The 57,671-nt window shown below is 52.4% G+C and carries 46 protein-coding genes and 1 pseudogene (2 of these 47 running past the window's edge); 26 read left to right on the forward strand and 21 right to left on the reverse strand.

Annotation, left to right across the window (positions count from 1 at the left end):
• On the reverse strand, window positions 1-1,365 hold the 5' portion of the coding sequence (locus tag EPD59_RS05630) for a helix-turn-helix domain-containing protein (RefSeq protein ID WP_133271936.1). It extends 123 nt beyond the left edge of the window; 1,365 of the gene's 1,488 nt are visible here — the first part of the coding sequence; it begins with the start codon at window positions 1,363-1,365; its stop codon lies beyond the left edge, outside the window.
• A gap of 180 nt (window positions 1,366-1,545) precedes the next feature.
• On the opposite strand from EPD59_RS05630, the gene aceB reads away from it, so the two are divergent.
• Window positions 1,546-3,174: a malate synthase A gene (aceB, locus tag EPD59_RS05635; RefSeq protein WP_133271937.1), complete on the forward strand. Its 1,629-nt coding sequence runs from the start codon at window positions 1,546-1,548 to the stop codon at window positions 3,172-3,174.
• A gap of 104 nt (window positions 3,175-3,278) precedes the next feature.
• Window positions 3,279-4,565, forward strand: a complete 1,287-nt coding sequence (gene aceA / locus EPD59_RS05640) for an isocitrate lyase (RefSeq protein ID WP_133271938.1) — start codon at window positions 3,279-3,281, stop codon at window positions 4,563-4,565.
• A gap of 91 nt (window positions 4,566-4,656) precedes the next feature.
• Here the strand turns inward: aceA and EPD59_RS05645 are convergent, their stop codons facing one another.
• The 5 genes from EPD59_RS05645 to EPD59_RS23510 all read right to left on the reverse strand — a co-directional run bounded on the left by EPD59_RS05645 (window position 4,657) and on the right by EPD59_RS23510 (window position 9,112).
• Entirely contained in the window at window positions 4,657-5,844 is a 1,188-nt protein-coding gene (locus tag EPD59_RS05645) for a ribonuclease D (protein ID WP_133271939.1), read from the reverse strand.
• A gap of 108 nt (window positions 5,845-5,952) precedes the next feature.
• Window positions 5,953-7,272, reverse strand: a complete 1,320-nt coding sequence (gene argH / locus EPD59_RS05650; RefSeq protein WP_133271940.1) for an argininosuccinate lyase — start codon at window positions 7,270-7,272, stop codon at window positions 5,953-5,955.
• A gap of 3 nt (window positions 7,273-7,275) precedes the next feature.
• Window positions 7,276-8,343, reverse strand: coding sequence for a M20 family metallo-hydrolase (locus tag EPD59_RS05655; RefSeq protein ID WP_133271941.1), 1,068 nt, complete (start codon window positions 8,341-8,343; stop codon window positions 7,276-7,278).
• The gene (locus EPD59_RS23505) at window positions 8,331-8,687 is read right to left on the reverse strand and encodes an amino acid kinase family protein (protein ID WP_317128458.1); all 357 of its coding nucleotides are present in this window, start codon (window positions 8,685-8,687) and stop codon (window positions 8,331-8,333) included. Before EPD59_RS23505 ends, EPD59_RS05655 begins: the two co-directional genes overlap by 13 nt.
• Window positions 8,684-9,112 (reverse strand): amino acid kinase family protein, encoded by a 429-nt coding sequence (locus EPD59_RS23510; protein WP_317128459.1) that lies wholly within the window; start codon window positions 9,110-9,112, stop codon window positions 8,684-8,686. Before EPD59_RS23510 ends, EPD59_RS23505 begins: the two co-directional genes overlap by 4 nt.
• 583 nt (window positions 9,113-9,695) lie before the next feature.
• Between EPD59_RS23510 and EPD59_RS21755 the strand changes: the two genes are divergently transcribed.
• From EPD59_RS21755 to EPD59_RS05715, 11 genes are all read left to right on the forward strand, one after another.
• Window positions 9,696-10,277: a GNAT family N-acetyltransferase gene (locus EPD59_RS21755; RefSeq protein WP_133271942.1), complete on the forward strand. Its 582-nt coding sequence runs from the start codon at window positions 9,696-9,698 to the stop codon at window positions 10,275-10,277.
• Window positions 10,274-11,464, forward strand: coding sequence for an argininosuccinate synthase (gene argG / locus EPD59_RS05670; protein ID WP_205703535.1), 1,191 nt, complete (start codon window positions 10,274-10,276; stop codon window positions 11,462-11,464). Before EPD59_RS21755 ends, argG begins: the two co-directional genes overlap by 4 nt.
• Window positions 11,451-12,434, forward strand: a complete 984-nt coding sequence (argC, locus tag EPD59_RS05675) for an N-acetyl-gamma-glutamyl-phosphate reductase (protein ID WP_133271944.1) — start codon at window positions 11,451-11,453, stop codon at window positions 12,432-12,434. The genes argG and argC overlap by 14 nt, the downstream gene beginning before the upstream one ends.
• The gene (locus EPD59_RS05680; protein ID WP_133271945.1) at window positions 12,434-13,597 is read left to right on the forward strand and encodes an aspartate aminotransferase family protein; all 1,164 of its coding nucleotides are present in this window, start codon (window positions 12,434-12,436) and stop codon (window positions 13,595-13,597) included. Before argC ends, EPD59_RS05680 begins: the two co-directional genes overlap by 1 nt.
• Before the next feature lie 124 nt (window positions 13,598-13,721).
• Window positions 13,722-14,798 carry a glutamine-hydrolyzing carbamoyl-phosphate synthase small subunit gene (gene carA, locus EPD59_RS05685; protein ID WP_133271946.1) on the forward strand — a complete coding sequence of 359 codons (1,077 nt, stop codon included), beginning with the start codon at window positions 13,722-13,724 and terminating at the stop codon, window positions 14,796-14,798.
• Between the two features lie 45 nt (window positions 14,799-14,843).
• On the forward strand, window positions 14,844-15,623 hold the full coding sequence (locus EPD59_RS05690; protein ID WP_133271947.1) for a hypothetical protein: 780 nt from the start codon (window positions 14,844-14,846) through the stop codon (window positions 15,621-15,623).
• Between the two features lie 57 nt (window positions 15,624-15,680).
• Complete coding sequence (locus EPD59_RS05695) at window positions 15,681-16,046, forward strand: hypothetical protein (RefSeq protein WP_133271948.1); 366 nt, start codon at window positions 15,681-15,683, stop codon at window positions 16,044-16,046.
• 98 nt (window positions 16,047-16,144) lie between these two features.
• A complete protein-coding gene (carB, locus tag EPD59_RS05700) occupies window positions 16,145-19,375 on the forward strand; it encodes a carbamoyl-phosphate synthase (glutamine-hydrolyzing) large subunit (RefSeq protein WP_133271949.1) in 3,231 nt (1,076 codons plus the stop codon).
• Between the two features lie 67 nt (window positions 19,376-19,442).
• The gene (locus tag EPD59_RS05705) at window positions 19,443-20,387 is read left to right on the forward strand and encodes a Rossmann-fold NAD(P)-binding domain-containing protein (protein WP_133271950.1); all 945 of its coding nucleotides are present in this window, start codon (window positions 19,443-19,445) and stop codon (window positions 20,385-20,387) included.
• 590 nt (window positions 20,388-20,977) lie between these two features.
• Window positions 20,978-23,956: a SusC/RagA family TonB-linked outer membrane protein gene (locus tag EPD59_RS05710; protein WP_133271951.1), complete on the forward strand. Its 2,979-nt coding sequence runs from the start codon at window positions 20,978-20,980 to the stop codon at window positions 23,954-23,956.
• Window positions 23,957-23,975: 19 nt separating this feature from the next.
• On the forward strand, window positions 23,976-25,391 hold the full coding sequence (locus tag EPD59_RS05715; protein ID WP_133271952.1) for a RagB/SusD family nutrient uptake outer membrane protein: 1,416 nt from the start codon (window positions 23,976-23,978) through the stop codon (window positions 25,389-25,391).
• Window positions 25,392-25,459: 68 nt separating this feature from the next.
• Here the strand turns inward: EPD59_RS05715 and EPD59_RS05720 are convergent, their stop codons facing one another.
• Together EPD59_RS05720 and EPD59_RS05725 are read right to left on the reverse strand one after the other, a co-directional pair.
• Window positions 25,460-26,368, reverse strand: a complete 909-nt coding sequence (locus EPD59_RS05720) for a prohibitin family protein (RefSeq protein WP_133271953.1) — start codon at window positions 26,366-26,368, stop codon at window positions 25,460-25,462.
• 132 nt (window positions 26,369-26,500) lie between these two features.
• Complete coding sequence (locus EPD59_RS05725) at window positions 26,501-26,983, reverse strand: hypothetical protein (RefSeq protein WP_133271954.1); 483 nt, start codon at window positions 26,981-26,983, stop codon at window positions 26,501-26,503.
• A 223-nt stretch (window positions 26,984-27,206) separates the two neighbouring features.
• On the opposite strand from EPD59_RS05725, the gene EPD59_RS05730 reads away from it, so the two are divergent.
• From EPD59_RS05730 to EPD59_RS05745, 4 genes are all read left to right on the forward strand, one after another.
• The gene (locus tag EPD59_RS05730) at window positions 27,207-27,470 is read left to right on the forward strand and encodes a hypothetical protein (RefSeq protein ID WP_133271955.1); all 264 of its coding nucleotides are present in this window, start codon (window positions 27,207-27,209) and stop codon (window positions 27,468-27,470) included.
• A 446-nt stretch (window positions 27,471-27,916) separates the two neighbouring features.
• Window positions 27,917-28,465 carry a (2Fe-2S)-binding protein gene (locus tag EPD59_RS05735; protein ID WP_394347216.1) on the forward strand — a complete coding sequence of 183 codons (549 nt, stop codon included), beginning with the start codon at window positions 27,917-27,919 and terminating at the stop codon, window positions 28,463-28,465.
• On the forward strand, window positions 28,462-29,451 hold the full coding sequence (locus tag EPD59_RS05740) for an FAD binding domain-containing protein (RefSeq protein ID WP_133271956.1): 990 nt from the start codon (window positions 28,462-28,464) through the stop codon (window positions 29,449-29,451). Before EPD59_RS05735 ends, EPD59_RS05740 begins: the two co-directional genes overlap by 4 nt.
• A 94-nt stretch (window positions 29,452-29,545) precedes the next feature.
• A complete protein-coding gene (locus tag EPD59_RS05745; RefSeq protein WP_240731632.1) occupies window positions 29,546-31,792 on the forward strand; it encodes a xanthine dehydrogenase family protein molybdopterin-binding subunit in 2,247 nt (748 codons plus the stop codon).
• 79 nt (window positions 31,793-31,871) lie between these two features.
• Here EPD59_RS05745 and EPD59_RS05750 read toward each other — a convergent pair whose 3' ends face one another.
• From EPD59_RS05750 to EPD59_RS22290, 3 genes are read right to left on the reverse strand one after another with little or no spacing between them, the layout of a single operon-like run.
• On the reverse strand, window positions 31,872-32,324 hold the full coding sequence (locus EPD59_RS05750; protein ID WP_133271958.1) for a DUF2721 domain-containing protein: 453 nt from the start codon (window positions 32,322-32,324) through the stop codon (window positions 31,872-31,874).
• A gap of 43 nt (window positions 32,325-32,367) precedes the next feature.
• Complete coding sequence (locus EPD59_RS22285) at window positions 32,368-33,330, reverse strand: CocE/NonD family hydrolase (protein WP_240731633.1); 963 nt, start codon at window positions 33,328-33,330, stop codon at window positions 32,368-32,370.
• Entirely contained in the window at window positions 33,279-34,322 is a 1,044-nt protein-coding gene (locus EPD59_RS22290; RefSeq protein ID WP_240731634.1) for a CocE/NonD family hydrolase, read from the reverse strand. The genes EPD59_RS22285 and EPD59_RS22290 overlap by 52 nt, the downstream gene beginning before the upstream one ends.
• Window positions 34,323-34,533: 211 nt before the next feature.
• Between EPD59_RS22290 and EPD59_RS05760 the strand changes: the two genes are divergently transcribed.
• The gene (locus tag EPD59_RS05760; RefSeq protein ID WP_240731635.1) at window positions 34,534-37,146 is read left to right on the forward strand and encodes a M14 family metallopeptidase; all 2,613 of its coding nucleotides are present in this window, start codon (window positions 34,534-34,536) and stop codon (window positions 37,144-37,146) included.
• Window positions 37,147-37,224: 78 nt separating this feature from the next.
• Here EPD59_RS05760 and EPD59_RS05765 read toward each other — a convergent pair whose 3' ends face one another.
• The 3 genes from EPD59_RS05765 to EPD59_RS05775 all read right to left on the reverse strand — a co-directional run bounded on the left by EPD59_RS05765 (window position 37,225) and on the right by EPD59_RS05775 (window position 39,799).
• A complete protein-coding gene (locus EPD59_RS05765) occupies window positions 37,225-37,554 on the reverse strand; it encodes a hypothetical protein (protein WP_133271959.1) in 330 nt (109 codons plus the stop codon).
• 103 nt (window positions 37,555-37,657) lie between these two features.
• Window positions 37,658-38,908, reverse strand: coding sequence for an S-adenosylmethionine:tRNA ribosyltransferase-isomerase (locus EPD59_RS05770; protein WP_133271960.1), 1,251 nt, complete (start codon window positions 38,906-38,908; stop codon window positions 37,658-37,660).
• Window positions 38,909-39,016: 108 nt separating this feature from the next.
• Window positions 39,017-39,799 carry a class I SAM-dependent methyltransferase gene (locus tag EPD59_RS05775; protein WP_133271961.1) on the reverse strand — a complete coding sequence of 261 codons (783 nt, stop codon included), beginning with the start codon at window positions 39,797-39,799 and terminating at the stop codon, window positions 39,017-39,019.
• Window positions 39,800-40,025: 226 nt separating this feature from the next.
• On the opposite strand from EPD59_RS05775, the gene EPD59_RS05780 reads away from it, so the two are divergent.
• Complete coding sequence (locus tag EPD59_RS05780) at window positions 40,026-40,628, forward strand: hypothetical protein (protein WP_133271962.1); 603 nt, start codon at window positions 40,026-40,028, stop codon at window positions 40,626-40,628.
• 83 nt (window positions 40,629-40,711) lie between these two features.
• Here the strand turns inward: EPD59_RS05780 and priA are convergent.
• From priA to EPD59_RS23520, 3 genes and pseudogenes are all read right to left on the reverse strand, one after another.
• A pseudogene (gene priA / locus EPD59_RS05785) lies at window positions 40,712-43,248 on the reverse strand (replication restart helicase PriA).
• 159 nt (window positions 43,249-43,407) lie between these two features.
• On the reverse strand, window positions 43,408-44,832 hold the full coding sequence (locus EPD59_RS05790; RefSeq protein ID WP_317128462.1) for a thioredoxin domain-containing protein: 1,425 nt from the start codon (window positions 44,830-44,832) through the stop codon (window positions 43,408-43,410).
• Window positions 44,829-45,446, reverse strand: a complete 618-nt coding sequence (locus EPD59_RS23520) for a thioredoxin domain-containing protein (RefSeq protein ID WP_317128463.1) — start codon at window positions 45,444-45,446, stop codon at window positions 44,829-44,831. The genes EPD59_RS05790 and EPD59_RS23520 overlap by 4 nt, the downstream gene beginning before the upstream one ends.
• 30 nt (window positions 45,447-45,476) lie before the next feature.
• On the opposite strand from EPD59_RS23520, the gene EPD59_RS05795 reads away from it, so the two are divergent.
• Entirely contained in the window at window positions 45,477-45,821 is a 345-nt protein-coding gene (locus tag EPD59_RS05795; protein ID WP_133271963.1) for a hypothetical protein, read from the forward strand.
• Between the two features lie 25 nt (window positions 45,822-45,846).
• Here EPD59_RS05795 and EPD59_RS05800 read toward each other — a convergent pair whose 3' ends face one another.
• The 4 genes from EPD59_RS05800 to rpsF form a co-directional block, all read right to left on the reverse strand.
• Window positions 45,847-47,337, reverse strand: coding sequence for a GSCFA domain-containing protein (locus EPD59_RS05800; RefSeq protein WP_133271964.1), 1,491 nt, complete (start codon window positions 47,335-47,337; stop codon window positions 45,847-45,849).
• A gap of 220 nt (window positions 47,338-47,557) precedes the next feature.
• Complete coding sequence (gene rplI / locus EPD59_RS05805) at window positions 47,558-48,001, reverse strand: 50S ribosomal protein L9 (protein ID WP_133271965.1); 444 nt, start codon at window positions 47,999-48,001, stop codon at window positions 47,558-47,560.
• A gap of 109 nt (window positions 48,002-48,110) precedes the next feature.
• Window positions 48,111-48,362, reverse strand: coding sequence for a 30S ribosomal protein S18 (rpsR, locus tag EPD59_RS05810; protein ID WP_086593116.1), 252 nt, complete (start codon window positions 48,360-48,362; stop codon window positions 48,111-48,113).
• 7 nt (window positions 48,363-48,369) lie between these two features.
• Entirely contained in the window at window positions 48,370-48,747 is a 378-nt protein-coding gene (gene rpsF / locus EPD59_RS05815; RefSeq protein ID WP_133271966.1) for a 30S ribosomal protein S6, read from the reverse strand.
• A 451-nt stretch (window positions 48,748-49,198) separates the two neighbouring features.
• Between rpsF and EPD59_RS05820 the strand changes: the two genes are divergently transcribed.
• From EPD59_RS05820 to EPD59_RS05845, 6 genes are all read left to right on the forward strand, one after another.
• Window positions 49,199-50,548, forward strand: a complete 1,350-nt coding sequence (locus EPD59_RS05820) for a c-type cytochrome (RefSeq protein WP_133271967.1) — start codon at window positions 49,199-49,201, stop codon at window positions 50,546-50,548.
• Between the two features lie 145 nt (window positions 50,549-50,693).
• Window positions 50,694-53,735 (forward strand): TAT-variant-translocated molybdopterin oxidoreductase, encoded by a 3,042-nt coding sequence (locus tag EPD59_RS05825; RefSeq protein WP_133271968.1) that lies wholly within the window; start codon window positions 50,694-50,696, stop codon window positions 53,733-53,735.
• 71 nt (window positions 53,736-53,806) lie between these two features.
• Complete coding sequence (nrfD, locus tag EPD59_RS05830) at window positions 53,807-55,273, forward strand: NrfD/PsrC family molybdoenzyme membrane anchor subunit (protein ID WP_165963488.1); 1,467 nt, start codon at window positions 53,807-53,809, stop codon at window positions 55,271-55,273.
• Complete coding sequence (locus EPD59_RS05835; RefSeq protein ID WP_133271969.1) at window positions 55,266-55,793, forward strand: DUF3341 domain-containing protein; 528 nt, start codon at window positions 55,266-55,268, stop codon at window positions 55,791-55,793. The genes nrfD and EPD59_RS05835 overlap by 8 nt, the downstream gene beginning before the upstream one ends.
• Complete coding sequence (locus tag EPD59_RS05840) at window positions 55,793-56,518, forward strand: c-type cytochrome (protein WP_133271970.1); 726 nt, start codon at window positions 55,793-55,795, stop codon at window positions 56,516-56,518. Before EPD59_RS05835 ends, EPD59_RS05840 begins: the two co-directional genes overlap by 1 nt.
• A 5-nt stretch (window positions 56,519-56,523) precedes the next feature.
• A protein-coding gene (locus EPD59_RS05845; protein ID WP_133271971.1) for a quinol:cytochrome C oxidoreductase crosses the window boundary here: on the forward strand, window positions 56,524-57,671 show its 5' portion. The gene runs 169 nt beyond the window's last position; 1,148 of the gene's 1,317 nt are visible here — the first part of the coding sequence; the start codon lies at window positions 56,524-56,526; its stop codon lies off the right edge, out of view.

Raw genomic sequence — 57,671 nt, forward strand, 5'->3', positions numbered from 1 at the left:
TTCGTTCACGATGCGCAGCGGAATGGCCGGGTCGTCGATAAACCGAACTTTACGCTTCAGATTTTCATCGCAGAGTAGCCCAACTGTTACGCTTACGGCCGGTTCGGTAGCAGTCGACGCCCGAGCCAGCGTCAGGCAGATATACTCGTTCTCGGTACCATAGTAGCGGGAACGCTGAGCGCCAATGGCTATAGTGGGTGCACCTGGCTTCGCCTGCAGACGCAGCTCGGCCAGCAGGCGCAACGAAATCCAGCGCCGGCAGTAGTGCTCATGCAACTCGTTGCCGTGAGGATTGTGCAGGCGGGAGAGGTGCAGTTCCTTAGTCAGCTCGTAAGGCGCAGCAGCATCTGTCTGATCAAAACGGAGGAAAAACAGGCTTTGAAGGCCAAAATGCCGCGGGAGCAGATTGGTGAGGCGCTGCATGAACATCTCCGGCGATACATTGTACTTGGTCAGCAGGCCCAGCCATTGGTTTTCATCCCATTTGGTGGCTTCAAACAGCTTTTGCAGGTCTCGTACCAATGCTTCTTCCTCCATCAAGAGCGCCCCGGCAAAGTAAGAGGCTTTGAAATTATTGAGTACTTCATCAAATGAGCGCACCGGGAAGCTCGCATTCACATACGGCCGCTCCCGCAGGTTGAGGTAGTGAAACGCCACCTCCCGACCCAGCACGAAAGCCTCCTGCGCACTGCTCAGGCCAGGCCGGAGCAATAATCGACGGGTTTTGGGCTGAAACACCGACCGCAGCCGCCCCAGCGAAGCGTATTCACCCAGCAGCGTTCGGTCCAGTGAATAGCCATATTTATCAGTTAACACGCGCTCCAATTGGCTTGTGTCGAAAGGAGCAGCGGCGTTGAGCTTTTGCTCCACGGTAAATGTGCGGACGTCCTGCTCCAACTCCTCGAAATAGTTGTCGTGCATCTCCTGGTAGGAGCGCAGCGCCGCCAGAAAAAAATGCTCTTGCCGCATTTCGTAGTTGCGCCCTATCTCAAATAATGTGCTGATGAAGGCGTTCATTTTGGCCGGTGCATCCGCAATTAGTTCCACAATACGCATGGGGTCCAGCCCAAACATCTCCAGCGGAAACTCCTTGAGCAAGTCTGACTGGAGCAGCTCCGAAATGGGCTCCAGCTTCCGGCTCAGCGTGAGCGATGTAAGCTGATCATAGCTCACACCCAGTGCCTTGCTAAGGCTCAGGATTTTATCAGCTTTCGGATACTTCTTGCCTTTCTCAATCTCATTGAGATACGATACCGACACATCGCAGGCGCGGGCCATCTCGGCAGGAGTCAGGCCGCGCTCTTGGCGCAATTCGCGCAGCTTTAGCCCAAAAATCAATCGTACTATCTGGCCGTGACTCAGCATATTAAAACATATAAGGCAACAGAAATCATTGTTGTCACCTTGAATTTGCGTGTTGGAAGGTTGACAAATCTACGCTTTATGAGCGATTACTAAATATTAGCGAATATTCGCTTGTTTTATAAAATTCGCTTGTGTAAGTTTGGTGAGTACTCTATCAAGTTCACCAAATTACCTTCAGCCATGACCTTTTCTGAGCCACACACAGTCGTATCCGCCCCAAAGTATTTGGCCCCTGAGCGTGTGAAAGTGCTGGGCGATTATAACTCCGAGTTTGCTGAGATTCTGACGCCTTCAGCATTAGCTTTTGTGGCAGAGCTGCACCGCCGCTTCGACCGTACCCGGCGGGAGTTGCTCACTCGTCGGGTGGCGCGCCAACGAGAGTTTGCAGCGGGTGTTTTACCCGATTTTCTGCCAGAAACTCGTCTGATTAGGGAAAAGCCGTGGACGGTAGCGCCCCTGCCCACCGATCTGCTCGACCGTCGGGTAGAAATTACTGGGCCCGTGGAGCGGAAGATGATTATCAACGCTCTGAACTCGGGCGCCAAAGTGTTCATGGCTGATCTGGAAGACTCAAACGCGCCTACCTGGTCCAACGTCATCGGGGGGCAAATTAACCTGCGCGATGCCGTGCGCCGGACTATATCGCTTAGCACGCCCACGAAAGAATACCGCTTGAATGAGGAGGTCGCCACGCTCATTGTGCGGCCACGGGGCTGGCATCTACTCGAAAAACATGTATTGGTGGATGGAGAGCCGATCAGCGCAGCGCTATTTGACTTTGGCCTGTACTTCTTTCATAATGCCCATGAGCTGCTAGCGCGGGGTAGCGGGCCTTATTTCTACCTGCCCAAAATCGAAAGTCACTTGGAGGCTCGGCTATGGAATGATGTGTTTGGCATTGCCCAATGGTCGCTCAAGATTCCGAAAGGCAGCATCAAAGCAACCGTATTGATCGAGACGCTGCCCGCTAGCTTCGAGCTACACGAGATTCTGTATGAACTGCGCGAGCACTCGGCTGGCCTGAATTGCGGCCGCTGGGATTATATCTTCTCCTACATCAAGCGCCTAGGTCTGAATCCGAACTATCGTTTGCCCGACCGTGCTCAAGTAACCATGACGGTGCCTTTTATGGCAGCTTACTCCCAGCTTGTTATTCAAACCTGCCACCGTCGGGGCGTGCATGCCATTGGCGGTATGGCCGCCCAAATTCCCATCAAGAACGACCCGGAGGCCAATGAAGCCGCGCTGGAAAAAGTACGCCAGGATAAAGTACGTGAAGCTAAAAATGGCCACGATGGTACCTGGGTGGCGCATCCTGGCCTAGTGCCCATAGCACTGGCGGTGTTTGATGAGCTGATGCCCGGTGCCAACCAAATAGAGCGCAAGCGGGAAGACGTACGCGTAACGGCTGCCGACTTAGTGCAGGCGCCCGAAGGCACCATTACCGAGGCTGGCTTGCAACTTAACATTGATGTGGCTATTCGCTACCTCGAAGCGTGGCTGGGGGGCAATGGGTGCGTGCCGATTTATAATTTGATGGAAGATGCCGCTACAGCCGAAATCTCGCGGGCGCAGGTGTGGCAGTGGCTACACACGCCCGGCACCACATTGCAGGATGGCCGCCCCGTTACGCTGGAACTGTACCGCTCCCTTATTACCGATCAGATAGCCCAGATGCGTAAGGCAGTAGGGGAGGAGCAATTCACAAAAGGGCACTATGAGCAAGCTGCCCGCCTCTTCGACCGCCTCGTGACCAGCCAGGAATTCACCGAGTTTCTGACTTTGCCCGCCTACGAACAGTTGGCGTAAGCTCGCCCAAACTTCCGCTTTGTATTGCTAAAAAAGCTGCTCTACTGAGTAGCCTGGGCATGCTATGCCCCATCTCATCGCCACTTTCTAACCTATAAACTGCCATGAACAAGCTCGAACGCATCGCCGCCATCAACCACGACTGGACAACCAATCCACGCTGGAAAGGCATTACCCGGCCTTACACTGCCGAGGAGGTAGTGAAGCTGCAAAACTCTATTAAAATTGAGTACTCGTTGGCCCGACAAGGTGCGGAGCGTTTGTGGCGGCTCTTGCACTCTGAGGAATATGTAGCCGGACTAGGGGCGCTCACCGGCAACCAAGCCGTGCAGGAAGTACAGGCTGGGCTAAATGCTATCTATCTCAGCGGCTGGCAGGTAGCCGCCGATGCTAACGGCGCTGGCCAGATGTATCCCGACCAAAGCCTTTACCCCGCCGACAGCGTGCCCAATGTGGTAAAACGCATCAATAATGCGCTGCTCCGCGCTGATCAGATTCAAAACCTAACGGGTGAGGGTAGTGTGCATTGGCTGGTTCCTATCGTGGCAGATGCCGAAGCTGGTTTTGGGGGCAACCTCAATGCGTTTGAGTTGATGAAGATGATGATTGAGGCGGGTGCCGCTGGAGTGCACTTCGAGGATCAGCTGTCATCGGCGAAGAAATGCGGACATCTGGGGGGCAAAGTTCTGGTGCCAACCCAAGAAGCTATTAATAAACTGGTTGCTGCCCGCCTAGCGGCCGATGTGCTGGGTGTGCCAACGCTGGTAGTAGCCCGCACCGACGCCGATGCCGCCGACCTCATCACCAGCGACGTAGATGAGCGCGACCAACCCTTTGTAATTACGGAGGATGGCCGCACCAACGAAGGGTTTTACCGCGTGCGCCCTGGCGTAGAATCGTGCATTGCCCGCGGCTTGGCCTACGCACCCTATGCCGATCTGCTGTGGATGGAAACGTCGCATCCTGATCTGGGACAAGCGCGGCAGTTTGCGGAAGCTATTCATGCGCAGTATCCGGGAAAACTGCTGGCTTACAACTGTTCACCTTCCTTCAATTGGGCCAGCAAGCTGAGCGTGGAGCAAATGGAGAGTTTCCGGGAAGAACTTGCGGCGTTGGGCTACAAGTTTCAATTTATTACGCTGGCTGGCTTCCATGCGCTGAACACCAGCATGTTTGAGCTTGCCCAAGCCTACCGGGAGCGCGGCATGGCTGGCTACTCCGAACTCCAGGAGCGGGAATTTGCCTTACAGAAATCTGGCTTCAAGGCCGTTAAACATCAGGCGTTCGTGGGAACGGGCTACTTCGATGCCGTGCAAAATGTGGTGTCGGGGGGCAAAACCAGCACGGCCGCATTGGTTGGCTCAACGGAGGAAGCGCAGTTTCACGGGTAAGATTAAGCGGCAATTCACTGTTGCGTATTCAAAAGGGCGTCCGGTGTATACCGGACGCCCTTTTTTGAATTAGCGAAAAAATTGTTCAACACTAATTGGAATGATCGAAAGGCTGGGCAATCTGGCTGTAATCCAGCGAGTGACGCTGGGCCGTTTCGCGCAGAATAGTTTGTTGCCAAGGACGTAAAACGTGTTCAGTGCCCAGCTCAATGATATCCGCTACAAGTCGGTTGGATAGCACGAGGTTCGCCACGTAGCTATTCATGTCAGCCGTGATATGATTCTTCAGTTGCATCAGCAATTGTTCGCGTGCATCGGCGCGGGCGGCTTTTTCTCCGCTGAGTCGGCGCCGAAACGGGAAGCGCCGTTGCTCACCAGTAGCGGCGGGCTCTGGCACGGGCACAAACGTATCAGACGAAAGCGCTGCCAATTGATCCAGATAAGGTGCACGCTTCAATTCGGGATGCAAACCGCGGGCTGCTTTCCAGTCGCTGAGGTCGCGGGGCGTATCGCGCACTAGCTCCGACAGGCGGTCGTTGGCAAATACCATGTAAGGCGGCCGATCCAGTTGCTTCGCCACTTGGTCGCGCAACATATACAGGTCACGGAACAAAGGCAGCTCACCCGGCAGAATACGGTATTTGCCAGCAATACGCAGGTACGGACGCTCGTCGCGGGTGTAGCGAACTAGCTCAAGGGCAGCATTTTCTTCGTCAGCCCAATGAGCACGGCCCAATGCTTCCAGCTTGACCTTGAGCCGGTCAGCCAGTTCAAACAGATAAATAACGTCGTTGGCCGCGTACACCTTTTGAGCATCCGTCAGCGGGCGCTTCAGCCAGTTCGACTTCTGCTCGCCTTTATCTACTTCTAAGCCGAGCTCTGCCTGAATGAGGCGGCCCAGAGAGATGTTGTTGTCGGCTTCCGCTAGCAGTGTGTACTGCACGCTGGTATCGGTGATGTGGCGCACGTGCACCCCGTACAGCTCATCCAGCAGCAGAATATCCGATTTGCAACTATGGAATACCTTCTCAATAGCCGGGTCGCGCAACAATTCCCAAATGGGCTCCAGCTCTTCGGCCGGATTGGTAAGCGGTAGCGGGTCGATCAGATAGGCGGTTGAGCCGTCAAATATCTGAATCAGAGCAAGATTGCGGCCGTAGCGGTGGCGCATGTCATCAAACTCCAGATCCACGGCCAAGCGCGATGCTTTCCGCATGGCATCGGCCGCGGCCTGTACGGCGCCATGGGTAGTTAGGTATTGTATATCAGGTTGTAACATGGAAAAGCAAAACGAAAAACGAGCCGCGAAAGTCAGGCAGTAGGCCGGGGGGCATTTACCCAAAGGTAGGCAGGACTGGGGGGCAAAAGCAACGTTGGTGCCCGGCCGCTAAGCGCCACGCTGGGGGCGCTGCAACACGGCATTACGCTGTTGCACTTGCTCTGCTTTTGCCCGAATTTCGGCCAGTCCCAGATTATGCACACTGCCCAAGTGCGTGGTCGTAAAGTCCCGGTGTGGCACGTAGCTACCATCGTTCACCGCCCGGCCCACCTGCTGGTACGCCTCGCGGAAAGGCACTCCGGCCTGGATAAGCTGATTGATATTTTCTACGGAGAAAACACCGTCGTATTTGGCCTGGTTCAGCAAGTCGGGCTTGATTTTCAATTGTGGCAAAGCAAACAGCAGCATATCCAGAATATCCACGAACTGCATCATCGGCTCAAAAAGCAGCTCTTTCAGAAGCTGGAAGTCGCGATGGTAGCCGCTGGGCAGGTTGTTCACGCACAGCGTGATGGTGTTGGGCAACGCCTGTAAAGCATTGCAACGGGCCCGCACCAGCTCAAATACATCTGGGTTTTTCTTGTGGGGCATGATGCTGGAGCCCGTGGTGAAGGCGGGGGGCAATTCTACAAACGCCAGATCCTGACTGTTGTAGAGCACTAAGTCATACGCCATTTTGGAAAGCGTAGCCCCCACACCGGCCAGCGCAAAAGCTACCGTTTTCTCGGTTTTGCCGCGTAGCATCTGCGCGCCCACGGCGCTAACCGCTAAGTGGCCAAAGCCCATTTGCTGAGTTGTCAGCTGCCGATCTATCGGGAAACTGCTGCCAAAACCGGCCCCAGAACCGAGTGGATTCTGATCGGCGACAGTGTGCGCGGCTTCAAACAGCGCAATATCCAGCAACAAATGCTCGGCGTAGGCGGAGAACCACAAGCCGAAGCTGCTGGGCATAGCGGCCTGAAAATGCGTGTATCCGGGCATTAAATCGGCCTGGTGGGCCTCAGCCTTTTGCAGCAGAATATCCACCAGCGCCATGATTTTAGCGGCAGTTTGCTCCGTGTAGTCTTTCAGGAAAAGCTGAATAGCAGTCAGCACCTGGTCGTTGCGGGAGCGGGCGGTATGAATCTTCTTGCCAGCATCACCGAACTTCTCCGTTAGGTAGAATTCGATTTTCGAATGAACGTCTTCAAAGCTATCCTCGATGACGAAGCTTCCGGCCGCAATTTCCGCTTCCAATTCATTGAGGCCCTGAACTAACTGGTCTTTTTCCTCGACGGAAATCAGTCCAACCTGCGCCAGCATTACGGCCTGCGCCTTGGAAGCCAGTACGTCGAAATGAGCCAGGTACATATCCAGCTCCCGATCTTTACCGACGGTGAACCGCTCTATTTTTTCGTCAACAGCTATACCCTTTTCCCAGATTTTCATGTCTTAAAAACTAAAGCCTTCCAGCAATTCGATGTAGCCCTTAATGCCGGCTCTCACCTCGCTAAGGTAAATGTATTCGTCGGGGGTATGGGAGCGGGCCGAATCGCCGGGACCCACTTTGATCGTGTCAAACGGCATAACTGCTTGATCAGAAAGCGTGGCGGACCCAAATAGCTTACGGCCCAAATTTGCCCCCCGCTGCACCAGCGGGTGCGTCGGAGCTATGCGCGAAGAGTTCAGATGCACCGACCGTGGCGTCACGTCGGCTTGTACGTGCTCGCGCACAACAGCCACTATTTCTTCGTTGGAGTACAGCTCGTTGGTGCGCACATCGACCACAAACCGACAGGTATCCGGCACCACGTTATGCTGCGAGCCAGCCTGTATCTGCGTCACCGTCATTTTCACGGGCCCCAGAAATTCCGACTCGTTTGGGAAACGGTAGCTTCGCAACCACTGTATATCGTCCAGCGCTTTGTAGAGAGCGTTTTCGCCTTCGTCGCGGGCAGAGTGGCCGGTACGACCGTGGGCTACGCAATCCAAGACTACCAACCCTTTTTCCGCAATAGCCAGATTCATTTGGGTGGGCTCACCGACGATGCCTAAGTCAATCCTGCCCAGCTGAGGCAAAATGCTGCGAATGCCATTCGCGCCCGAAACTTCCTCCTCCGCGGTAATGGCGCAGATGAGGTTGAAGGCAGGTGGATTCTCCTCGAAATAAAGAAACGTGGCCAGCAAACTCACGGCTGAGGCGCCCGCGTCATTGCTACCCAGCCCAATGAGCTTGTCGCCTTCCAACACAGCACCAAAAGGATCGGCGGTCCAGCTTGCGCCGGGCTTCACAGTGTCGTGGTGTGAGTTGAGCAGGATGGTAGGCTTGTGGGGGGCAAAATGCTTTGATACCGCCCACACATTGTTGCCCAATCGGTTAGGCTGAGCGTCATGTGCGGCCAGAAAATCGAAAATTAGCTCAGCCGTTTTGTCTTCCTCCCGCGAAAAAGACTGGGTTTGAATCAGCTGAATCAGTAAAGCAATGGCATCTTCGGAAAGCTGCTCGATTAGTCCCGGCATAGAATGGTTTTTACCGGTTCGTTAATTTTCAGTGCGTTCCCAATAATAACTTTCGATACGCCCTCATCCAGCGCTGCAAAGGCATTGTCAAGCTTGGGCAGCATACCGGCCGCAATGGCCCCGCTGGCTTTCAAGTCGGCGTAGAGCGAGGGCGTGATTTGCGGAATCACGGAGCTTTCGTCGTTTACATCAGCCAGCACACCGTCTTTCTCGAAGCAGAAATGCAGCTCTACTTGGTAAGAATGGGCTAGCGCGCGGGCCAAGGTGCTGGCAATGGTATCGGCGTTGGTGTTGAGGAGCTGGCCCTGTCCGTCGTGGGTGATAGCGCAGAATACGGGCGTCAAATTGCCCCCAGCAGCAGTTCTATCAACTTTGTATTGATACTTTGCTTCTGCAAGTCGCCCACATAGCCGTAGTCAATTTCTCCCACGGCGCGCATCGTAGCCTGAATAACATTACCATCAGCACCGGACAGGCCCAGCGCATTTACGCCGGCTTGCTGGAGCAGGGCCACAATTTGCTTGTTTGTTTTGCCGGCATAAAACATGGTCACTACGTCCAGCGTGGCGGCGTCGGTGATGCGGCGGCCGTTCACCATGTTGGGCAGCATACCCAGCGTCGTCAACAGCTCATTGGCGCCTTTGCCGCCGCCGTGCACCACAATTTTTTTGCCCCCCACTTGTGCCAGCTCCTTTAAGAACTGAGTAAGCTGAGCCGTATCGTCAATAATTCCACCACCGATCTTAAATATTTTCAGGACTTCGCTCATTCGGTTAAAAAGTAAAAAAGGGGCACTGTGACCCATGGAATCCGAGAATTTGTATATACCTCAACTCTCCGCTCACTCCAAGCTGGCGATACGCAGCAGGTTTTTTAGAGCCGGGCGGGTAAAGTTTCCAAAAAAAAACATCTAGTTTTGCAACGATTTAGCGGTCTATTCAATTTAAACCGCATAAACCCACACCGTGTCCCGGTAGCTGTCATGATTCTTCTCTCTTCTATTGCACTTCTGCTGCGGCCCACATTGGCCCTGCGAACAATGCCAGCTTGATAGCTGGCTTGCAATATTTCGCCTGCGTTTTTCAGAACGATAAAAACCGGCACCGGGGACTTGAAATACCCCAGTAAAGAGAACTTCTACTGAATCATTGATTGACACGAGTGTAAGCCAAAGTGTGCCCTTTCCCGGCTAATTCCCGTAATAACCTCCTATAGTCGGGTTCCCAAGCTGGATCCTTTTCTTCTGGGTCTCTCTTACCGCCGGTTTCGGTTGCTGCGTAGGCTTGTTTGTAAGCTGCGCTTTTCTACTACATCCTTTCCTGCCTGTCTATTAGGCATCTAGTAGTTATCCCATGATAATACGAGTAGCCAATGCCGCCGATGCGCGGTATGTGGAAACACTTTGTCAATGGTACGAGGAATCGGCCAAACAGCGGGGCGTAGGCATTGCCAAGCGCGACCCCGAATACGTGCGCAAGAAAATGCTGAAAGGCGACTCCATCATTGCCTTTATCGACAATGAGCTGGCAGGTTTCTGCTATATCGAAACCTTCGAGGACAACAAGTTTGTGGTCAACTCGGGCCTGATTGTGAATACCGCCTTGCGCAAGGAAGGCCTAGGGCGCGCCATCAAGCACGAGGTGTTCAAGCTCTCGCGCACTAAGTACCCAGCGGCCAAGATTTTCGGTATTACCACCAGCTTGGCAGTTATGAAGATCAATACGGAGCTAGGCTATAAGCCCGTGACCTTCACGGAACTAACGCGAAGCGACGACTTCTGGAAGGGCTGTTCCAGCTGCAAGAACTACCCGATTCTCATGGAGAATGAGCGCAAAATGTGCCTGTGCACCGGCATGGTCTACGATACCCTAAACGACCAATATAGCCAGCAGGCCCAGGAAACCATTGATTTCATCGAACCTCGTAAGCAATAATGAAAAAGGTAGTTTTAGCGTACAGTGGCGGTCTGGATACGTCGTACTGCGTGGTGTATCTGACCAAAGAGCTAGGCTTGGAAGTACACACGGTCATTGTCAACTCGGGGGGCTTTTCTGCCGAGGAATTGCAAAGCATTGAGACGCGGGCCTACGAGTTGGGTTCGTCCAAGCACGAAGTAATCGATGTCACGGAGCGCTTCTATAAAGACTGTCTGCGGTTTTTGCTGTTCGGCAACGTCCTGAAAAACGACACCTATCCGCTCTCTGTTAGCGCCGAGCGCATGTTTCAGTCGCTGGCACTAGCCGAGTATGCTCGAGAGCATAAGGCCGACTACATCGCCCACGGTAGCACCGGCGCCGGCAACGACCAGGTGCGCTTCGATGTGGCTTTCTCCGTGATTGCGCCCAACACCGAAATCATTACGCCCATCCGCGACCAGAAGCTCTCCCGTCAAGCCGAAATCGAGTATCTGCGCAGCCACGGCGTAGAAATGAGTTGGGAAAAGGCCAAATATTCCATTAACAAAGGTATCTGGGGCACGAGCGTGGGCGGCGTCGAAACGCTGACTTCGAATCAAGCGCTGCCCGAAACGGCTTATCCCACCCAGTTGCAGCAAGCAGAACCTACTTCTATCGAAGTTACCTTCGAAAAAGGTGAGCCTGTAGCCTTGAACGGCCAGAAAATGCCCCCCGTGCAGCTTATTCAAGAGTTGAACGAGCTAGCCGGTCAATACGCTATCGGCCGCGACATCCACGTGGGCGACACGATTCTGGGTATCAAGGGCCGCGTAGGCTTCGAAGCTCCGGCTCCGCTGATTCTGATCAAAGCGCACCATTTGTTGGAGAAGCACACCTCATCGCGTTGGCAGCTACTGCATAAGGACTACATCGCCAACTGGTACGGCACGCTGCTGCACGAAGCCCAATACCTTGATCCAGTTATGCGCGACATGGAAGCTTTCTTGGAGTCGTCGCAGGCGCGCGTGTCGGGCACGGTGTTTATCAAGCTGAAGCCATATCAGTTTGAGCTGCAAGGCATTGATTCCAAGTATGATATGATGCGCTCCAAAGTGGCGACCTACGGCGAGGAAAATGACGCCTGGGATGCCCGCGACGCGCAAGGCTTCATCAAAATATTCAGCAACCAGCTTAAAATTCACAGCAGCTTCAATGGCGAAGGTTAAGGTAGGCATCGTGGGCGGGGCCGGCTACACGGCCGGCGAGCTGATCCGCATTCTGCTGCAACATTCGCAGGTGACGATTGGCGCGGTGGTCAGCTCTTCCAACGCGGGTAACCCCGTCTACCAAGTGCACGATGATCTGGTGGGCGAAACCGACCTGCGTTTTCAAAGCGACCTGAACGGCGATGAAGAGGTAGTTTTTCTATGCCTAGGTCACGGCAATTCGCGCAGCTTTCTGGAGAAAAACGCCGTGCCAGCAGGAGCTAAAATCATTGACTTAAGCAATGACTTTCGGCTGAATGCGGATAAAGAAGTAGCCGGACGCAGCTTTGTGTACGGACTGCCTGAACTGAACAAAGCCGCTATTCAGTCGGCGCAGAACATTGCCAATCCTGGGTGCTTTGCTACGGCTATTCAACTGGCATTGCTGCCGCTGGCGCAAGCCGGGCAGCTTACCGATGATGTGCACGTATCGGCTATTACGGGCTCTACGGGCGCTGGGCAGAGCTTATCGGAGACAGTACACTTCTCTTGGCGCACCAGCAATATATCCATCTATAAGCCCTTCACTCACCAGCACCTCGGCGAAATAGGGGAGAGCTTAGCGCAACTCCAGCCGCAGTTGGAAGGTGATATGCATTTCATTCCGTACCGCGGCAATTTCTCGCGCGGCATCTTCGCCAGCGTGTACACGCCGTCCGATTTAAGTCAGGACGAGGCGCGGCAGCTGTTCAAGGATTTCTACGCTGATGCTCCTTTCACAACTGTATCGGACAAGGAAATTCACCTCAAGCAGGTAGTGAACACCAACAAGTGTTTGCTGCACGTGCAGAAATTCGGCAAGCAACTGCTCATCACGTCGGTTATCGACAACTTAGTAAAGGGTGCCTCCGGGCAGGCTGTGCAGAACATGAACCTGCTCCTTGGGTACCCCGAAAACGAAGGACTCCAGCTTAAATCAGTCGCTTTCTAATGGATTTATTCAACGTTTACCCGCTTGTTAACATCACGCCGGTAAAGGCGCTGGGCGCAACGCTTTGGGACGAAAACGGCCAAGAGTACCTGGATTTTTACGGCGGCCACGCCGTTATTTCTATTGGTCACAGCCACCCGCACTACGTCCGCCGCATCAGTGAGCAGCTGAACCAGATCGGGTTTTACTCTAACTCCGTTCAAATCCCAATTCAGGCGGAACTGGCGCAAAAGCTGGGTGAGGTGTCGGGCTATCCTGACTATAGCTTGTTCCTGTGTAACTCTGGTGCCGAAGCCAACGAGAATGCACTGAAGCTGGCTTCGTTTCATACGGGCAAAAAGCACGTCGTTGCCTTCAAAGGCGCCTTCCACGGCCGCACCTCCGGCGCTGTAGCTGCCACTGATAATGCCAAGATTGTCGCGCCCTTCAACGCGGGCCACGGCATCTCCTTCGTCGGCTATGATCTGGCCGAAGTGGAGCGCGTGATACAGACTGAAGAGGTTTGCGCCGTCATCGTGGAGCCAATTCAGGGCGTGGGGGGCATTATTATGCCGTCTGACGAATTTCTCCAAGGCCTCGCGGCGCTCTGCAAAACTCACGGCGTGGTGCTCATTGCTGATGAAGTGCAAAGTGGCTACGGTCGTAGCGGCCGTTTCTTTGCCCATCAGCATGCTGGTATTCAGCCCGATATTATTTCGGTAGCCAAGGGCATGGGCAACGGCTTCCCTATCGGTGGCATCCTGATTTCGCCGGAGTTGAAGGCGTCGTATGGCTTGCTGGGCACTACGTTTGGCGGCAACCATTTGGCCTGCGCCGCAGCGCTGGCAGTATTAGAGGTCATTGAGCAGGAAAATCTGATAGCCCACGCCAACGAACTGGGGGGCTTTTTACGGGCCGAATTGGAAGCCCACGCTGGCGCTCAGGAAATCCGTGGCCGTGGCCTGATGGTCGGCATCAAGTATGACTTCCCCATCAAAGACCTGCGCGACAAACTGCTGATGGAAAAGCACATCTTTGTGGGCAATGCCTCCGACCCAATGGTGCTCCGCCTGCTGCCGCCGCTCAACATCACGAAGGTAGAGGTAGACCAGTTCCTACAGGCATTGTACGACTTGACAGAGAAGTCAGTCGATGTCATTCACCAGGCTTCGGCACTGGATTAGAACAGTGTAGAAACGCGACACTTTGCGTCTCGTATTGGACGGCTCGCACTAAATTGCAGGCTCGACAACGTCAGCAACGCTTGAGACGCGAAGTGTCGCGTCTCTGTATCCTAAGACACGATAAATGAAGCAAGTAAAGCTGGTGCTCGAAGACGGCACCGAAATCGAGGGTACATCCTTCGGCGCATTTACGTCCGCTGCGGGCGAGGTGGTGTTCAGCACAGCCATGACGGGCTACCCGGAAAACCTAACAGATCCATCTTTCGCCGGTCAGATTCTGGTGCTGACTTACCCCATGGTGGGCAACTACGGCGTACCAGGCGAGGAACTATACGAGTCCATTTCCCGGATTTTCGAGTCTGATAAGATTCACATTGCCGGCCTGGTTGTAAATTACTACTCCGAGGAACACAGCCACTGGAACGCCGCCAAGAGCCTCGGCGACTGGCTGAAAGAGTACAACATTCCCGGCATTTTCGGCGTCGATACCCGGATGCTCACCAAGAAGCTGCGCGAGAAAGGGGCCATGCTGGGCAAGATTGTCGCCGAAGTCGATGTGCCACTCCACGACCCTAACCAAGAGAACCTGGTGGCCCAGGTAAGCCCTGCTGGCGTGCAGCATTACGGCAACGGCCAGCACAAAATTGTGCTCGTTGACTGCGGCACCAAGACCAATATCATCCGCTGCTTCTTGGAGCGCGACGTAGAGTTGATCCGTGTGCCGTGGGACTACGACTTCACCACGCTCGACTACGACGGCCTATTCCTCAGCAATGGCCCCGGCGACCCAAAAATGTGCACCGCCACCATCGGACACCTCCAAACTGCTTTGCAGCAGGATAAGCCCATCTTCGGCATTTGCCTGGGCTCCCAGCTCATGGGCCTAGCCGCGGGTGGCGACACATTCAAGCTGAAGTATGGCCACCGCAGCCACAACCAGCCGGTGCTACTCACAGGCACCAAGCGTAGCTACATCACCTCGCAAAACCACGGCTTCGCGGTAGACACTCATACGCTTCCCGCCGAGTGGACCATGCTGTTCGAGAACCTAAACGACGGCACCTGCGAAGGCATCAAGCACAAAACCAAACCCTTCTTCTCCACCCAGTTCCACCCCGAAGCCGCCGGCGGCCCCCAGGATACGGAGTTTTTGTTTGATGATTTTTTGAAGGCTGTGGCGGAGCATAAAGCAGCTAAGTAGATTGGCCTAGAACGGCATGCCCAGCACCATGTAAATCTGATAGCTATGTCTGTAAACTCACATTCACTTAAAGATGAACAAGGTGACCACTACCATATTACTACTTTACCCGATTATGAATTAGTGACACCGCATGATTATTTGCTAGAAGTGATTGTGAATGCAAAGTACCGTTTGATGCAAATAATAGCGCAAGGCCAAAATATTGCAGGACCAAGAGAATTATTGCTGCAAATCATGCTCAAGCGTGCTATTGCGGAATGGAAGTTAGAATACGCGGAAATGCTTGTCAAAGTACTTCCTGTGAATCTCATGTCACTTCTTGATACCAAACGTAAGAATGAACAAATCCATCTTACAAAAGGAATGGAGCTTACGAATGATGAATTAACTGCTTTTATTGCGCAGGTAGGTCATTTTCATGGTTTTCTCTACAGCCAATACAAGTCTGAGCGTATCCCCAATGGTACTGATTTAAACAGTTTACCAGTATTCACGCATCTAAATGATGATGGCTCCATTACAAAGATTGGCAATAGCACCTTGTCAGATGGGCAATTGAAGAATGTCATTAACCAGCGAAAGGTGCTACTTGGCAAGTTCGTTGAAAAAGGTGCCGATTGGCATTGTTTCGTATACACATACGATAGTATCAATGGTAAAGAGAAGGGTGACTGGGGCTCTCACATTCACTACATATCAAGCATGTGGGGTGTTCCCAAAGCCGATGTAGTGGCAGGTATTAAAAACGGGCGTTACGTATCGTCTGGATTGCCGCATATTAAAATTCACTCTGACAATAAAGACATCCCAACGAAGCAGTAGAGATGCTTCGACAAGCTCAGCATGACGTTCAGCTATAACTCCTAACGCACTACTCTTATGCAAGCAAAAGGTAGAAGTTTCCCAAACTGGGGATACATATTGTTAGGAGCGGTGGCGTTTGCGGCGTTTTATTTCATCAAGAACCTCAAGGAGGAAGATTTCTTCAAACTAGCAGGCAAGCATCCCGATATGGTTCTTTCGGCTATGAGTGGAAAGAATATCTCTCCCAGAATACTTAGTCGTACGGGCAAGATTGTTTCTAAAAACTTTCAGGTCGATAAACCTGGCTCTAAGCGAGATTCGCTCACATTTCGAGTCATCCTGAAGGGCGAAAAATCTACCGCAACTATTAAAACCAGGGTGATTATGCAGCCATCTGGTGAGTGGAAGATGGTTAAGAGCGACACTGTTTTCACCGATTAAATCACTAACACCAACCTGCCTACATACTCTTTTGGCAGGCTCCGCACCACTGCCTTTGAACATGACCGCACCAGTGGTCTGTTACCTCAACTCTAAGAATGGAAAAACCCAACAAAGTCCTCATCCTCGGTTCTGGCGCACTTAAAATTGGCGAAGCCGGAGAGTTCGATTATTCTGGCTCGCAAGCCCTGAAGGCGCTGAAAGAGGAAGGCATTCGTACCATCCTTATCAACCCCAACATTGCCACTGTGCAGACGTCGGACAACATTGCCGACGACGTATACTTCCTGCCCGTGACGCCCTACTTCGTGGAGGAAGTTATCAAGAAGGAAAAGCCCGATGGCATTCTGGTAGCCTTTGGGGGGCAAACTGCGCTGAATTGCGCTGTTGCGTTGTTCCGCGATGGCGTATTTGACAAGTACAATGTGAAGGTGCTAGGCACGCCCGTGCAGTCAATTATCGACACTGAGGACCGGGATATTTTCAAGGAGAAGCTCGAGCAGATTGGGGTGCTTTCGGCCCGTAGCGTGGCCGTGACGACCATGGAGGACGCGCTAGCCGCCGCCGAGAAAATCGGTTTCCCGATTATTGTGCGGGCGGCGTTTGCGCTGGGTGGCCTCGGCAGCGGTTTCGCCAATAACATGGACGAGTTGCGGACCCTGGCCCAAAAATCCTTCACAACCTCCGACCAAATTCTGGTGGAAGAGTCGTTGAAGGGCTGGAAGGAAGTGGAGTACGAAGTGGTGCGCGACCAGTATGATAACTGCATCACGGTCTGCAACATGGAGAACTTCGACCCCATCGGTATCCATACCGGGGAGAGCATCGTGGTGGCGCCTTCGCAGACATTGAGCAACCGCGAGTATCACAAGCTGCGCAGCATCGGTATTAAGACTATTCGTCACCTCGGTATTGTGGGCGAGTGCAACATTCAGTATGCCCTCGACCCCGTATCGGAGGACTACCGCGTGATTGAGGTTAATGCCCGCTTGTCGCGCTCCTCGGCGCTGGCTTCTAAGGCCACGGGCTACCCGCTGGCGTTTGTGGCGGCCAAGCTGAGCTTGGGCTACTCGTTGTCGGAGCTGAAAAACAGCGTGACCCAGACCACTTCGGCCTTCTTCGAGCCGGCTCTTGACTACGTGGTGGTGAAGCTGCCGCGCTGGGATTTGGGCAAGTTCGAGGGCGTAAACCGGCAGATTGGCTCCGCTATGAAAAGCGTAGGCGAGGTAATGGCCATCGGCAAATCCTTCGAGGAAGCCATCCAGAAAGGCCTGCGGATGCTGGATACCGGCAAGCGCGGCTTTGTGGCCAACAAGCCCGAGCAGGTGGACAACGCTACCATCGACAAGCTGCTGAGTGAGCCAAACGAGGAGCGCATCTTCGCTATTAATCTGGCGTTTGAGGCCGGCTATTCCATTGGGCAAGTGCACGATCTGACCAAGATTGACCACTGGTTCTTGCAGCGCCTGCTGACCATTTTCGAGCTGGGCAAGAAGCTGGCCGCTAAGCGCGGCAACGGCCTAGATGCCCTGGAAACGGGTCTGCTGCGCGACGTGAAGAAAGCCGGTTTCTCGGACCAGCAGATTGCCGTGAAGTTGCTGGGCGAAGGCGACGTGAAAGCCGACGAACTGTTGGTGCGGGCCCGCCGCAAAGCCCTGGGTGTGCTGCCAGTCATCAAACAGATTGACACGCTAGCAGCTGAATTCCCAGCCAAAACCAACTACCTCTACAGCACCTACCACGGCACCGAAAACGACCTCGCGCCGGAAACCAATAAGTCGGTGGTGGTGCTGGGCTCGGGCGTGTACCGCATTGGTAGCTCCGTGGAGTTCGACTGGTGCGGCGTAAATGCCGTGCAGACGGCCGCCGAAGAGGGCTACAAAACCATCATCATCAACTACAACCCCGAAACCGTTTCTACGGACTACGACGTATCGGACCGGCTATACTTCGAGGAACTTAGCTTCGAGCGGGTGATGGATATTTTGGAGTTCGAGCAGCCCAACGGCGTGATTCTGAGCACTGGGGGGCAAATTCCGAATAACCTCGCCACCCGCTTGGCTGATGCCAACGCCCCCATCCTGGGCACGGCTCCGGCCCGCATTGATGAGGCCGAGAACCGCCACAAGTTCAGCAGTATCATGGATGAGCTGGGCATTGGGCAGCCCCGCTGGAAGGAACTGACATCCTTGGAGGCAATGTTTGAGTTTGTGGGCGAGGTAGGTTACCCCGTGCTGATTCGCCCGAGCTACGTGCTGTCGGGAGCGTCCATGAACGTGGTTTCCAACGCGTTTGAAATGGAGTCGTTCCTGAAAGCAGCTACCGAAGTAAGCGCCGAATACCCGGTGGTAGTGTCGGAGTTTATCCAAGAAGCCAAGGAAATTGAGCTGGACGCAGTGGCCGACAAAGGCGAAATCGTGAGCTACGCCATTTCCGAGCACGTGGAATTTGCCGGCGTGCACTCCGGCGACGCCACCATGTACTACCCGCCCCAGCGCGTGTACGTAGGTACGGTGCGCAAGCTCAAAATCATTGCCGAGAAGATTGCCAGGCGCTATGAAATCAGCGGTCCGTTCAACATCCAGTTTCTGGAGAAAAACCGCGAAATCCGGGTGATTGAGTGCAACATCCGCGCCTCTCGCTCCTTCCCGTTCGTGTCGAAAGTATCGGGCAACAACCTAATTAAGAAAGCCACTCAGGTGCTGCTGGGCAAGAAAGTGGAGCGCGACGCGAGCGAACTGGTCTACGACCTGCCCTTCGTGGGCGTGAAGGCCCCGCAGTTCTCGTTTACCCGTCTGCCCGGCGCCGACCCCGTGCTGCGCGTAGATATGGTGAGCACAGGCGAGGTAGGCTGCCTGGGCGACACGGCCGAGGAAGCGCTGCTGAAATCGATGCTGAGCGTGGGCTACAAAATTCCGCAGAAGTCGGTACTGATTTCCAGCGGCCCCATCATCTCCAAGATAGCGCTGCTGGAATCGGCGCGGCTGCTGGTGCAAAGTGGCTATAGCATCTACGCCACGCAGGGCACGCACCGCTTCTTTGCCGAGCACAACGTGCCCAGCTCCCTCGTCTTCTGGCCCGACGACCACCAGGAGCCCAACGTACTGACCTACCTCAAGGAGAAGAAAATCGACTTGGTGATCAACATCCCCAAGAACCTCTCCAAGGGCGAGCTGGACAACGACTACAAAATCCGCCGCACCGCTGTGGACTTTGGAGTTGGCTTGCTAACTAATGCCCGCCTGGCCAAAGCCTTCATCCAAGCCTTCTGCACGCTGGAAATGAAGGATTTGAAGATCAAGAGCTGGAACGAGTATAAGGCGATGTAACCGGCTGGTAATAGATTCAGAGTGCTCAGCATGACGTTCTAATATCCCTCGACACACCACCCAATTCATGAAAAAATTCACCTCTTTCGCCGATGCGGGCGACTATAAAGCCCTGTTGCAGCAAGCTCTGGAAATCAAGGCGAATCCCTACGGCTACCAGTACATTGGCAAGAATAAAACCGTTGGTCTGATATTCTTTAATCCTAGCCTACGCACCCGCCTCAGCTCTATCAAAGCTGCCTATAACCTCGGCGCGCAAGCGTGGGTGCTCAACGCCGGCGCCGATTCCTGGACGCTGGAAATGGCCGATGGCGCGGTGATGAACGGCGGCACTCAAGAGCACATCAAGGAGGCCATTGCGGTGATGAGTCAGTACTGCGACGTGCTGGGCGTGCGCACCTTTCCCACGCTTAAGGACCGCGAAGCGGACTACAGCGAAGAGGTTTTCAATAAGATTCTGAAGTACGCTACCGTGCCCGTTATCAGCTTGGAAAGCGCTACGTTGCACCCGCTCCAGTCGTTCGCCGATCTAATTACGGTAGCCGAGCACAAGCAGAAGGAGCGCGTGAAAGTGGTCCTGACCTGGGCTCCGCATGTGCGCGCTCTTCCTCAGTGCGTGCCCAACTCCTTTGCCGACTGGTTCTCGGAAATCGATTGGGTTGATTTCGTCATCACTCATCCTGAAGGCTACGAATTAGCCCCCCAGTTTACCAAAGGTGCCCGCATCGAGTATGACCAGAAGAAGGCCCTAGAAGGCGCAGACTTCGTGCAGGCCAAGAACTGGAGCAGCTACCTCGATTACGGCCAGGTCATCAGCAACGACCCGAGCTGGATGCTCACGCCTGAGCACCTGGCCGGCACCCACGATGCGAAGTTTCTACACTGCCTACCCGTGCGTCGCAACGTGGAAGTATCAGACGCTATTCTGGATTCGCCAAATTCGTTGGTAATTCAGGAGGCCGGCAACCGCGTGTTCTCAATGCAAACCGTGCTACACGAGATACTGAAGTAGCCACTCACTGCTGAACTATACTAAAAAAGCCCCTAGAAACATTCTGGGGGGCTTTTTCATGTAGGTGCTTACCAAAAAAGTTGCTCATAATCATCTATATGATTACTTAGTAGACGACGACCTAGACCAAGCACAACAAGTAAGAGTACAGCATATTACTTGCGATTTTCATTAAATAGTTAAAATAATACCAGGATTGAGTAACTTTATACAAAGCCAGTGCAGCCGTTGGATAAGTCGATTGAATGACAAATGGTGCTTTTAAACTCACCTATCTGGAGTTGTTGAGCTTGAGGCTGTTTATTCAGAGGGGTTGAAATAGAAGGGACGAGCCTGATTCAGTGATCGGAGAAGTAGGTGTCAAATGGCCAAAAACAAGAATTGATGCTTTCTAAGGCGACGGCTGTTGCATCTAACAGGAAAGAAAAAGCATTTATTCTTTAATTTAAGCGCCACATACGCTGATGCCTACTTGCCCTGGCAAAAAATGGTAATAACATTTTTTCACTTTTTTACTCTTTCACATGCACACTGCCGGTTTGGCAAATCGGTAATCTTTCACTCTAACTAGGCCTAAAGCCAACCCTTAAATGAAACAAAAATTTTTACTCTCTCTTGTCTGGTGCTTGCTGCTGGTGACAACCGCGTGGGCTCAAACCCGGACGGTGACCGGTCGGGTAACCGACGCTGACGGGTCAGGCCTGCCCGGCGTAACGGTGCTGGAGCGCGGCACCACCAATGGCGTCAGCACGAGCGCTGATGGCGCTTTCTCGCTCACTGTGCAGCCGAATGCTACCCTAATTGTCAGCTCCATTGGCTTCAATACTCAAACCATTCCGGTCGGCGAGCAATCAGTGGTGAACGTGCGCTTGGCTACCAATGAGACGGTGCTCAACGAAGCGGTAGTAGTGGGTTATGGCAGCCAAGCCAAAACAGAAGTGACCGGCTCGGTAACGCAACTCACTAGTAAAGACGTAGAAAACGTGCCGGTTGTAAGCTTTGAGCAGGCTATTCAGGGCCGTACGCCTGGTGTTACCATCAATCAAGGATCAGGTAAACTCGGTTCAGGTGTTCAAATCCGTGTGCGTGGTGCTTCATCGGTAAGCGCCTCTAATCAGCCTTTATATGTGATTGACGGTATTCCCGTAACGTCGCAGGACGTAGGTACGGATGTTGAGCCCTTGAACCCACTGGCTGACCTGAACCCAAACGACATTGAGTCTATCACTATTCTGAAAGATGCTGCTTCTGCTGCCATTTATGGCTCACGAGCTTCGAATGGTGTAGTGCTAGTAACAACCAAAAGTGGCCGTCAGGGCCAGACGAAGGTAAACGTAGGCTACTATGTAGGTACCAGCGAGACTACTAGAAGACAGAAGTTCCTGAACGCCGCCCAGTATAAGGAGTTATTTAGAGAATCAGCTGCCAATATTGGCTTCACAGAGGAAGAGGATGTAGAAGCATTATTTGCTGATTTTGGCATTGATATCAACTCAGACGTTGATCAAAACTGGAGTGAAGAGCCTTTCCGCACCGGCAAAGTGTCGCAGTACGATGCCAATGTTAGCGGTGGCGATGCCAAAACCCGCTTCTATTTGAGCGCGACCTATAACGATCAAACTGGTGTTATCATCGGTAACCGCTTCCGTCGGGGCAGCGCCCGTATCAACTTAGACCACTCTATTACAGAGAAGGTAAAAGTAGGGTTGAACTTATCATTGACGCGCTCGGTAAACGACCGCATTCCCAATGACAACGCCTTTACCAACCCAGTACAGCTGAACGCCTTGCCGCCGCTTCAGCCTAAAATCGATCCTGAAACCGGCGAGTTGAACCAGTTGACGCTTTACACCAATAACTTGGTGGATATTGAGCGCGTGACGAACCGTGCTGGTTCTTACCGGTCATTCAGCAACGCTTACTTGTCGTTCAACCCAATCAAGAACCTGACGCTGCGCACGGAAGCTGGTGCCGACTTCTTGAACCTGAACGAAGACATCTACGCTCCGGCTGGCACATCGAGCGGTGGTAACACTGGCGAGGGCTATAGCAACCAGACGCAGGTGATGAACTACACCACCAACAACACCGCCAACTATCTGCTGACGCTCAACGAAGCGCACAGCATCGAGGCTCTGGCTGGTTTCTCATTTCAGCGCTCAGACCTGAAAGCAACCGCTGCTGAAGGTCGCGGTTTCCCTAACGACCAATTCACTCGAATTGCCAGTGCTGCTATTAAAACGGGTGGTTCTAGCTCCTCGCAGACGGGCTTCTCTTTCGTGTCATTCTTCGGTCGTGTAAACTACGCTTACCAAGGCAAGTATTTGCTCTCGGGTAGTGTTCGTCGCGATGGTTCATCGCGCTTCGGAGCTAACAACCGCTACGGTACTTTTGGCGCTGGTTCGGTGGGTTGGGTAATCTCGGAAGAAGGCTTCCTACAGGATAACTCCATCGTTAACTTTCTGAAAGTCCGTGCCAGCTACGGCTTGACCGGTAACGCCGAAATTGGTAACTTCCTCTCCCGTGGTCTGTACAACGCGCTGCCCTACGCCGACCAAGCTGGTATCAGCCCGAACACGGTGGTTGGTAACCCTAACCTATCTTGGGAGAGCACTGCTCAAACCGACATTGGTTTAGAATTCGGTTTCCTCGACAACCGTATTTCTGGTGAGATTGACGTGTATCAGAAGAACACTGATGATCTGTTGTTGAGCCGTCCTTTGCTCTATGTAAACGGCTACCGCAGCGTAACCGAAAACGTAGGCAAACTAGAAAACCGCGGCTTAGAAATCTCCCTGAACACCCGCAATTTCGACAAGGAGTTTAAGTGGAGCACCAATTTCAATATCTCCTTCAATCGCAATGAAATCACAGAGTTAGCTGCACCGATTCAGAGCGGTCAGCTATCAAGTGTGCGTGAAGGACAGCCTATTGGTGTTTTCTATGGTCGCAAATATGCCGGTGTAGACCCAGCAAATGGCGACGCTTTGTACGAGGCTGCAGATGGCTCTACAACCAATGTATATGCAGATTCACCCCTACAAGTATTAGGCAACCCAAATCCGGATTACACAGGTGGTATCACGAATACCTTCTCCTTTAAAGGTTTCGATTTGAGCGTATTGGGTCAGTTTGTTTATGGTAATGACATTCACAACCAAGCTGGTCAATATCAAGCTGTCAATGGGGATTATTTCGATAATCAAACTATCGATCAATTAGATCGTTGGCAGAATCCTGGCGATATAACGGATGTACCACAGGCTCGTCTGGGAGAATCTAACGGCACTTTACTCTCATCACGTTGGATCTCAAAAGGCTCTTTCCTGCGGGTGAAGAATGTAACGTTGGGTTACACGCTACCTACTTCGGTAGCTAAGCTAGGATTCCTGCAAACAGCTCGGTTGTATGTACAGGCTCAGAACTTAGCCACCATCACAAACTATGATGGCTATGATCCAGAAGTAAATACTGCTGCTTTTGGCCAGGGCAATTATATACTAGGTGTTGACTTTTACACTCCGCCGCTGGCTAAAACCTTCTTGGTAGGTCTCAATCTAGGTTTTTAATCTTTTGACGTAACTTCTGATGAAAACTATATTTTTTCGGTCTACTGCATTGCTGGTTCTGGGCTTAAGCCTGGGTCTGAGCTCATGCGATGACAAGCTCGACATTAATCCAGCCCAATCGGTGGATGCCACTACGGCGCTTAGTAATGAAGCCAATGTAGGTAGCGCCGTAGTTGGCTTGTATGCTCAGTTGGGTGGCCCAACACTTTATGGTACAGATCTAATTTTGGTGCCTGAGTTAATGGCTGCTGACAACTACATTCAGTTTCAAGGCAGCTTTGCAAACTATCTGCAGTACGTTCGTAGAACTACCAATGCGTTGAATTCAACGGCTGAAACTACGTGGCGCGGCGCTTATGAGGCTATCAACCTGGCTAATCTCATTATCGAAGCTTTGCCAGTAGTAACTACGCCCGCTTTAAAAGCTCAGTTTGAAGGTGAAGCTCGCTTTGCGCGGGCGCTAATGCACTTCGAGCTGGTTCGGCTGTATGGCAAGCAGTATGAGCCCGGTGGGGCCAACACCCAACTTGGAGTACCAATTAGCCTGATACCCGTGAAGACGGTGGAACAAGCATCGGCTGCACCCACACGGGCTACGGTAGCTCAGGTATATACTCAGGTTATCTCTGACCTAACCGCAGCAATCGACTTGCTGCCCGAAGAGAACCCTACGCGGGCTACCACTTTCACGGCTAAGGCACTGCTGGCCCGTGTATACTTGCAGCAAAGCAACTTTGCGCAGGCTCGCATTCTGGCCGACGACGTTATTCGCAATAGTGGCAAGACGCTGGCGCCTACACTTTCGTCTGTTTTCACGGGTCGTAACACCTCGGAGACACTGTTGGAGATTCAGCAGAACGACCAGAATAACGCTGGAACGGCAAACGCTGGTTTGGCTACGTTCTTCTCTAGCATAGGCCAGCAAGGTCGGGGTGATGTGCGGGTGCTACCTGCTTTTGCCAGCCTCTACGGAGCAAACGATGCGCGGGGTACGGCTTCTCTACTGTATGAGGGAACGGGCACTAACCGGGCCGCTGGGCAGTTGCGGACTGGCAAATGGATAGCGTATGGGCAGAATATTCCCCTTATCCGCCTCGCAGAAATGTACCTGATCCGGGCTGAGGCCGACTTCAGAGCTGGAAGTATTCCTACAGCTTTGGTTGATATAAACCGTGTTCGCACTCGTTCTGGTGCTACTCCGCTTACGGCTCCTCAACTGTCGCTGGCCACCATCTTGCGTGAGCGGCAGTTGGAGTTGGCTTTTGAAGGCTTCCGTTTGCACGATCTGAAACGCACTAGAACTAATATCTTCGTTCCGGCTGCTGGTAATAACCCCGCTAGGGAGCAAGACATCAACAGTGACATCTTGGTGCTACCAATTCCGCAGCGTGAGATAAACGTAAACGCTGGCTTGGTTCAGAACCCTGGTTACTAACCGGAATACGTATTACATAAAAAGCCCCCAGAACAGTTCTGGGGGCTTTTTTATGTATCAATCAGAATCTACTTATCACTCAGCAACACCTGGGGGGCATTTTGGCTATTGCCCATGATGATGACCTTGCTGTTGGCCGAAGTGGCAATAGCCTGGTTGGCCTTGATAGTTTCGTACCGCAATAGCCGGTCGCTGAGCTCGGCGCTGATAATTTTCTGGTAGTCGGCGATGCCTTGGGCTTCGAGGCGTTTCCGCTCGGCTTCCTGACGCTCTTTCTGCAATACGAACTGCATTTTTTGGGCTTCCTGCTCGGCCGAAATCTTGCTTTCGATGCTGCGCTTGACGGGGGCGGGGAGTTGGATATTGCGAATCAGAAGCTGCTCCAGCTGAAGGCCGCGCTGCTGAAAGTCACGGTTGATGGTGTTGTAGATGCGGTTCTGAAATTCGTCGCGGCGGGTGGAGTAGAGCGCTACGGCATCGTAATACACGGCATTGTCGCGGATGCGGGTGCGCGTAACTGGCCGCACAATGGCATCTTGGTAATTGGGGCCGATGGTAGAGAGAATATGCGGTGTGCGGGCGGGTACCACGCGGTACAGCACCGTCAGGTCGATGACAACTTCCAGCCCGTCGGCCGTGAGCACCTGAATGGCATCGTCGCCGGCGCGCTGGCCTTCCTCGCGCTGCACCGACATGGTGTAGTTCTGGGTGCGCGTGTCAAACTTGGTCACATTTACTAAAGGGTTTACCACATTCAGGCCACTGGTAAGAATGCGCGGTTGCACCTTGCCAAACAGGGTCTGAACGCCCACCTGCCCGGCCTCAATCTGCACTACGGTACTCACCGCCAAGCCCAGCGCCACTAGCGTCAACCCAGCGAACAGCAGCAAACTGCGAAACCGATGAACGGAATACGATATCTTACTCGCATTGTACCCGACAATAAGTAGCACGAGGCCAACGAAAACCAGGGTCATAGCCGAGCGAGTTGGGTGGAACAGGACACGGCAACGTCAGCGCAAATTGCCCCTTCGCCGCTACGAAAAGATAAGCTTTTACCGGCGAGTTTGGAAGCGGAACAACCACGATTTACCTGCCGCCCTTACTTGCTACTCATCTTCGTCGTCGTCATCATGCAGGGCGTCGAAGTCAATTTCTTGGGCTAGCTCTAAGGCTTCTTCAATGACAGCATCCATCATGGCCTTGGTATCGGCATCGAGGGTGCGCTCGAAAAGCTGCAAAATCTGCTCGCCCTCGTCGTTTACGTATAGGTTGGTGTAGAGGCGCTCAAACAGTTTGGCGTCGCGGGTAATGACGCTGTCGATGTCGGCCACGGAGCGGGCGCTTAGCGCGCGGTGCAGCACATCGAGCACTCGGCGACTTTCTTCGTGGTCGCCCAGGTCGGTGAGCAGCTTCAGCAAGGACATGGCCACGCCCAAGCGCACGCGCTCGAACCGAAAAGGCACATCAGCGCGGGTGGCGTGCTCGAAAGTGGCATACGCGGCCGTATCGGGCTCAGTGAGGTAGTAAGCCGCGTCGGCGTCGGTGCGGAAGGCAGCGCGCAACAATTGTTCGTAGCGGAGAGCACTCATGGTGGTAGTAAAATGTGGAAACAAAGGGGAGTTGAGGCAGACTTGAGTTGGACTCGAAAAAGCCCCCCGGCCGTTAAAGACGTAACCTAAAGGGCGAAAGGTACGATTGAAGAAAAGACGCGGACGTTTTTTAGTGGTCACCTCACCCCAGCCTGCCATTCAGAAGGCTAGGGCCGGAGCACGATTTCTTCATTCTAACTCTATTATTTTAACCCTACCACTGATGACACATAAGAAAAAATGGCTGCTATTTGCCCCTTCCGGGCTCATGATTATTGGTTTCGGAACCTGCCTGATTCAATGGGCTACCGCTTTGCAGCGCAAACAGGTGCCGACTGGCGAGTGGGTAGCTGCTGGAACAGTAGCACTAGGCGTGTTTAACGCCGGGCTCTGCGTATTTGGCCGCGGTGTGGCCGAAAGTGTACTCTACGAAATTCGGGAGAAAGGCCCTTCGGCTGTCGTAGCCGCTGAGATTCCGCAGGAGTAACCCGGAGTAAGTGACCAGAAAGCCACAGAGTGAGGGCCATTATAGCTCGTCATTCTGTGGCTTTCTGCTGTTAAGAAGAGTACTATAACCCCTTTCTTGCTAGCCTTAATTACACTAAAACCAGCATGCAAAGGATGTTTTTAGCTGAACATTAGCCAAAGAGAACCGTAGGCAAATTGTTGTGTGGACCCAGCGGGGAGAATAGATATAGTCTATTGTTAATCTGTTGATTACCGATTTTTCAATTTGGTATTGTTCCAAATAACCAGGCTGCTCAGGCCTTGTTACACCTCTTGTGAGTGCTTACGGGCAGCCATACCACGGATTGCCTCTCCCGTCCTATAAAACACTATCCTTTCCATGACAAACGATTCTTTACCCGACCAGTCCGGCGCGGCGCCGGACGATGGCTCGCGGCGCAGCTTTATGAAGCAGGCGGGGGCATTTTGGGCCTGGCCCTAGCGCCGCCCTTTATTAGCCAAGCCGAACGCCTCACGGCTCTTTCCAAGAAAGTGCAGGGCGTATCCGAAATGCAGCTGAAGGTAAACGGTACGGTGCGCACACTGCGCGCCGAGCCCCGCGTGACTCTGCTCGATGCCCTACGCGAATACCTCGACCTGACCGGCTCCAAGAAAGGCTGCGACCTCGGCCAATGTGGGGCTTGCACTGTGCTCGTGGATGGTCGCCGCATCAATTCCTGCCTGACTTTGGCGGTAATGAACCAAGGCAAAGAAATTACGACCATCGAAGGCCTAGCCAAAGGCGACGAGTTGCACCCCATGCAGGCCGCTTTTATCAAGCATGATGGTTTCCAGTGCGGGTACTGTACTTCCGGTCAGATTATGTCGGGGGTAGCCTGCGTTAATGAAGGCCACGCTACTACGGATGCTCAAACCCGCGAGTGGATGAGCGGCAACCTGTGCCGTTGTGGCGCTTACCCGAATATCGTGGCGGCGGTACGCGAAGTACAACAGAAAGGAGGCGGCAAAGCATGAACAATTTCGCCTATCAGCAGGTCGGGAAGGCCAAGGATGCCACCGCCATTCTGCGCGAAGACAAGCAAGCGGCTTTCATCGCCGGTGGCACCACGTTGCTAGACCTGATGAAAACCAACATCGAGCAGCATTCGCAGCTCGTTGATATTAATATGCTGCCTTTTAAAGGCATTGAGCAAACTAGTGACGGTCTGCGCATTGGCGCTTTAGAGCGTATGAGCGACGTGGGGGAGAGCAAATTAGTGGTGGAGCAATATCCGGCTATTTCGGAGTCGCTGCTGCTGGCCGCCTCGCCCCAATTGCGCAACATGGCTAGTATAGGGGGCAATTTGTTGCAGCGCACCCGCTGCGGCTACTTCCGCGACGTGGCTTTTCCGTGCAACAAGCGTGTGCCTGGCTCTGGCTGTCCAGCCCAAAAAGGCGACAACCACAACTTAGCTATTCTGGGGGTCAGTGACAGCTGCATAGCCAATAGCAACCCCGGAGACCTTGCCGTAGCTCTAATAGCGCTCGATGCGGTGCTGACGCTGGAAAATGCCAAGGGCAAGCAGCGCCGGGTACCGCTCACCGACTTCTATCTGCTGCCGGGCGCTACGCCACACAAGGAAACCGTGCTGGAGCCTGGTGAGCTTATCGTAGCCGTAACGGTGCCCACAGCGGCGCATGCCCGCCGCTCTACTTACCTGAAGGTGCGGGAACGGGCTTCCTACGCTTATGCGCTGGCTTCGGCTGCCGTGGGTCTGGATGTGCAAGGGGGGCAAATTCGCTCGGCCCGTGTAGCGTTGGGCGGAGTTGGAGCCCAACCTTGGCGCTCCCCCGAAGCGGAAAAAATACTGACGGGCGCCCCGGCCACGGAAGCTACGTTCCGAGCGGCCGCAGCCGCAGCTTTACAGGGCGCGCAGCCCCGCGAACACAACCAATACAAGGTGGAGCTGGCCAAGAATACGCTCGTGCGTGCCCTGCTTGACCTAACTGCTAAAGCTTAACTCCCGCAGACATGAACGAACCAAATTTCTTTGAATCGCCCGGTGCGGGGGCAGCGTAGGTCAACCCCTTGACCGGGTAGATGGCCGCGACAAAGTGACGGGCAAAGCACGCTACTCAGCTGAATTCCCGCTGCCCGGCCTCACTTACGGCGTGCTCACGACCAGTGACATCGCCAAAGGTAAAATCACGAGCATCGATACCACGGCGGCGGCCAAAGAGCCGGGCGTAATAGCGGTGTTCACCCACCTGAATCTGCCGAAACTAGCTCAGACGCCGAACACGCCAGAGGGCAAAAAGGCCATTGGCGCACCTATGGGCTTCATGCCACTTACCGGCGATGAGATTCACTATGCCGGTCAGCCGGTGGCACTCATCGTGGCCGATACCTTTGAGCGAGCCACACACGCGGCCTCGCTGGTGCGCGTCAGCTACCAAACGGCGCCCACTATTTCCTCTTTCCTCGATCCGAAAGCAGAAATATTTGACCCGTTGAAAGTACAGGATGGCAAGACGCCCGGCCACACCCGTCGGGGCAATCCACAGGCGGCGCTGGCAGCTTCTGCTGTGCAGCTAAAAGCCACTTACAACCACGCTATTAACCACCATAATCCGATGGAGCCGGGCTCGACGACGGCCCATTGGGAAGCTGCTGACCGGCTGACCGTTTATGAATCAACGCAAGGGGTGACGCGCACCCAAACAGCGCTGTCGCAGATGCTGGGCCTACCGCGGGAGCAAGTGCGGGTGGTGACCAAGTACATAGGTGGTGGCTTCGGTTGCAAAGGCTCCTGCTGGCCGCACACGCCGCTCACGGTGCAGGCGGCCAAAGCTGTAGGTCGGCCAGTGAAGCTGGTACTGACGCGTCCGCAGATGTTCACTTCCATGGGGCATCGGGAAGACCAGACCCAGACCCTGACGCTGGGAGCCACGAAGGACGGCAAGCTCACAGCGCTGATTCACGAGAAAACATCTACTACGTCGCCTTGGGATAACTACGCGGAGCCGAACAGTCGCATTATCAATTTGCTGTACGCGTGCCCCAACTTTGAGGCAACGTATCAGTTGGCCCGCGCCAATGTGATGACCTCCACGTTTACCCGCGCACCAGGCGAGGCACCCGGCTCGTTTGCCATTGAGTGTTCTATGGATGATCTGGCTTATCAGCTAGGCATCGACCCTATTCAGATACGGCTGCTTAACTATGCCGAGAAGGACCCGACCAACGGGAAGCCGTGGTCGAGTAAGTCGCTGAAGCAGTGCTACGCCCGTGGCGCCGAGTTGTTTGGCTGGAATAAGCGAAATGCGAAAAACGGTGTTACTCGCGACGGCCGCTACCTCGTAGGTATGGGCATGGCCACGGCTAGCTACCCCGTGCATAACTCGCAAGGCACAGCCCGCGTGCGTCTTTACGCCGATGGTCACGCCGTGGTGCAAAGTGGCGCTACCGACCTCGGCACCGGCACCTACACCGTGATGACGCAGGTCGCCGCCGATTCACTGGGCTTGCCGGTTGATAAGATTCGGTTTGAGCTGGGCGATACGCGTCTGCCGACGGCCCCCAATTCGGGTGGCTCGGTGGCGGCGGGCACGGTATCCTCGTCCATTTATATGGCGGCGCAGGAGGTGTGGCAAAAGCTGACTAAGCTGGCTATTCAGGATAAAAGGTCGCCATTGTTTCGGGCCAAGCCGGAAGACGTGATAAACGAAAAAGGCCGTTTGGTGCTCAAAAAGGATACGACCAAGGGCGAAGATTTCGCTACCCTGATGAAGCGCATTGAGCTAACGGACATCGAAGGCACAGGCAACGGCAAGTACGGCGCCGGCTACGAATCGGGCATGGCGGCTAGCCCTGCCGATTCGGGCCACAAAGATGATGCTGCCGGACACTCCATGCACTCTTTCGGAGCCCATTTTTGCGAGGTGCGCGTTGATCCGGAATTGGGCACGGTGCGCGTGTCGCGGTGGGTGAGTGTGCACGCAGCCGGTCGTATTCTCAACGCCAAAACGGCCCGCAGCCAGATTATCGGCGGTAGCATTTTCGGTATTGGCTCCGCTTTGATGGAAAGTACGCATCGTGATGACCAATCGGCCCGCTATACCAACGCCACGCTCGCCGACTATCACATCCCCGTAAACGCCGATATTCCGGATATGACTGTAGAATTTATTGAAGAACACGACCCTTATATCAACGCGATGGGGGTGAAGGGCATTGGAGAAATCTCGATGGTGGGCGTAGCTGCTGCCGTAGCCAACGCGGTATTCCACGCTACGGGCAAGCGCGTGCGCGACCTGCCCATCACGCCCGATAAGATTTTGGGCGCTGGCGTCAATTCCTAATAAGCGTACATTTTAGTTATACAAAAAAGCCCCCAGAAGCAATTCTGGGGGCTTTTTTATGCCAGCTTAAAAGTCTGAGCTACTCTGTTTCGTCAGGGTTTTGCAGCGGGGAGAGGCCGGCGGCCTCACGACGTCGCTCCTCGTCGTTTTCCATATCATTGAGCTCGATATTCAGGGCATCGCCGGAAATCTGGATTTCGCGTAGCGACATGCCCAATGACACCAGCAACGCCAGCAAACTCGTACCGAATAGGAACTGACCAGCCTGCACAAAGCCCGCAAACAGCAGAAACATACACAGCACGCAGCCAAACATACTGGCAATACCCACCGCCTGCATATTGCGCACAATCACGAGACGCTGGCGCAGGTTCTGAATCTGAAGCATCAGATGAGAGCTATGCGTGGTCTGATACTGCGATTTGAGCGTGCGCACGCGGTTAGCTAGCGCCATAAAGCGGTTGGTGTAAGCCAACAGCAGCAGCGACAAAGCCGGAAAGAGCAGAGCCGGTGTGGTAAGCGTTATTTCCATAGCAAAAAGTCAGAGCGGATATCTGGCAGTGACGCTAGCTGTCTTATAACACCTTCACCACGAGTTGCGAAGCGTGCTCAGGCGAATGATAAAGACGGTGCGTAGCTTTTTGAAAATCCTCTTCCTTGGCTTCGTAAATATTGGGCACGAAGGTCTGCGGATTGCGGTCGACGAGCGGAAACCAGGAGCTTTGCACCTGCACCATCAGGCGATGGCCTTTGCGGAAGGTGTGGCACAAGTCCTGCAGGGCGAAGGGTACTTGGGTGACTTGGTTAGGCGTGAAGGCTTTCGGTTGGGAAAAGCTCTCCCGAAAACGACCACGCATCACCTCAGAGCGCACTAGCTGCTGGTAGCCAGCAAGTTTTACATTGGGTAAGTTGCGTGGGTTGTCGGGCGTGTCGTTGGGGTACACGTCGATGATTTTGATAACCCAATCAGCATCGGTTCCGGTAGTAGCCACTTGCAAAAGCGCCTGAATAGGGCCAGCCAGGGTCAGATCTTCCGTAAGCACGTCGGTTTGGTAAGTGAGCACATCGGGGCGGCGGCTGGCGAAACGCTGGTCGTCAGTCATGTATTCGCGCGTCATACCGGTGGCGGTAGCTTCGGTGAAGGGCACAGGCTTGGCAGGGTCGCTGATATATTCGTCAAACTTAAAGCCTGCGGAGGGGTCCACGCCTAGACTTGGAATCGTGTTGTAGAGTGCAGCCTCTATAGCTTTGTTACTATTTCCGGGCTTTTCAAATGAAAGTCCACCAGAACCATGGAAAAACAAGGTGCGCTCCTGCGCCTGTTTGGGTGGCCAGGCATCGAAGGTGCGCCAGCGGTTGGTGCCACTCTCGAAGATGTAGGCTTCGGGCAATTTCGGGTCAGTTGGCTTCTCGGCCTTTAGATGCGCGCGAAAAAATGGCGCCTCAATGCTATCCTGGTAGAAGAGCGACGGCGACGCGCCATAGGCTACGTTGCCCACCATTTCGCCAGTGCCCGCGCCCAGCCACCGTGTACCCACGGCCCCATCACGATGCGATTGGAAAGCTTGGGGTTTTGGTTTTCGATGGTTTTATAGGTTTGCAGCGCACCAAAGAGGTTTTCAGCATCATTGAAACCGCCTACAGTGAGCACTGCCGTTTTTGGATTCAGATCTTTTAAATGTGGGCGCAGGTTGCGGGCCTGCCAGAACTCATCGTAGTTAGGATGCGCCATCAGGTCGTTCCAGAAGGCAACATTATTCTTGAAATAGCGCTCATTGGCATTTTTGAGCGGACCCAAACGCAGGAAAAAGTCGTAGCCATCGGGGGTGCCGTGCTGGAACGAGGGATTCCGGTTGGGCGTGGGCTGGGGGCGAGGCTGACCGAAGCTAGCCAGGAAGTTAAATGCGTGGGGCAGGAAGAAAGCGCCGTTGTGGTGAAAGTCGTCCCAAAACCAATCCGCAATCGGAGCCTGCGGGGAGGAAGCCTTTAGTGCCGGGTGACGGCTAGTGAGGCCTACCGATGTGTAGAAGCCCGGATACGAAATGCCCCACTGACCTACTCGGCCATTGTTGCGGGGGCCTTTTTTAACCAGCCACTCAATGGTATCAAACGTATCGGTGCCTTCGTCAATATCCTGTTTACCGCGTGGTTTATCCTTGGCCGGCCGCATGTTCACAAACTCACCCTCCGACATATAAGCCCCCCGCACGTCCTGGTACACGAAAATGTAGCCCTCACGCATCATCGTGGGCGATGGGCCAAGGGCTGTTTTATACGTATCGGGGCCGTAAGGGCCGGCCGAGTACGGCGTGCGGTTCATGAGCACCGGGTAGCGCTTGGTGGCCGCATCGGTGGGCGCGTAGATGATAGTGTGCAGCTTGCGGCCATCGCGCATGGGGACTAGCTGCTCGGTTTTGGTGTAATGCTGACGCACGTACACCGAGTCAACATTGATTTTCTGACCGTATGCGGTGGTGCTGGTGAGCAGCACGGCAGTAGTCAGCAGGCGAAAGAATAAGGGTAGCTTCATCGGCGGAGGAAAAAGTGGACAGTCGGCAGAAAGAATACGACGAAAGTAACAGAGATTCGCGCACTGCTACCAGCGGAATAGTACCTTGCCTTGAAAGTAGCGCGCCAGCTTTGGCTCTGCCTAAGAGTTGATCCGTCGGGCCGAGTGGTGCTAGACGTTGCGTTACGTGCCCTTTTTGTTGTTCCAGCGCTGGCTGGTCATTTTTTAATCTATGATGAAACCTGCTACCTGGCGGCCGCATTTCTGCGCCGGCTCCTTCCAAAACCTGCTTTTAATGTTGCTGCTACCGTTTTGGAGCCTGACTTCAACCCAGGCCCAAACGACCCCAACCGCTCCAGCCGCTGGCACTCTGCTTACGCCTTCCCAGTTTCTTGGCTATCCGCTGGGGGGCAATTTTACGCCCCACTCGGAGTTGCTGCGCTACGTCGACTACGTGGTGCAGAACTCCGGCGGTCGGATGCGCTTGCAGCCCTACGGTCGGACCTATGAAAATCGGCCATTGGAAGTTGTGCAAATCGCTTCGCCCGAAAATCTGAGCCGCTTGGACGAAATTCGGCGCAACAACCTGCGGCGAGCTGGCTTGGAAAGCGGTGCGGCGAAGGCCTCTGACCCAGCCATTGTGTGGCTGAGCTATAATATTCACGGTAACGAAGCCGTGTCGTCGGAGGCCATGATGCAGGTGCTTTACGACCTGGCCAACCCCCAAAACCAGCAGACCCAGCAGTGGCTACAGAACACGGTGGTACTCTTAGATCCGTGCGTGAACCCCGACGGACGGGAGCGGTATGCGCAGTGGTATAACCGCGTGCGCAACCGCACGCCCAATGCTTCGCCTTATGCCTGGGAACACCACGAGCCTTGGCCTGGGGGGCGTTTTAACCACTATTACTTCGATTTGAACCGCGACTGGGCTTGGCAAACCCAGCAGGAAAGCCAGCAGCGGGTGGCGCTGTATAGCCAATGGCTGCCCCAAGTGCACGCCGACTTTCACGAGATGGGCGTAGATAACCCGTATTACTTTTCGCCCGCGGCTAAGCCTTTTCACGCGGATATCACGCCTTTTCAGCGGGAGTTTCAGAACACCATTGGTGAGTACAACCGCAAGGTGTTCGACCAAAACAACTGGCTCTACTTCACCCGCGAAACCTACGACCTGTTCTACCCCAGCTACGGCGACACGTATCCGTCGTTCAACGGCGCTATTGGCATGACGTATGAGCAGGGCGGTTCGGGACGGGCGGGAGTCCAGATCCTGAAATCCGATGGCGACACCCTCACGCTCGGTCAGCGGATTTCGCACCATCATGCCGCCAGCTTGGCCACTATCCAAGCCACATCGGAGCGCCACGACCCGTTGGTACGGGAGTTTGAGAAGTACTATACTACTGCTCGCACCAAGCCCGGTGGCGACTATAAAACGTACGTGCTGGCCGCCTCCAACGACCCTGGCCAGCTAGAAACCCTCCGCAAATACCTCGAACGCCAGCAGATTAGCTATGGCTATGCGCCACGTAAAATGCGCACGAAGGGCTTCAACTTTGCCAGCGGCAAAAACGAATCGGTGGAAATTCAACCCCGCGACCTCGTGATAAGCATGTACCAGCCCAAATCAACGCTGGTGAAGGTGCTGTTCGAGCCCAAGCCAGCGCTGGAGGATTCCTTGACTTACGATATTACCGCCTGGGCTTTGCCCTATGCCTACGGTTTGCAGGCCTACGCGCTGAAAGAGCAGCTAAAAGGCAGCGAGCCGTCAACTGCTAAAACTCCAGCAACGCCAGTTCGCAACGCGGCGGCTACTGGAACTCCCTATGCCTACGTGGCGCGCTGGACCAACATTCAGGATCTTCGCTTCCTGAGTCAGCTGTTGCAGAAAAAGGTGAAGGTGCGGGTAGCGGAACTGCCTTTTGAAGCGGAAGGACAAAAGTATCAGGCAGGTACACTGGTGATTACCCGCACCGGCAACGAAAATATGGGGTCGCGCTTCGACCAGATTGTACGCGCCCAAGCCGATTCAATGGGGGTGATGGTGCAAGCCGTACGTTCGGGATTCTCAACGACGGGGGCAGATTTTGGGTCTAGCTCGGTGCGCTACGTGAAGCAGCCCACGGTAGGCCTGGTGGCGGGCGAAGGCATTTCGCCGACCGCGTTTGGCGAAATCTGGCACTTTTTTGAGCAACAAATTGGCTACCCAGTTACTGTAATAGGCACGGATTATCTGAGTAGCATTCCGTTGCAAAAGTTTGATGTGCTCATTTTGCCTGATGGCAATTACGCCGACATCTATCCTGAAAAGAGCCTCGAAAATCTGAAAGCCTGGGTGCGAGCCGGCGGCAAGCTCATTGCGATGGAAGGTGCCGCCGCTTACCTCGCCAACCGCAAAGATTTTCTGCTGAAAACGAAGCCAACCGACACCGCTGCTGCTAAAAAAACGGCTCCTTACGCGCCCCTGCGTCGCTACGCCGATGCAGAGCGCCGGCAAATAGAGGAGCGCGTGCAGGGCAGCGTGTACCGGGTGCAGCTCGATAATACTCACCCGCTGGCCTTCGGCTACGGCTCCACCTACTACGCGTTGGTGCGCGATACGCTGAACTACCGCTTTTTGGGCGATGGTGGCTGGAACGTAGGTATTCTCAAAAAAGATGGCTCCGCAGCGGGCTTCACGGGGCGTCGGGCCCGCCAGAAGCTTACCGATACATTCGTGCTGGGCACTCAGGAAATGGGCCGAGGCCAAGTGATTTACTTAGCCGATAATCCGCTGTTTCGTGGGTTTTGGCAGGGAGGCAAGCTGCTATTTGGCAATGCCTTATTTTTTGTCGGCCAATAGTCTAAAAGCTACTAACTGACACAAAAAAAGCCCCCTAGAAGTTCTGGGGGCTTTTTAATGCACAAAAATTAAATAAGACTAATCAACAACGTCTTCTACTTTGTTGCCGACTTTGTTAGCGCCTTTCTTCACGGCTTTGCCGGTTTTCTTGGCGCCTTTTTCAACGGCTTTACCAGTTTTTTTGCCAGCGCGCTTTACGTCCTGAGTCGTGTTGTAACGCTTCTGACCAACTTCGGTGCGGCCGGTGCGGGTAGTGGTTTCTGACTTTACGGTACCATTGTCACGCACGTCAACTTCCGTTTTGGTGGTGTTGCCAGTAGCTTCGTTGCCAGTAGTAGTGGTAGTAGTCTGCGCGAAGGCAGCGGTAGAGAAAGCTGTTGCGAAGAACAGCAAAAGAGCCTTTTTCATAACGAATTTAATAGTTGAGGGAGAAGACAACTGTGTCTTACGGGGCCTTATACGGCAGGCCCGCAAATAAGGCTGTCCTATTTTCCTCTTTCTTTCGGTTGAGCTACGACTTGGGTTCCGGTGGCAGCAGCAATGAGCTGTCACCATAGCTCAAAAACCGATAGTCGTGCGCTAATGCGTGGTCGTAAACTTGCCGCCAATCGGGGCCGATAAGTGCCGCTACAAGTAGCAAAAGCGTACTTTCTGGTTGATGGAAGTTAGTCACCAAGCCATTTACTACCCGAAACTGGTAGCCTGGCGCAATAAGCAATTGGGTGGTAGCCCGCAGAAAGGAGGTGCCCGTGCTTTCCAGATGCTGAAGCAACTTTTCTAATGCCTCCGTGAAAGACACGGCGGTTGCTTCCTCATAAGGCTGCCACTGCGCAACGTGCAACTCAGTAGCTGACGCGTCGGCCGATTGATTAGCCAGCTTCGCGCCCAGCCAATACATGCTTTCTAGTGTGCGCAAACTGGTAGTACCCACCGCTATAATAGGTTGAGGCGCATGCGCCAGCAACTGCCTGAGCACGGCTGCTTCTACCACAAAATGCTCGCCGTGCATTGCGTGGCCAGCCATTAGCTCTGCCTTCACCGGTTGAAAGGTGCCTGCGCCCACGTGCAGCGTTACGCGCGCCGTTTGAAAGCCGCACGCAGTTAAGTCGGATAGAACAGAGTCGGAGAAGTGCAGACCGGCCGTCGGAGCGGCCACAGCGCCCTCATTCGCCGCATATACCGTCTGGTAACGCACGGCATCCACGTCAGTATCCTCCCGGTTGAGGTAGGGCGGCAGGGGCAGATGTCCGGCGTAGCGCAATACTTCCGCAAAAGGCAACGCGGCCGGCTCCCAACTAAACTGTATAAGCGAATAACCTTCGGCGGCCTCCACGCGCTCAGCCGTAAGCATAGCCGATTGCTCACCGGCCGTAAAAGCCAGCTGTACGGGGCCACTTTTCCAGCGTTTGCCATTGCCGACCAAGCATTTCCAGATGCAACTGCCGGTTTGCTGCATGGCTGGCTCCACCGCCCGGTGGGGCGATACGGGCTCCAGGCAGAATAGCTCCACGATACCGCCCGTAGGTTTATGGCAAAATAGCCGCGCCCGCACCACTTTCGTGTCGTTGAAGACTAAGAGGGCGCCGGGGGGCAATTGTGAGGGTAAGTCGTGGAAGCGTTGATCAGAAATTTGCCCCCCACGATACACCAGCAGCCGCGATTGGTCGCGGTTGGGCAATGGCTCCGGCGCGATGCGGCCAGGGGGCAAATCGTAAGTGAAATCCTGAATAGAAAGCTGACGAGGATCGGGGGAGGCAGACATGGCGGCAAAGGTAAGCAGGCCGTTGGCGGTGGGCGCAAAAGTCAGCCGCCCCAACGGAAGTGCTAATGCGCTACGTCGGGGCGGCTTGCTCTCTAAGTTCACAACAAGCTAATCGGCTCGTTGGAAAAACATCATATGCTGCTGGGGCAGGCTTTCTACACTTTCAATAAACTCAAGCCCCACAGCCGCCATTTCTTTGCGCGCCTGTTCCACACTCATTTTGTGAATACGCTTGATGGGCACATTCACGTCTTCGGCGCGATACTCTACCAGCGCCAGCCGCCCGGTGGGCGTGAGGCTCTTCCGAATAGCCGTCATCATTTCGCGTGGGTGGTCAAACTCGTGGTAAGCATCCACGATGAGCACCAAATCAACACTATTGGGGGGCAAATTGGGGTTTTGCTTCGTGCCTAGCACGGGCTCCACGTTCGACACTTTGTTGCGGGCCTTATTTTCCTTCAGGTAAGCAATCATCTCAGGTTGAATATCGACGGCGAGTACTTTGCCCTGCGGCACCAGCTGGCTCATCTGAAAGGCAAAATAACCCGTGCCCGCACCGATGTCGGCTACTACGTCGGTGGGCTTCAGCTTGAGCTCGCGCAGCAAAATGTCGGTGCCCTCTTCTTGCCGCCGATCATCGCGCTCCAGCCAGCCCGCGCCCTCATGGCCCATTACGTGCGCAATCTGGCGACCCATATAATACTTACCGATGCCGTTAGGATCAGTGGGGGGCTTTATTTGGTAGCCGCTGGTGTCGCGCGAAACACTGAGCCGCTGCTCCGTTTCGAGCGGGAAACGGCTTTCGGTGGGAGGCTGCGTGCAGGAAGTGGTCTGAATTAACAGCGCGGCTGGCAATACAACCCACGAAAAAAACAGCGAAACGATATGCATAGAAAACAAACAGGGATGCTACGGATGAGCTAACAGCCAATAGGCCCGAAGCGTTCGGAAAATGACTTCGACCGCATATTGATGCTCCGCTACACGGGTAACTAAATAGTATAACGTCGGCTAATTCAGAAAAAATATATTCAAAACGACGATTTTATCCACCCCTTTCTACCTTTGGTCCGTACAAAACATCGTTTCCGTTTCTTTTAACCACATTTCACGCTCTATGAAACACTTATCCGGACTCTGGCACAAGCTAACGATGGTTGTAGCCGTAACCGCCGCTTTGAGTAGCTGTAATCGCGCCGAATACGCTATGCTGCCCAAAACAACATCGTATCATGGCACTGCACAGCGCGCCGTAACGGTAGCCCCGGCCACGGAGGCTGTTGCCGTAACCGAAGCTGCTCCCGTTGCCGAAGCCCCCGTAGCAGTTTCAGATGAAGTAGCTATTGCTCGCCCAGTTGAAGCACCTGCCGCCGCTGTAGCCACAACAGAAGCTCCTGCTACTCAGGCAATAGCTGTTGCGCCCGCAAAGGCTGCCGTAGCTCCCAAGCTGAACCTGATGCAGAAAGCCCTTGTGCAAAAAGTTGTTGCTAAAGCTGATAAAATGGCCGGTAAGATGGCTTTCAAGCAACGTTCGGAAGTAGCTTCTGCCGATGATACGACGGCTCTCAATAGTAACATCCGTAATGGTCTCATTCTGTTGCTGGTTGGTCTGCTAGTGTCGTTATTCACTGGTATCAGCGGCATTTTTGGCGTGTTGGGAGGTATTATCTCCATCATTGGTATTGTCTTGATCATCCTTGGCTTGCTCGATTCGTTGTAAGCCAATTGCAGTATTGATCATATAGTCATAAAAAAGCCCCCAGAAAGATTCTGGGGGCTTTTTTATGATTGAATCAATCGAAACTACATAGGGTCCACGTCGGCCACGATGCGGGCCTGCTTAAATTCCTTTTGGTCTTTCACCACGTTAATAGCTGCCAAAACATCCGCCTTAGCTTGCTTTAATACGGTGTGCTCGCGGTCAATCTTAACCGTGATTTCCTGTAAATAGAAGTTGCGAATACGGAAAATATAGGGCGCTTCAGGCCCCAAAACAGCTTCCCGGCCTAACCTTTCAACCAACTCTTGGGTGAGGAGAATGGCCGCTTGCTCCGCCAGCAGTTGATCTACGTGCTTCACCGTGAGCCGAATCACGCGCATGAACGGTGGAAAGCCGTACTCGCGGCGCTGCCCGATTTCGTACTCGTAAAATTCGAGGTAGTCGTTGCGGATTACTTTGTCGAAAATGACCTGCGTGGGGTCAGCAGTCTGGATAATGACTTTGCCCTTTTTTCCCTTGCGCCCAGCCCGGCCGCTCACCTGCACAAACATCTGAAATGCCCGCTCGTGTGCCCGAAAATCGGGGTAGTGAATGATGCTGTCGGCATTGATAATGCCTACCAGACTCACGTTGGCGAAGTCCAGACCCTTAGTTACCATCTGAGTGCCCACCAGCACGTTCGTCACTTGGTTCTCAAAGTCCGCAATGATTTGCTGATAAGAGTTCTTGGCGCGCGTCGTGTCCAGGTCCATGCGCTGCACGTTTGCGGCCGGCAGCATGATTTTGAGGTCGTCCTCTATCTTCTCTGTGCCGAAACCTACAGTTTTAAGAGCGCGGGATCCGCACGCGGGGCATTCTACGGGCATGCGGTCGTTGTAGCCGCAATAATGGCAGCGTAGCTCGTGGCTGTGCTTGTGGTAGCTTAGGCTCACAGCGCAGTTCTTACACTTCGGAATCCAGCCGCAGTCGAGGCAGTTGATGAATGGGGAGTAGCCGCGGCGGTTCTGAAACAGAATTACCTGTTCTTTCAAGCCCAATTTGCGCTCAATTTCACTGAGCAGTTCGGGCGTGAAATGGTTGTGCATCTTCTTCGCCTCGCGCTGCTTGCGCGTATCCACCAGCTCTATTTCAGGTAAACCAGCTTCGCCGAAGCGCTTCGTAAGCTGCACCAAGCCCCAGCGCCCAGCGCGGGTTTGATAGTAGGTTTCAACGGCTGGCGTGGCAGAGCCCAGTAGCGTTTTTGCCCCCTGAAAGTTGGCCATCATCAGAGCCACTTCCCGGGCATTATAACGGGGGGCCGGCTCGTACTGCTTGTAGCTCGACTCGTGCTCCTCGTCCACGATGATGAGCGCCAGGTTATCGAACGGCAGAAATACCGCCGAGCGCACGCCCACCACCACCTGAAACCGCCCCGAAAGCACCCCATTCCACACTTCCACCCGCTCGTTATCCGAGAATTTCGAGTGATACACGCCCAAGCGCGTCCCAAATACACGCATCAGACGGGTCACTATCTGGGCAGTCAGGGCAATTTCAGGTAGTAGATAAAGAACTTGCCCGCCACCATCTAAGGCATTGCGGATAAGGTCGATGTAAATCTCCGTCTTGCCTGCCCCTGTTACGCCGTGTAGGAGCACGATATCACGCTGGCTGAATTGAGTTAATACCTCGTCGCGGGCAGTTGTTTGAGCTTCACTCAGCGTAAAATGCAGTTTAGCTTCAGGCTCATCATCTAGCGGGAAGCGTGACACAATCACGTCGAACTGCTCCAGAACGCCGTTTTTGATAAGCGTATTCACAGCCGAAGGGGAAAGGTGCGGACTGCTGGTCAGGGCATTCTTCTCCAGCCCTCGATGGTTGGCGTGAATATTTTGGTACACCGGTACGCGCTGCAAATAGCGCATGAGCACGTCGAGCTGCTTGGGCCGGCCGGCCAGTTGGCCAAATAGTGCTTCTAAAGCGCTTTCCTCAATGAAGTGATGCGCCAGCCGAACTTTCTTCACCACTTTGGGGGAGTATTTATCGGCTAGGTGCTCAAACAGAAAGATAATATCCTTCTGCATCAGGGACTTAATCACCTTATGGAAGTTGCTATTGCCGAGTAGCTCACCCACTTCGGTGAACGTCATCGACTTGCCGTCTTCGGTGCTCAGCGCTGTTAGAATCTGCTGCTCCTGCTCGGAGATAGGGTAGGGGCTGCCATCGGCGATATACGCCGGGTGTAGTTGAATGCGCGACTCGGAGCTGAGCTTCAGCGCAGAGGGCAAGGCCGCATTAATGACTTCGCCCAGGGTGCACATATAATAGTCAGCCATCCAACGAAATAGCTTTAGCTGTGGCTGCGTCACGACGGGTGCGTCGTCGATGAATTCGAGAATGTATTTGGCTTGGTACTGGGCCGGCGGGGTTTCGTGTACGGCGGCTACAATGCAGCTAAGCGTTTTTTTGGCTCCAAACTGCACAATCACCCGCCCCCAATCACGACTTCGTCGTTCATCTCGTAGGGCACGCGGTAAGTGTACAGCTTGGGCAGGGGCAGGGGCAGAATCACGTCGGCAAACAGCGTGACGCGGTCGGTAGCCGCCGGCTCCGGCGAAACAAAATCAAAGGTGAGGCTCAACGGAAAGAATAGGCAAAGTCGGAAGGTAAAGATAACAGGAGATGCGGCGCGGACCCGCGCTTGCTTCATCCTATTCGTAAGAATGAGGTAGCAAACCTGCTTCTTTTAAAGAACAGCCACCGGAGGAAAATGCCCTAAAGCACTAGCTGCTATCCTTAGCTACAGCTGCGCTAATGCCTCAACCACAGTGTGAACCGGCTGTTGGCAAGCCCGGTTAAAACATACATAAAGAGTAGTTTGACCGTCAAGCGCCGTCCGGTGCTGCAACAATGGAAGCTCATCGGTAGGAGTGGGGCTACCAGCTAACACCGCATTGGGCAAAAAGTGCTGACTTAGCTCTTTTCGGATAGCTTCCGCCTTCGGGCCAACGATTGCAATTTCGGCCGCTGGCCGTAGGAAGGCAGCATACAAGCATGCCCAATTGGTGAGGTGTTGGGGCTCTTTTATTAATAAATCCTGCACTTGCGCGAGCATAGTTGCGGCCAACTCGCTTTGGGGGGCTTTTTCCAAGTGCAGGCCCAGCCGGTGTAGGTTATGCGCCATAATTGAGTTCGACGCAGGAATTACATTATCAAATAGCTCCTTTTTGCGAGCAATCAGGACCTGTCCATTGGCATCTGTGTAGAAAAATAAATGCTCTTTTGGGTCAAAGAAATTCTCCTGTACGTAGCCGGTTAATGCCTCCGCCTCGCGCAGCCATTGCACGTCAAAAGTGGCTTCATACAGATTGATATATGCTTGAATAACCAAGGCGTAATCTTCCAGAAAGCCTGCAATAGTAGCTCGGCCAGCCTTATAATTACGCCATAAGCCCGATCCATTACGCAGGTTGGATTGGATGAAATGGGCATTGCTTAAGGCTAAATCCAGAAAATCGTTGTCGCCAAAAGCGCGGTATGCATCAATGAGTCCGTTAAGCATCAGCGCATTCCAGCCTGTCAGGATTTTGTCGTCTGTACCGGGGCGGACACGTTTTGCGCGCGCTGCCATTATCTTCTTCTTCCAGCCTTTCACTAGCTCCGCGAGCACCTGGGGGGCAATTTCGTGGGCTAACGCAAAATCTTCATTTGATTGGCGGCGGTGCAGAATATTCTGGCCATGCTCCCAATTGCCGGTCGCTGTACAGTTGTAATAGGCAGAAAATAGCAGCTCTTCATCGCCCAGAATATCGCGCAATTCATCTTTGGTGAATACATAGAACTTGCCTTCCACGCCCTCGCTATCAGCATCCAGGGAAGAGTAGAAACCTCCCTCCGGGCTCGTTAGCTCACGCTGTACAAACTCGACTGTATCGTACACCACCCGCCGATATAACTCGTCTTTGGTCACCAGGTATGCCTCGGCATACAGACTTACAAGCTGCCCGTTATCATATAGCATTTTCTCAAAGTGGGGCACTAGCCACTCCTCATCAACGGAATAGCGAGAAAACCCGCCGCCTACCTGATCATAAATACCGCCCCACGCCATCTCACGCAAGGTTCGATTGATTTGATCGAATATACTTTGACCACCTATCAGATGATGGGCCCGTAACAGGAAGCGCCAGATACTAGGCATCGGAAACTTCGGTGCCCGGTTCATACCACCCCATTCACGGTCAAATTTGCCCCCAGGTTGTCTACTAGCAACTCAAACTGCTCGTTCGAAACCGCGGCTGCTGTAGGTCGCAAACTATATTTGGCCAGGTCGCTGGCCTGCAAAATGTTGGCAAACTGCTCGGCTGATTCATCCAATTCTGCCCGATGCTCTCCCTGATACGCCTGACCTATACTGGTAAGCAACTGGGTCCAGTTACGCGGCGGGAAATAGGTACCGCCATAAAATGGCTTTGCATCAGGGTTCAAAAACACATTTAGCGGCCATCCACCTTGCACACCCATCGCATGCACGGCATCCATGTATACCTGGTCCACGTCGGGCCGCTCTTCCCGGTCTACTTTAATACACACGAAATACTCATTCATCAGCTCTGCTACGCGCTCGTTTTCAAACGATTCACGCTCCATTACGTGGCACCAATGGCAGGCTGCATAGCCTATGCTTACTAGTATCGGTTTCTGCTCGGCTTTAGCCTTTTGCAATGCCTCCTCACCCCACGGATACCAGTTTACCGGATTATGCGCGTGCTGCAGCAAATAGGGGCTGGTTTCGCGGCTAAGAAGATTGGTATAAGCGGGCGTTTGGGAACTAGACATATTTGATAAGGCAAAATATGATGCTCTCTAATGAAGAAACCCGGCTATTGTAGCCGGGTTTCATTTTACGTTTCAGAAGTTGATTGGTCAGCCGATGTTGTTGGCTTTTTGCGCGGAGGCCTTGCACGTCGCTTCTGTGGTGCTTTAGCAGGTTTCCTCTCCGTTGTAGTAGGCGTTTCCAATGCTGGTGCTTTTGGAACTTCTAATGCCGACGAGTCAGCTGTGGACGTAATGAGTGTTGGCTGCTCTGCGGTAGGTGGCGCAAGCGTAACAGGCGGCTTGCGTCGGGCCGGACGAGCAGTTCTTGGCTTGCTTTCCGCTTTTGCAGTTACCGTTTTAGTGGGTTTGCGAGAAGTTTTGGCAGCTTTCACCTGAGCCGCTGTTCGCCGCTTAGGGCGCGCTAATACAGGCGTAGGCGTATCAGCAGCGGGTGTTTCCGCCTCACGTACCTCACCGAATGGTAATGCTTCCCCAGTATCGCCCTGAAGGGAAACCTCCACTGTTGTGTCCGTATAATCTGTAGTATTAGTTGGCGAGCTGGGGGCATTTCTGTTGCAGCTTCCGCTATTTCCGGTTGCAGTAAAGAGTTATCAGCACCCAAGATTTCACCATTCGCCGCGCTGGCCAGTGCCGCTGCCAACTGAGCAGCTTTTTTACGGCCGCTGCGCTTAGCGCCACCCCGCGACCGACGTTTTTTCTTGAATGGAGTGGCTTCTGTTGTCTCAAGTAATGGTTCCTCACTGAGTGGTTCCTCCTGAGTTGGAGCTAGGGCAGCAGGGGAGTATGAAGCAGCTGGAGCAGCTACCGTAGCAGGAGCATTTGCCAGCTGGGGGGCATTTTCAGTCTCTCCTATGTCAATGCGCTCTTCGTCATCAGCCTCTGGTACGAGAGCCGGACGAGGCTTAAGTGGTGCTGGAAGTGAGTGGATCTGTTTCTGCACCTCCCGAATCTCGGGCCGTACATCTACTTGGTTGCTAAGCCGCTGTAATCGAGCGAGCGTTGCCTCCAGAAATTGGCGGTGCTCAGGAGCGGCCGGATACAACGGCCGATGAGCCATTGCCTGGCGCACTGCATCCCATTCCTTCTGGAAGCGCCCAAAGTTGCTATCGAAATATTCGCGCGAGAAATGCTCCCAGATATACTCTTCCGCCACCGCTGAAGGGTGAATCATGTCAGCGGCATAGAACCGATAATCTCGCAAATCATCCGTTAGCAGCTCATACGCTGGAAAATAAGTCACATCAGGCAACAGTTCGCTCAGATAGTGACAAGCTACCCGCAATATCGATTTGCTGACTGCATTCAGTGGCAGCGTGTCCTTTATATGCCGTACCGGACTAACCGTTAATACGAAGCGCAGTTTTGGATTGCGGCGGCGCAACAAAGCATGCGTCTCAGCTATGGTATTAATAATCTCGTCGGGAGTAAGAAGCTCTTTCTCAAATTGGTCAGCAGCTACCTTATGGCAATTGCTCACTATTTCTTGTGTTTCACGCAACCGATAAGCGTAAGCCGTTCCCAGAGTTAAAACAACTACATCGGCCGTTTCGAGAAACTGGCCAGTACGCTGTAATAGCTCTTGAATATGCTGTAGTAGCTCCACAGGCGAGTCTGAGCCTAATGTAGCATGCAGGTCGTAGCTCTGCCAGCGGCCTCGTGCAGGTACCAAGTGCTGTTGCCAATCCGTATCTTCCCCAGCCGCGGCCCGTAACAGTTTGCAGGCCGACAGCGGATTAAAGACTGTACCAAATGGGTTGGTAAGCGACTGTACTTTGTAGTTATTCAGGCGGTTACCCAGTACATCTGAAAAGCAAGAACCTATGGTCAGCACGCGAGCCGCGAGCGATAAGGGGGAAGGATTAGGCGTGAGCGGTATTTCAGTACGAAACATCAGAATAATAAATGACCAGAAATAGGTCAATGGGTAAGCAACCTACTCAACTCTCCTCTTTTAGCCAAAACAGCAGCTTGCCACTTAGCTAGTGCCAGTGCTTTAGTTAGGCAATGCATACGGCATTCAAAATAGTATATCCCTTGACTTAAGGGGTGATAAGTAGTAAGAAAAAAGCCCCCAACACAGTGCTGGGGGCTTTTTCTTGGTGCGAAGCAGCTTACTCAGCTACAACATTGAAGCGAATCTGATGCTTTACTTCTTTGTGCAGGTTGACGGTAGCAGTGTACTCACCAACTGCTGTCGGCTCCTGATCAAAAGAAATACGCTTGCGATCCACGTCGATGCCTTTGGCTTTCAACGCTTCAGCCAGCTGAAGCGTAGTCACGCGACCGAAGATTTTACCGCTCTCACCTACTTTGGCGCGAATGTCGAAAGCCACTTCACCAATTTGGTTAGCTATGCTTTGAGCTTCGGTTTTGATCTTTTCAGCCTTGTGCGCCGCTTGACGTACGTTCTCAGCTACAATCTTCTTGTTAGTCTTGTCGGCTAGAATAGCCAATCCCTGCGGGAGCAGGAAGTTGCGACCATATCCAGGCTTTACCGTCACGATGTCGTTCTTGTAGCCCAGATTCTTTACGTCGTCTTTCAGAATTACTTCCATTGTCTGTATAAGAAGTGAGAAAGAAGAAAATAAAGTAAGATTGTCCTGCTGCTGCTAAGCCTCAGCAGACATTCTAGTCTCTAATTTCTGCCCTTCTCAGGTCTACAATCTATTTCAAAGAGTCGGTTACGTAGGGCATAAGAGCTAGGTGACGGGCTTTCGCCACGGCCTGAGCCACTTTGCGCTGGAATTTCAGGCTAGTGCCTGTGATGCGGCGGGGCAGCACGCGGCCCTGCTCGTTTACGAACTTCAATAGGAAGTTCGGGTCTTTGTAGTCCACGTACTTAATACCGTTCTTCTTGAAGCGGCAGTACTTTTTGCGGGTATCCTGCTTGTGGATCTTTTCGTTGGCGAGGCTCATCTTCTTATTATTGGGCAACTGCTTCCGATTGTTTCTGGGCTTTCTGCTGATTCATTTCTCCGTTGCGGCGGCGCTCGTTATATGCTACTGCATGCTTGTCTAGCACCGTAGTCAAAAAACGAATCACACGCTCGTCGCGGCGAAATGCTAGCTCCAGCTGGTCCACTATGTTACCTGAGCCAGAGAATTCTACCAAGTGATAATACCCAGTTGATTTCTTCTGAATTGGGTAAGCAAGCTTTTTGAGGCCCCAGTTTTCAGTGTTGATAATGTCGGCGCCATTTTCCTTAAGCACCTGCGAGAACTTCTCGATCGTCTCTTGCACCTGACCTTCGTTCAGAACGGGCGTCAGGAGAAAGACCGTCTCGTAATTTCTTACTTCCATTAGACGGGATGAAAAAATTTAAGTGAAAAACTAAATTAGGGGGCAAAGGTAGCTAAATCAGAGGATATCTGTATCAAGCGACACGCTTATTTTTCCTCTAAAGTGTAAAATCAACTTCCTGCCAAACAACTATATAGAAGAGGGAAGCATTAATTTTTGCCAAAACATTACTTACCATAAACTAAGTAAAACCTTTCACTGAAAACAGTAGTTGGAGTACTAACTGGCTACGATAATTGCCAAGAGTGCTAGTATATTGGACGTATGTCTGGCTAGTTGAGCTACAACACCTTATTCGGTGTCAAGGTGTTGTGAAGTGGGTTTTTGATGGGTTTTACTGTGTTTTCCTTTCCCAAAAATTAGAAGTGACGCTTTTGTTTCCTGCGTTTCCCGACCTACATTTGTGGCCTTAAGGCACCCCTGCGTTTCTTTTCCCCAGTGAATTTGTGCTATGGATAGCATCCGACTTCGTACCCTTCCCCATTTCTTTCTTGCTCTGTTTCTGACGTTTGTCTCCGTCGGCCGTGCCTCGGCACAGGACGTTGGCGCTGCTCCGGCCGTGAGTAAAGAAGGGGTAGCTCCCGGGGCTGCAGCTCAGGCTGCGCCCGCTGCTGCCGCAGGCGCTACTACCGGCGACGCCGCCGCAATCGCCGCTGGCGATGCCTTATATAAAGGTAACTGCGCCCAATGCCACGCCATCAATGAAGTGGTGGTAGGTCCCGCACTAAAGGATGTGCACAAACGCCGCCCAATCTCTTGGCTGATTCCCTGGATTAAGAATTCCAGTAAGATGGTAGCCAGCGGCGATGAATATGCGGTTAAGATCTTCAATCAGTACCAGAAGCAACAGATGCCCAGCTTCGCGTTGACGGATGCTGAAATTACCTCTATCATATCTTATATCGCCGCTGAGAGCGAGAAGCCTTCTCAAGTTACCGCAGGTGGTGCTACTGCCGGAAATGCTGGTCAAGCTGATGGTCAGGATACTGGAGGAGCAGGTGCTGACGCTAGTACTGGGGCGGGTCAATATGTTGATCTACTTTTAATCGTACTAGTAGTAGTCCTAATAGTATTGGTCGTAACACTGGTTATTATCGCCAATATCATGGGCGATGTACTGAAAGGCCGCAAAGACCTTGATGGACGCGACGTAGAGTTACTTGATCAAAAATTTGACTTCAGCAAAATATACAAGTCCAATCTCGTACGCGGTTTAGCTGTGGGTCTGTTTGTACTTGTAGTTCTATATGAGTCGGTTCAAGGTGTAATGGCCATCGGTCTGGATCAAGGCTATCAGCCAACCCAACCTATTGCCTTCTCGCATAAACTACACGCTGGCGAGAACCAGATCAACTGTGCCTATTGCCACACGAGTGTATATAAAAGCAAGAGCGCGAATATACCTTCGGCCAACATCTGTATGAACTGCCACTCGCAGATTAAAACAGAGTCGCCTGAAATCAAGAAGATTTATCGTGCCATCGAGCGCAAGCAGCCTATCCAGTGGGTGCGAGTGCACAATCTGCCAGATTTGGCATACTTCAATCACTCTCAGCACACACAGGTAGGCGGAATTGAGTGCCAGACTTGCCATGGTCCTATCCAGAATATGGAAGTGGTGTACCAATATTCGCCCCTGACCATGGGCTGGTGCATTAACTGCCACCGTGAGCAACCCCTTAATACTAAAGGCAATGGATACTATGACAACCTCGTGAAATTACACGATGCTGCCAATCAGGGTGCTGCCTTCACTGTTTCGTCGAATGGTGGTACCGAGTGCTCTAAATGCCATTATTGAGTTATCGCATAGCTTAAGCGCTACTACGTTTACTGATAGCATTTAAGTCTTTAAGCTCAGAACCTTAAAATAATACGTCTTACTTATAGGTCGAAGCTGAGCTGCTCTCATGCTTTTGGATCTCTAAGAATATAAGTCAAACAAAATGCAAGAGTCGCCTAAATACTGGAAAGGAATCGAAGAGCTAGAGAACTCACCAGAGTTTGCAAAGAATGCTTTCAGCGAATTCGCCGATTTCCTGCCGGTGAGCGAAAAAAATAGCTCTACTGACGCCACTGTCTCTCCTCGTCGTGACTTTTTGAAGTTAATGGGCTTCAGCTTAGCTGCTGCTACTTTAGCTAGCTGTGAGGCTCCCATTCATAAGGCAATTCCTTACCTAAACAAACCAGAAGAGGTTGATCCAGGTATTGCCAACTTTTATGCTTCAACTTATTTTAATGGTTCGGACTATAACAGCGTCTTAGTAAAGACCCGTGAAGGCCGGCCGATCAAGTTAGAGGGCAATCCAGAGTCGCCAATCACGCGCGGTGGCCTATCAGCGCGTGCTCAGGCTTCTGTTTTGAGTCTGTACGATAGCGCCCGTCTACAGCATTTCGCAATCAAAGGCCAACAAGCTGACAAGGATCGTGTTGACCAAGAGATCCGCAGTAAGCTTGCTGCTACACGGGGCAAAATTGCTATCGTATCACCAACCATCATAAGCCCTTCTACTAAAAGAGCTATTGCTGAATTTGCTTTGCGCTATCCTACCACGGAGCACGTGATGTACGATGCTCAATCGCAGTCGGCGTTAATTCAAGCGAACGGAGGTGTATTGCCTTCTTTCGATTTTAGCAAGGCCAATGTGATTGTGAGCTTAGGGGCTGATTTCCTAGGTACTTGGATATCGCCAGTGGAGCATGCTCATCAGTATATCACCAATCGCAAAGTGTCGAGCGACAAAAAAACAATGTCGCGTCATTTCCAGTTTGAGACCAATCTTTCTCTAACTGGCTCCAACGCTGATGTACGTGTGCCACTCAAGCCTTCAGAAATGGGGCAGGCTACATTAGCATTGTATAATGAGGTAGTTGGTGGCGGTGCTGCTTCTACGTTTAACAATGCACAATTAAAGAAGGCTGCAGCCGAATTAAAAGCCAACAGAGGGCGTAGCTTAGTAGTAGCTGGCTCTAATGATCTAGCTATCCAAACGCTTGTTGCTGCTATCAATCAGTCGTTAGGTAATGTAGGTGCAGCAATAGATACTACTAACCCTTCAATGGTTCGCCAAGGAGATGATGCTCGCATGCTCCGTCTCGTAAACGAGATGAATGCAGGCAGTGTAGGTGCTGTTATATTCTATCATGCTAATCCTGTTTATGATCATCCATTAGCTGCGAAGGTGAAGTCAGGGATTGCCAAAGTGCCTTTGAGCATTTCCTTGAACGACCGCTTAGATGAAACAGGAACCCTTTGCTACTATGCCGCTCCTGATCATCATTATTTAGAGTCATGGAATGACTATGAGCCCAAGCGTGGCTCGTTGAGTTTAGCCCAGCCTACGATTTCGCCATTGTTTGCTACTCGCCAAGCTCAGGATAGTTTACTAACATGGGCTGGTAATCCGCAGAGTTATTACAATTTCTTGCGTGCGAACTGGCGGAGTATTCTGGGGGGCAATTTTCAGCAAGGCTGGGATAAAGCCGTTCATGATGGAGTTGCTAGTGGCACACTTATGCCTGCAGCAGCTGCTCCGAGTGCCGCTGCAATTGATGCTACTCAAGCTATTAGTTCCATAACCCGCGCACCCAAAGGTTCAGGTATTGAATTCTCGCTTTACGAGAAAGTAGGTATTGGAAATGGTTTCGAAGCTAATAACCCTTGGCTACAAGAACTCCCTGACCCAATATCGAAAGCCACTTGGGGTAATTATGTATCTGTGCCACGAGACATGGCTGTAACCAATGAATGGGAGCAGGGTGATATGGTTAAGCTTACCGCTAACGGTATATCGATTGAACTTCCTGTTCTCATTCAACCTGGTCAAGCGAAGGGCACCGTTGGTGTCGCTGTAGGATATGGTCGTGAATTAGCTGGCAAAGTAGGGAGCAAAGTGGGAGCTAACGCTTACCCATTAGCAACCGTCCGCGATAATTCATTACAGTATAGTGGTACTGTTACTTTAGAGAAGACAGGTGCAAAGTCACCGATAGCTCAAACACAGACGCACCATACGGTCATGGACCGTAAGCCAGTAGTTCAAGAAGCTACGCTGGCCGACTATATCAAGAATCCGAAAGAAGTAACTGAATACGATAAAATTGCCACTCCTGATGGTCTGGAGAAACCAAATAAGGTTTCCCTGTGGCAAGATTACGAGTACAAGAATCACCACTGGGGTATGGTCATCGACCTGAACTCTTGTATCGGATGTGGTTCATGCGTGATTGGTTGCCAAGTAGAAAATAATATAGCAGTAGTAGGTAAGCAGGAAGTAATTAATCGTCGTGAGATGCATTGGTTACGTATCGACCGCTATTACAGCTCCGATACTACCAAGGAAGATTTCGCTGAGAAGGGTAAATTAGATACTTACGCGGCTATGGAAGATCCATCGGAAAATCCGAGTGTGATCTTCGAACCAATGCTATGCCAGCACTGCAACCACGCTCCTTGTGAGACTGTTTGCCCAGTACTTGCTACGACTCACAGCAGTGAAGGCTTGAATCAAATGACCTACAATCGTTGTGTGGGTACACGTTATTGCGCTAATAACTGTCCATATAAGGTGCGGCGCTTTAACTGGTTTTCTTACTATACGAATGAAAAGTTTGAGGCTGTGAACGGACATATGTTCACAGACCTCGGCCGCATGGTCTTGAACCCAGACGTAACTGTACGGGCGCGCGGTGTAATGGAGAAATGCAGCTTCTGCGTACAGCGCATCCAACTTGCTAAGCTGGAAGCCAAAAAAGAGCGTCGTCGTCCAGTAGATGGTGAGGTAGTAACGGCCTGCGCCCAATCTTGCCCAACACAGGCTATTATTTTTGGTGACCTACGGGACCCTAATTCTCGGGTTTCACAGGTGACGCGTCGGGAAGATGGCGAGCGTGGCTTCCATGTACTTGATGCTATAAACGTGCAGCCAAACATCACGTATCTAACTAAGATTCGTAATGTGGAGCCAAGCAAAAAGCTAACAGTTTAGAAACAGCGAAGAGACAAGATATTATAACACTGATATAAGAACCTGTCTCGCCACTTTTTACATTCAATATTATGCAGCACGTATCGCCAGTAAGAGAGCCGCTCGTAACGGGGGGCAAAACTTACCACGACATCACGGAAGACGTGTGCCGCCAGGTGGAAGCTAAGCCAAACATCCGGTGGATGGCAGCCCTGAGCGTAGCGCTCTTTTTTCTAGGCATCTTTTTCTATTCTGTATACCGGACCTTATGGTATGGTATAGGAGAATGGGGCCTGAACAAAACAGTTGGCTGGGCTTGGGACATCACCAACTTCGTATGGTGGGTGGGTATTGGTCATGCTGGCACTTTGATCTCAGCGGTACTGCTGTTGTTCCGTCAGAAATGGCGGAGTTCAATTAACCGTGCAGCTGAAGCCATGACTATCTTCGCTGTAATATGTGCTGCCATGTTCCCGGTTTTGCACATGGGCCGTCCTTGGTTGGCCTATTGGGTATTTCCGTTCCAGAATACATTTGGCTCACTGTGGGTGAACTTTAATTCCCCACTTTTGTGGGACGTATTTGCAATCTCCACATACTTCTCGGTTTCCTTAGTATTCTGGTACATCGGACTTATTCCTGATTTTGCCACCATTCGGGATCGTGCAAAAGGACCTATTGCTAAGCGTGCATATGCTTTATTAAGCTTCGGTTGGAAAGGATCGGCTAAAGCTTGGTCACGTTATGAGACGGTTTCTCTGATATTGGCTGGTGTTGCAACTCCTCTGGTGCTTTCAGTTCACACTATTGTATCGATGGACTTTGCTACCTCTGTCGTACCTGGTTGGCACACTACTATCTTCCCGCCTTACTTTGTTGCAGGAGCTATATTCTCGGGCTTTGCAATGGTATTAACTCTAATGCTTATCACGCGGGTTGTATTCAAGCTTGAGGACTATATTACGATAGAACACATTGCTCTCATGAATAAAATCATGATGATCACAGGTTCTATTGTAGGTGTTGCCTATATCACAGAGTTCTTTATTGCTTGGTACTCACAAGTGGAATTTGAGCAATACGCCTTCATTAACCGAGCTACAGGACCGTATTGGTGGGCGTATGCCTCGATGATGACATGCAACGTAATCACACCTCAATTGGTATGGTTTCGTCGCATCCGTTATAGCATTCCGGCCACGTTCATTCTATCCATTATTGTGAACATCGGTATGTGGTTCGAGCGTTTCGTAATTATCGTTACTTCCTTACACCGTGATTACTTGCCTTCTAGCTGGGTAATGTTCTCTCCAACATGGGTTGACATCGGAATCTATGTAGGCACATTAGGCTTATTTTTCACTCTCTTCTTACTGTTTGCTAAATTCTTCCCAGTAGTGAACATGGCTGAGGTGAAAACCATCCTGAAATATGGGGTGGATAATGGTCCAACGTACACTGCTAACCATAATCATGGCCATCAAGTAGCTCCAGTTCATCAACCTGTTGCTCCAGCTCTACCAGCTTCAGCACCCGTAAATTATAATAAGCATGACTAAGCGCTTCGCCCTCGGCATATTCGACGACGAGGACGTGCTATTGCACGCCATCGAGAACATTCGCGCCGCTGGGGTTAAGATCCACGATGTGTTCTCGCCTTACCCCGTTCACGGAATTGATGATGCTCTCGGCATTGAGCGCTCACGACTACCTATTGCAGCCTTTTTCTTTGGTTTGACAGGATTGTCGTTTGCCCTCTGGATGCAGATTTATATGTTGGGTTTCGACTGGCCAATGATTATTGGTGGCAAACCTCATATCGCATTACCTGCATTCATTCCTGTAAGTTTTGAAATGACGGTTCTCTTCTGTGCTCATGGCATGGTGATTACCTTTTTTACTATCAGTAAACTATATCCGCGTTGGAAAGTGCCAGTAATGGATGTACGCGCTACTGATGATAAATTTGTGATGGCCATCGAATTAAAAGATGATGCTTCTGAATTGAGCCGCCTAACTCAACTGCTTCGTGAAAACGGTGCAACAGAAGTCAACGAAAAAGAAATGACCCAGAAATAATGACGCACTGGCTGAAATTAAGTCTTCAGGGTTCGACAATGCTCTTTGCTGCTGTATTAGCTACAAGCTGCAACCGTGCTGATGTTCCGGCTATTCAATACGCCCCCGAAATGTATGAGCCGATTCCTTATGAGGCGCTCAAGCAGACAAATGTTAATGTAATTAACCCGATGGGTACTAACGAACGTGTTCCAGTAGTAGGAACTGTTCCATTAGGTAAACTAGATTATTATACTCATATCCCTAAGGATAGTGTAGGAATTGCAGAACGCACATTGCGCAATCCTTACGCTTATTCAAAAGCTAACTTAGAAGAGGGCAAGGCCCTATATACCAGAGTTTGCTCTCATTGCCACGGGGAAGATGGAAAAGGCCAGGGACCTGTAGGCATAAAGTTTAAAGGCGTTCCGGATTACTCAGCAGGCGCTTACAAAACTATGAATGACGGGCATATCTATCATGTCATTCAATGGGGACGTAATCGCATGATGCCCCATGGATCTATCGTAAACCCAGAAGAGCGCTGGAAAATTGCTATGTATGTCCGAGTACTACAGCGTGGTGAAGGTCCTGACGGTTTAGCTAAGCTAGTAGACGTTAGCAAGGATTCAACGGAAATGACGGATCGTGCTAACCAGAGTCCTATAGAGGAAGCTCAGGCTGATAAAGCATCAGAGACACCAGGGCAAGGTGGTACGGAGGCTAGAAACGGAACGTCGAACTAATAATTATGGCAACTCTGACGCATCAGGACAGTGTTACGACTGAACATTTACAACTTCCGTCTAGCACTCGTAAAAAGTTCATTACAATAATAGCGGTAGGAATTATCCTGTTGATCATAGGGGCTGTATTAGCTGCCTTGGGGATAGGAGAGGAGCATGCCGCTACGGCTGGTCATGAAGCTGGCACTGGAGCAGGAGCTTCTGCAGAACACCATGAAGGCAGCCCTATTTGGGTAAAGCGGATTCTTGTAAGTCTTTGGCATAGCAATGTTTACTTCATTGGTATTGCTGTAATCGGTACGTTCTTCGTGGCCCTACAGTACGTTGCTTACGCTGGCTGGTCAGTCTTAGTCAAGCGTATTTCGGAGGCATTAAGTGCTTGGTTACTGCCAGGTGCTATAATCATGCTTATCGTGTTCTTCGTAGGACGCCATGATCTATTTCACTGGACCCATGACGGCATTATGACTCCCGGTCATGAAAAATATGATGCGATAGTTGCTGGTAAAAGCGGTTTCTTGAATCTGCCATTCTACGTTATTAGAATGGTCATTTACCTTGGGATCTGGTGGTTCTTCTCAGAAAAGTTAAGAAAGCTTTCACTTGAAGAAGATCTCAACGGCGGAACTGAGTATTTTCATAAGAGCATCAATGTAGGAGCCCTTTTTCTAGTTCTTTTTGCTGTTTCATCTTCGATGGCAGCTTGGGATTGGGTTATGTCGATTGACGTACACTGGTTCAGTACGATGTTTGGTTGGTATGTATTCGCAAGCTGGTGGGTGTCCGGCTTAGCAGCTGTAACTCTTACTGCTATTTATCTTAAGCAAGCAGGTTACCTACGATTCCTAAATGCTAACCATCTGCACGATCTTGGTAAGTTCATGTTTGGCTTCAGCATTTTCTGGACATACATCTGGTTCTCACAGTTTATGTTGATCTGGTATGCCAATCTTCCTGAAGAGGCTGTTTATTTTAATCAGCGCTTGGGGGGCTTTAATGGTCACTACACTTGGATCTTCTATTTCAATTTGGTTATCAATTTTGCTTTCCCATTTCTCGTGATGATGACACGGGATGCAAAGCGTCAGATGATCATGCTAAAAATTGTGTGTATAGCTATTCTCATAGGTCATTGGTTTGATTTCTATTTGAT

The sequence above is a fragment of the Hymenobacter radiodurans genome (assembly GCF_004355185.1).
In the GTDB taxonomy this organism is placed as follows: Bacteria; Bacteroidota; Bacteroidia; order Cytophagales; family Hymenobacteraceae; genus Hymenobacter; species Hymenobacter radiodurans.

What these genes read in the sequence shown, in the direction of transcription:
- aceB (WP_133271937.1), top strand. Translation starts at nt 1,546, where the DNA reads ATGACCTTTTCTGAGCCACACACAGTCGTATCCGCCCCAAAGTATTTG.
- aceA (WP_133271938.1), top strand. Translation starts at nt 3,279, where the DNA reads ATGAACAAGCTCGAACGCATCGCCGCCATCAACCACGACTGGACAACC.
- EPD59_RS05645 (WP_133271939.1), bottom strand. Translation starts at nt 5,844, where the DNA reads ATGTTACAACCTGATATACAATACCTAACTACCCATGGCGCCGTACAG.
- argH (WP_133271940.1), bottom strand. Translation starts at nt 7,272, where the DNA reads ATGAAAATCTGGGAAAAGGGTATAGCTGTTGACGAAAAAATAGAGCGG.
- EPD59_RS05655 (WP_133271941.1), bottom strand. Translation starts at nt 8,343, where the DNA reads ATGCCGGGACTAATCGAGCAGCTTTCCGAAGATGCCATTGCTTTACTG.
- EPD59_RS23510 (WP_317128459.1), bottom strand. Translation starts at nt 9,112, where the DNA reads ATGAGCGAAGTCCTGAAAATATTTAAGATCGGTGGTGGAATTATTGAC.
- EPD59_RS21755 (WP_133271942.1), top strand. Translation starts at nt 9,696, where the DNA reads ATGATAATACGAGTAGCCAATGCCGCCGATGCGCGGTATGTGGAAACA.
- argC (WP_133271944.1), top strand. Translation starts at nt 11,451, where the DNA reads ATGGCGAAGGTTAAGGTAGGCATCGTGGGCGGGGCCGGCTACACGGCC.
- EPD59_RS05680 (WP_133271945.1), top strand. Translation starts at nt 12,434, where the DNA reads ATGGATTTATTCAACGTTTACCCGCTTGTTAACATCACGCCGGTAAAG.
- carA (WP_133271946.1), top strand. Translation starts at nt 13,722, where the DNA reads ATGAAGCAAGTAAAGCTGGTGCTCGAAGACGGCACCGAAATCGAGGGT.
- EPD59_RS05690 (WP_133271947.1), top strand. Translation starts at nt 14,844, where the DNA reads ATGTCTGTAAACTCACATTCACTTAAAGATGAACAAGGTGACCACTAC.
- EPD59_RS05695 (WP_133271948.1), top strand. Translation starts at nt 15,681, where the DNA reads ATGCAAGCAAAAGGTAGAAGTTTCCCAAACTGGGGATACATATTGTTA.
- carB (WP_133271949.1), top strand. Translation starts at nt 16,145, where the DNA reads ATGGAAAAACCCAACAAAGTCCTCATCCTCGGTTCTGGCGCACTTAAA.
- EPD59_RS05705 (WP_133271950.1), top strand. Translation starts at nt 19,443, where the DNA reads ATGAAAAAATTCACCTCTTTCGCCGATGCGGGCGACTATAAAGCCCTG.
- EPD59_RS05710 (WP_133271951.1), top strand. Translation starts at nt 20,978, where the DNA reads ATGAAACAAAAATTTTTACTCTCTCTTGTCTGGTGCTTGCTGCTGGTG.
- EPD59_RS05715 (WP_133271952.1), top strand. Translation starts at nt 23,976, where the DNA reads ATGAAAACTATATTTTTTCGGTCTACTGCATTGCTGGTTCTGGGCTTA.
- EPD59_RS05720 (WP_133271953.1), bottom strand. Translation starts at nt 26,368, where the DNA reads ATGACCCTGGTTTTCGTTGGCCTCGTGCTACTTATTGTCGGGTACAAT.
- EPD59_RS05725 (WP_133271954.1), bottom strand. Translation starts at nt 26,983, where the DNA reads ATGAGTGCTCTCCGCTACGAACAATTGTTGCGCGCTGCCTTCCGCACC.
- EPD59_RS05730 (WP_133271955.1), top strand. Translation starts at nt 27,207, where the DNA reads ATGACACATAAGAAAAAATGGCTGCTATTTGCCCCTTCCGGGCTCATG.
- EPD59_RS05740 (WP_133271956.1), top strand. Translation starts at nt 28,462, where the DNA reads ATGAACAATTTCGCCTATCAGCAGGTCGGGAAGGCCAAGGATGCCACC.
- EPD59_RS05750 (WP_133271958.1), bottom strand. Translation starts at nt 32,324, where the DNA reads ATGGAAATAACGCTTACCACACCGGCTCTGCTCTTTCCGGCTTTGTCG.
- EPD59_RS22290 (WP_240731634.1), bottom strand. Translation starts at nt 34,322, where the DNA reads ATGAAGCTACCCTTATTCTTTCGCCTGCTGACTACTGCCGTGCTGCTC.
- EPD59_RS05760 (WP_240731635.1), top strand. Translation starts at nt 34,534, where the DNA reads ATGATGAAACCTGCTACCTGGCGGCCGCATTTCTGCGCCGGCTCCTTC.
- EPD59_RS05765 (WP_133271959.1), bottom strand. Translation starts at nt 37,554, where the DNA reads ATGAAAAAGGCTCTTTTGCTGTTCTTCGCAACAGCTTTCTCTACCGCT.
- EPD59_RS05770 (WP_133271960.1), bottom strand. Translation starts at nt 38,908, where the DNA reads ATGTCTGCCTCCCCCGATCCTCGTCAGCTTTCTATTCAGGATTTCACT.
- EPD59_RS05775 (WP_133271961.1), bottom strand. Translation starts at nt 39,799, where the DNA reads ATGCATATCGTTTCGCTGTTTTTTTCGTGGGTTGTATTGCCAGCCGCG.
- EPD59_RS05780 (WP_133271962.1), top strand. Translation starts at nt 40,026, where the DNA reads ATGAAACACTTATCCGGACTCTGGCACAAGCTAACGATGGTTGTAGCC.
- EPD59_RS05790 (WP_317128462.1), bottom strand. Translation starts at nt 44,832, where the DNA reads ATGAACCGGGCACCGAAGTTTCCGATGCCTAGTATCTGGCGCTTCCTG.
- EPD59_RS23520 (WP_317128463.1), bottom strand. Translation starts at nt 45,446, where the DNA reads ATGTCTAGTTCCCAAACGCCCGCTTATACCAATCTTCTTAGCCGCGAA.
- EPD59_RS05795 (WP_133271963.1), top strand. Translation starts at nt 45,477, where the DNA reads ATGAAGAAACCCGGCTATTGTAGCCGGGTTTCATTTTACGTTTCAGAA.
- EPD59_RS05800 (WP_133271964.1), bottom strand. Translation starts at nt 47,337, where the DNA reads ATGTTTCGTACTGAAATACCGCTCACGCCTAATCCTTCCCCCTTATCG.
- rplI (WP_133271965.1), bottom strand. Translation starts at nt 48,001, where the DNA reads ATGGAAGTAATTCTGAAAGACGACGTAAAGAATCTGGGCTACAAGAAC.
- rpsR (WP_086593116.1), bottom strand. Translation starts at nt 48,362, where the DNA reads ATGAGCCTCGCCAACGAAAAGATCCACAAGCAGGATACCCGCAAAAAG.
- rpsF (WP_133271966.1), bottom strand. Translation starts at nt 48,747, where the DNA reads ATGGAAGTAAGAAATTACGAGACGGTCTTTCTCCTGACGCCCGTTCTG.
- EPD59_RS05820 (WP_133271967.1), top strand. Translation starts at nt 49,199, where the DNA reads ATGGATAGCATCCGACTTCGTACCCTTCCCCATTTCTTTCTTGCTCTG.
- EPD59_RS05825 (WP_133271968.1), top strand. Translation starts at nt 50,694, where the DNA reads ATGCAAGAGTCGCCTAAATACTGGAAAGGAATCGAAGAGCTAGAGAAC.
- nrfD (WP_165963488.1), top strand. Translation starts at nt 53,807, where the DNA reads ATGCAGCACGTATCGCCAGTAAGAGAGCCGCTCGTAACGGGGGGCAAA.
- EPD59_RS05835 (WP_133271969.1), top strand. Translation starts at nt 55,266, where the DNA reads ATGACTAAGCGCTTCGCCCTCGGCATATTCGACGACGAGGACGTGCTA.
- EPD59_RS05840 (WP_133271970.1), top strand. Translation starts at nt 55,793, where the DNA reads ATGACGCACTGGCTGAAATTAAGTCTTCAGGGTTCGACAATGCTCTTT.